The organism is Methylobacterium nigriterrae, from assembly GCF_037106235.1.
GTDB classification, from domain to species: domain Bacteria; phylum Pseudomonadota; class Alphaproteobacteria; order Rhizobiales; family Beijerinckiaceae; genus Methylobacterium; species Methylobacterium nigriterrae.
The window spans coordinates 1-56576 of record NZ_JBAWTG010000010.1 but is presented as its reverse complement, the minus strand read 5'-3'; the positions used below and the strand labels follow the sequence as shown (position 1 = coordinate 56576).

Genomic DNA, 56576 nt, shown 5'->3' with positions numbered 1-56576 from the left:
TCCTGAAGATCATGGGCTTCTGGATCGAGCTCGGCGTCTCGGGCTTCCGGATGGATGCGGTGCCGTTCGTGATCGCCAGGAAGGGCGCCGACGTGGCCGGCGAGCCGGTCGAGCAGTTCGACATGCTGCGCGACTTCCGCGAGTTCCTGCAATGGCGCAAGGGCGACGCCATCATCCTGGCCGAGGCGAACATCCTGCCGAAGCAGGATCTCGACTATTTCGGTGACGACGCCGACCGCATGCACATGATGTTCAACTTCCAGGTCAACCAATCGTCCTTCTACGCCCTGGCGGCGGCGGACAAGCGCCCCCTCGTCAAGGCGATCGACAGGACCTGGGCGCGGCCCGCCTCCGCCCAGTGGGCGACCTTCCTGCGCAACCACGACGAGCTCGACCTCGGCCGCCTCACCGAGAAGCAGCGCCAAGCCGTGTTCGACGCCTTCGGGCCGGACAAGGACATGCAGCTCTACGAGCGCGGCATCCGCCGCCGCCTGGCGCCGATGCTGCAGGGGGACCCGCGCCGCATCCGGCTCGCCTACTCGCTGATGTTCACGCTGCCGGGCACGCCGGTGCTGCGCTACGGCGACGAGATCGGCATGGGCGACAACCTCGCGCTGAAGGAGCGCGACTGCGCCCGCACGCCGATGCAGTGGACCGGCGAGGCGCAAGGCGGCTTCACGAAGTCGACGCGCCCGGCGATGCCGGTGATCGGCACGGGGCCGTTCGGCTACCAGCACGTCAACGTCGCCGAGCAGCGCCACGACAAGGATTCGCTGCTCACCTGGATGCAGAGCATGATCCGGCTGCGCAAGGAGGCGCCCGAGATCGGCTGGGGCAGCGTGACGGAGATCGGCACGGGCGAGGACGCGGTGCTGGCGCTTCGCTACGACTGGCGCAACAATGCGGTGCTCTGCCTTCACAACCTCGCGGCCCGTCCGATCGAGGTGAGCCTCGACACCGGCATCGAGCCGCCGGAGGGCCATCTCCTCATCGACCTCGTCACGGGCAAGCGCAGCGAGGCAGGCGAGGACGGGCGCCACGGCCTGTGCCTCGAGGGCTACGGCTACCACTGGTTCCGGATCGGCGGTCTCGACGCGCTGCTGAGGCGGAGCCCGGCCTGAGGGCGCGGCTCGCGCCCGCCCGCAACCCGCGCTAGAAGGGCCGGCCCCGCGCCCTTCCGGGCGCCCTGCCCCTGAATCCCGCGCCCATCCGGGCGCCCCGAGCCCGAAAAGACTCCCGATGACAGGCACGCCCCGCGCCGGAATCATCCCGGTCACGCCCTTCCAGCAGAATTGCACCCTGATCTGGGACGAGGCCAGCAAGGTCGGCGCCGTGGTCGATCCCGGCGGCGACCTCGACCGGATCGAGGCGGCGATCCGCGAGCAGGGCCTGACCATCGAGAAGATCCTGCTGACCCACGGGCATATCGACCATGCGGGCGGCGCCGCGGAACTGCGCGAGCGCCTCGGCAACGTACCGGTCGAGGGCCCGCACGAGGCCGACCGCTTCCTGCTCGACGCGCTGCCCGAGACCGGCGCCGGCTACGGCCTGCAGGGCGCCCGCGCGGTCACGCCGGACCGCTGGCTCGACGACGGCGACGCGGTGAGCGTCGGCCCGCTCGCCTTCGACATCCTGCACGCCCCCGGGCACTCGCCCGGCAGCGTCGTCTTCGTCAGCCGCGACGCGCGCTTCGCGCTGGTCGGCGACGTCGTGTTCAAGGGCTCCGTCGGCCGCACCGACCTGCCGGGTGGCAACCACGACCAGCTCATCCGGGCGATCAAGGAGAAGGTGCTGCCGCTCGGCGACGACATGGCCTTCATCCCGGGTCACGGGCCGACCGGCACCCTCGGCGAGGAGCGGCACACCAACCCGTTCCTGCAGGACTGAGACGCGCGGCGTGTGACGCGAAGCCCGGATCCGTCATCCCGAAGGGAATCGTCGGATCTGGCATGATCCGGCCTCGCGTCGGCCGGGCCGGACCGCCTCGCGCCGCCCGCCGTCACGCCGCCGCGGCCTGCCGGGCGCATTCGACGGACGGGGCCTCGGCCTGCGCGGGCGGCCAGATGCGGTTGCGGCCGCCGCGCTTGGCCGCGTAGAGCGCGGCGTCGGCCTCCGCGATCAGGGTCTCCGCCGTGGCATCGCGCCCCAGCTGCCCCGACGCGATGCCGACGCTGATCGTGACGAAGGCGGTGCCGGCGGCGTCCCGCGGGATGCGGTCCTCGGCGACGCGGGCGCGGACGCGCTCGGCCACCCGGGATGCGTCGGCGCCCGAGACGCCATCGAGCAGGATCAGGAACTCCTCTCCGCCGAACCGGTAGACCGTGCCCTCGTCCGAGCGCACGCTTCCCGCGAGGATCTCGGCGACCCGCTTCAGGCAGCGGTCGCCGGCCTGATGCCCGTTGCCGTCGTTGAACGCCTTGAAGTGGTCGATGTCGAGCAGGAGGACCGTCGAGGCCGGCACGGGACCGGCTCCCCGCCGGGCGAGCAGCCGCAGCAGCGCCGCGTCGAGCGCGCGCCGGTTGCCGATCCCGGTCAGCGCGTCGCGCAGGCTGGCGATCTCCAGAACCTCGTTCCGGAGCCTGTCGCGCAGCGTCAGCAGGTAGCCCGTCCGCTGCCGGTGCTCGAGCGTGTACGAGCCGACGAGCGAGAAGACCATCACGCCGGCCATGATCGAGTTCGTCATCAGGATGCGGTCGGCCGAGGCCGTCTCGAAGGTCGCCGTCCCGATCGCGAAGATGACGAAGATCGCGAGGCTCGCCGCGACCGCGTAGACGAACTCGATGCCCTGCACGACGATCATGAACAGGACGACCAGGACGATCGTCCAGAGCATGATGTCCCGGTCGGGCATCCGGCTCTGGCAGGTCAGCACGACAATGGTCGCCGTCAGGACGATGACCGCGGCGGCCTCCGCGCCGGCCCGCACCCAGCGCCGCGGACGGCAGGCCAGGACGAGGTTCGTCAGGATCATGACCGGCGTCATGACGGCGAAATGCAGCAGGAGGTCGATCTGGAAGACGTCCCCGACCACGCGCTGATCGCTGAACAGAAAGAAATGGTAGATCACGATCCCGATGTAGTTCTGCCGGATCATGTGCCGGCAGCGGTTCTCGGCCGTGTCCTGCTCGAACTGGCGCTCGATCGGCGGGCTGAAGCGCAGCAGCCGGAAACCCTGCCGGATTTCGCGCTCGACGGTCTCGAGATCGGGACTGGGGGTTGGCGCGTCCATCGGGTCGTCCGGGTATCGCGCGCGAGGCTAGCCCGAAGTTCTTAAGAAGGCCTCGCAGTTCTTCCCGGCCGCGGACGGACAGCCCGTGAGGATAACAAATCCTAAACGCTAACCCGAAAAATCGAGCGGTCGCGCGGCGCCGCCGCCGCCCGAAAACGATGCAATTCCAAGGCAAAGCCCCTATATCAGGCGGATCATACGAATCGCAGGCGCCAGGCTCCGGAGCGGGGCCGGACTCTCGTGCGACGACCCGCCTGCCCGAGGAACTTCATGGCCGACAATCCGCAGACTGAGAACGCCGAGACCTACGGCGCGGAATCGATCCGGGTGCTCAAGGGGCTCGACGCCGTGCGCAAGCGGCCCGGCATGTATATCGGCGACACCGACGACGGCTCGGGCCTCCACCACATGGTCTACGAGGTCGTCGACAACGCCATCGACGAGGCGCTGGCGGGCCACGCCGACCTCGTCACCGTCACGCTCAACGCCGACGGCTCCTGCACCGTGTCCGACAACGGCCGCGGCATCCCGGTGGACATCCACAAGGAGGAGGGCGTCTCGGCGGCCGAGGTCATCATGACCCAGCTGCACGCGGGCGGTAAGTTCGACCAGAATTCCTACAAGGTCTCGGGCGGCCTGCACGGCGTCGGCGTCTCGGTGGTCAACGCCCTCTCGACCTGGCTGAGGCTGCGCGTCTGGCGCAACGGCCAGGAGCACGCGATGGAGTTCCGCCACGGCGACGCTGTGGCGCCGCTCGCGGTGGTGGGCGAGGCGGGCGGCCGGCGCGGCACCGAGGTGACCTTCCTGCCGTCGCCCGAGACCTTCTCGATGGTCGAGTTCGACTTCCCCACGCTGGAGAAGCGCCTGCGCGAGCTCGCCTTCCTCAATTCCGGGGTGCGCATCGTGCTCACCGACGCGCGCCACGCCGAGCGCAAGCGCGAGGAGCTCTGCTACGAGGGCGGCATCGAGGCCTTCGTGCGCTACCTCGACCGCTCGCGCAAACCGATCGAGGGGATGGCCAAGCCCGTCACCGTGCGCTCCGAGCGCGACGGCATCCGGGTCGAAGTGTCGTTCTGGTGGAACGACGCGTTCAACGAGACGGTGCTGCCCTTCACCAACAACATCCCGCAGCGCGACGGCGGCACCCACATGGCGGGCTTCCGCGCGGCGCTCACCCGCCAGATCACCGGCTACGCTGAATCCTCCGGCATCGCCAAGCGCGAGAAGATCTCGCTCACCGGCGAGGATTGCCGCGAGGGGCTCACCGCCGTCATCTCGGTGCAGGTGCCCGACCCGAAATTCTCGTCGCAGACCAAGGACAAGCTCGTCTCCTCCGAGGTGCGCCCGGCCGTCGAGAACGTGCTCAACGAGGGCCTCTCGAACTGGCTCGAGGAGAACCCGGCCCAGGCGAAGTCGGTTGTCGGCAAGGTCGTGCTCGCGGCCTCGGCGCGGGAAGCCGCCCGCAAGGCCCGCGAGACGGTGACCCGGAAAGGTGCTCTCGACATCGCCTCGCTGCCCGGCAAGCTCGCCGATTGCCAGGAGCGCGACCCGACGAAGTGCGAGATCCTGCTGGTGGAGGGCGATTCCGCCGGCGGCTCGGCCAAGCAGGGCCGAGACCGCACCTTCCAGGCGGTCCTTCCGCTCCGGGGCAAGATCCTCAACGTCGAGCGGGTCCGGGCAGACCGGATGCTGTCGTCGGCCGAGATCGGCACGCTGATCACCGCGCTCGGGGCCGGCATCGGGCGCTCGTCGACCGACCGCGAGGGCTTCAACCCGGAGAAGCTGCGCTACCACCGCATCATCATCATGACGGATGCGGACGTGGACGGCTCGCATATCCGCACGCTGCTCCTGACCTTCTTCTTCCGGCAGATGCCGGAGGTGATCGAGCGCGGCCACCTCTACATCGCGCAGCCGCCCCTCTACAAAGCCGAGCGCGGCCGCAAGGCGATCTACCTGAAGGATGAGCGGGCGCTCGAGGACTACCTGATCGACCAGGGCGTCGAGGGCGCCACCCTGCGGCTCGCCTCGGGCACGGAATTCTCGGGGGCCCAGCTCAAGGCGCTCGTCGACGAGGCCCGCGCCTTCCGGGGCATCCTGCAGGGGCTCCACACCCGCTACGACCGCGCGGTGGTGGAGCAGGCCGTGATCGCGGGCGCCTTCCGCCCGGAGGCGGCCGAGCATGCCGGCGAGGCGGAAGTGCTCGCCGACATGACGGCCAAGCGCCTCGACGCCATCGCCGACGAGATCGAGCAGGGCTGGCAGGGCGAGGCGTCCGAGGGCGGCTACGTGCTCAGCCGGACGCTGCGGGGCGTGCGTCAGGTCTCGAACCTCGACGCCTCGCTCATCGCCTCGCAGGAGGCGCGTCGCCTCGCCGATCGCGCCGACGCGCTGCGGGAGATCTACGGCGAGCCCGTGACCCTCGCCCGCAAGGGCGACGAGACGCTGCTGCACGGCCCAGCCGGCCTGTTCGAGGCCGTGATGGCCTTCGGCCGCAAGGGCCTGCAGCTCCAGCGCTACAAGGGGCTCGGCGAGATGACCGCTCAGCAGCTCTGGGAGACGACCCTCGACCGCGACGTGCGCTCGCTCCTGCAGGTCAAGGTCAAGGACACGACCGACGCCGACGACCTCTTCGTCAAGCTGATGGGCGACGTGGTGGAGCCGCGCCGCGAGTTCATCCAGGAGAACGCGCTCAGCGTCGCCAACCTCGACGTCTGAGGTTTTCTGTGGCCGCGCTTGATATCGATCACCTGCGCAGCTGGATCGGCCGCACCCGCGAGGTTCGCGACATCGTCACGCCTCGTCTCGTGGGCGAGTTCCGCGCAACCTTCGCCGGCGTCCTTGCGCCCGTGCGCGAGACCGAGGCTCCGCTGGCGCTCCACTGGTGCCTCGCACCCGAGACGCCAGCCGCCGACACGCTGGGGCCGGACGGCCACGCGGCCAAGGGCGGCTTTCTCCCTCCTGTGCCGCTGCCGCGGCGGATGTGGGCTGGCGGCGAGGTCGAGACCCTCGCCGCGCTGCATCTCGGCGACGACGTCGTGCGCCGCGAGACCGTCGCAGATGTGGTCGTCAAGGAGGGCCGCACCGGCTGCCTCTGCTTCGTCACCGTCCGGCACGAATACGAGACGCCGCGCGGGGTGGCCATTCGCGAGCGGCAGGACATCGTCTACCGCGAGGCGGCCCGACCCGGTCAGCAGACCGCAAGGCCCCAGCCGTCACCGCTGACCTCGGCGCCCGATCTCGTGCGAGAGGTCGAGGCTACGACGACCCTGCTGTTCCGCTACTCGGCCATGACGTTCAACGGCCACCGCTTCCATTACGACTTCCCGTACGCGACCGAGGTCGAGGGCTATCCAGGCCTCGTCGTCCACGGGCCGATCCAGGCAAGCCTGCTGCTGAACCTCGCCGCCGAGGCCCTCGGCCGGACGCCCGGGATGTTCCGCTACCGCGGCATATCTCCGATGATCGCCGGTCAGATCTTCCAGGTGGCGGGACAGCGGGACGGCACGAACTTCGTGGGCGTCACCGTCGACGCCGGAGGGAGCGCCCGTATGACGGCGGCAGCCGCCCTCTGATCGGGACGCTGCCGGTCATGACGGACCTCGACGTTGTCGGATCTCTCTGCGTGCCCCTGCATCGGCCGGAGCGGTCCCGCGCTCGCTCGATCCTGGCCCGACCGGGTGCGGGAGCGAGCGCGTCGTTTCCTCCCTGCAAACCCGGACCGCGTACGCCCGTGTCCTCGGGTGGACTTTTGTCCCGTGCGGTCAAGCAGGCCCCGGCGGCCGGCGAGATGAACGCATGGTCCGAGAGACCGGTCTGGGGCCGGAGGTGCCCCCGTTCGGCTTGCATCCGTCCGGGACGGATCGTCGACTTGAAGGCGACGGCGCGACCCCGGCCGTCATTCACGCGAGCAGGCCCACGAGCGGGACGATCGAGGCGAAGCAGCCGGACGCCAGGTAGGCTTGCAGCCGGCTTGTCCGGCGCACACCTGTCGGCTGCGCCGGACCGCTGGCCGCTTCGGCGGACAATGCTTTCCAGCGGAGCGGCGGCGCCATTTGCCCGCTGCGCGTGACCGCCCGGACAGCATCGGTTGCAGTCCGGGCCTACTACCTTTTCGCCTCACTGAACGGCCAAGAGCCGATAGCTAAGGTTGGAATATCGGGCTAGATTGTCAAATCGAAACCGCTCCGGCCGAGCTTCTGAGTCATCGTCTTTAGCTCATATCCAGGTATGCGCTGTTGATAAGCTCGCAGGACAGGGGCAGCAGATGAAAATGGATCGCTGCTCAGCTCTGGTGCGTGCGCTCGCTTGCTTGGCAATCTGCGCATCGGTCCTTTTTTCTTCCACCTCGGCGCGCGCCGCCTACCTGCTGCAGTCCGGCGATGTCCTTGAGCTCGTCGTCGCGGGCGTTCCGGAGTTGCGCCAGCGTTCCACGGTCGGCATCGACGGAGAGGTTTCGTTCCCCATCGCCGGTCAGCTCACGGCCGCCGGGACGGACATCTCTGACCTGCAGAGTCGGCTCCTCGCCGTCATGGCCTCGAAGGTCTATCAGCAACGCACCACGAACGGGCGCGAGGTCACGCACGTGATCGAGCCCGGGGAGATCTCGGTCTCGGTCGTGGCGTACCGCCAGATCTACCTCAGCGGCGACGTGGCGCGCCCGGGCGAGCAACCTTACCGCAACGGCATGACCGTTCGTCAGGCGATCGCGGTCGCCGGCGGGTACGACGTCCTGCGCCGGGTGGACGATTCGACCCTGCAGTCGAGTGATCTGCGCGCTGAATACGAGTCCCTTTCGGCCGACTACGTTCGCGAACAAGCGCGCGAACGGCGCGTCCGCATGGAGCTCGGCGAGAAACCCGGGACCGAGCCTGCAAACCCGAAGATTCCGGTCGCCTCCGACCTGATGAGGCGTCTGGCCGAGGCCGAGGACAATCAATTCAAGGCCCGCACGACCGATCTGGAGCGCGAGCGTAAATATCTGCAGGACGCGATCCAGACCTCGGTCGCCCAGCTCGGAGTTCTCGCCGAGAAGCGCAACAAGGATGAGGCAAATAATAAGGCTGACATTGCCGACTTCGAGCAGATGCGCGATCTGTTCCAGCGAGGAGTGACGGTAAACGTGAGCATCTCGGCATCGCGGCGTGCGGTCCTACTCTCGTCGACGCAGATCCTCCGGACGATCGTCGAGACCTCGAATATCGAGCGCCAGCGCACCGACTACGAACGTCAGATGACCCGCCTGCTCGCTCAGCGGCGTCAGGAGCTTCTGCGCGAACTGCAGGACACGAACGTCCGGGTGGCCCAGCTGAACGCCCGCCTGCGCAGCGTCGGCGAGAAGCTGCTCTATTCGAGCACGGTGCAGTCCCAGTTGATCCGCGGGACCGGAGCCCATCCTGATATCCTCGTCCACCGGCTATCCACCCGGAATTCGATCCCGGGCGACGAAAACACGGAATTGCAGCCCGGCGACACGGTCTCGGTCGCGCTGCGCGGCGGTATCCTCGCTGTGCAGATGACGCGGTGACCCCGGCTGGCCACGTCCGCATGGGCGACGGACCGTCAGCCCTCCGCCATGTCGCATCGCCCGCGGAGCGGACGAGGCCGCTGGCCCTGAGGTGACGGCCTGCCCCTCGCGGCAGCCGAACCGCGACGGATTCACGGGTATGGACTTGCGCGCCGTTCGGGATGGCTGCCGGCCGTGACGGCACGACTTGGCCGACGGCCGTCGCGGGTTCATGCCTGCGCGATCATCTCGCGGATGCGTACCCCGAGGGTCTCGACGACGAAGGGCTTGGTCAGCACGGCCATGCCCGGTTCGAGGTGACCGTTGCCGACCACCGCGTTCTCGGCGTAGCCGGTGATGAACAGCACCTTCAGGTCCGGGCGCGTCACCCGGCCCGCATCCGCCATCTGGCGGCCGTTCATGCCGCCGGGCAGGCCCACATCCGTGACCAGCAGATCGATGCGCACGTCCGATTGCAGCACCTTCAGCCCCGCCGCGCTGTCGGCCGCCTCGATGGCGGTGTAGCCGAGTTCCTCCAGCACCTCCGTGACCAGCATCCGCACCGTCGGCTCGTCATCGACGACGAGCACGGTCTCGCCCCGCTCGGCGCGCGGCGCTTCAGCCAAGCCGGCCAGCGGGTCGGTCTCGGTCACCTCACCGTGGTGGCGCGGCAGGTAGAGGCACACGGTCGTGCCCTCTCCGACCTCGGAGTAGATCCGCACCTGGCCGCCCGACTGCTTGGCGAAGCCGTAGATCATGGACAGGCCAAGCCCCGTGCCCTGGCCGATGGGCTTGGTGGTGAAGAACGGGTCGAACGCCTTGGCGGCGATGTCCGGGCTCATGCCGGTGCCGGTATCGGTCACGCACAAGGACAGGTACTGTCCCTCGGGGACGTCGTGCTTCCGGGCCGCCCATCTGTCGAGCCACTTGTTGGCGGTCTCGATGGTGATGCGTCCGCCCTCCGGCATAGCATCGCGCGCGTTGATGCAGAGGTTCAGCAGTGCGTTCTCAAGTTGCGGCGGGTCGACAAGCGCCGGCCAGAGCCCCGCGGCCCCGACAACCTCGACCTCGATGAGGGGCCCGACCGTGCGCCGGATCAGCTCCTCCATCCCGTTCACGAGGGCGTTCACGTCGGTCGGCTTCGGGTCGAGCGTCTGCCGGCGCGAGAAGGCCAGCAGGCGGTGGGTCAGCGCCGCCGCGCGCTTCGAGGCACCCTGCGCGGCCGACATGTAGCGGTCGATGTCCTTGAGGCGGCCCTGGTTCATGCGGGTCTGCATCAGCTCCAGCGAGCCGGAGATGCCGGCCAGCAGGTTGTTGAAGTCATGGGCGATGCCGCCGGTGAGCTGGCCGACCGCCTCCATCTTCTGCGATTGCCGCAGCTGCTCTTCAAGCCGCGCCTTTTGCTCGGCGCCTGCCTTCTCGGCCGTGACGTCGCGCCCGACGCCCGTCAGCCGCTCCCCGCCGGGCTCCGGCGCCAGCTTCCAGGCGATCCAGCGCCAGGTGCCGTCCGCGGCCCTGACCCGGTCCTCGAACCGGACCGGCTTGCCGGTGGCCCGCATGTCGAGGAGCGCTTCCATCACCGCGGGCAAGTCGTCCGGGTGGACGATCTCGGCGTAGGGCCGGGTCAGCAGCGTCTCCTCGTCGTGGCCGAGCAGGACCGTCCAGGACGGGCTGACCCGCAGGAGCCGGCCCTCGTAATCGGCATTGACCAGCAGATCCTCGCTCAGCTCCCAGAGGCGGTCGCGCTCGGCCGCCAACCCGGCCTCGGCGTCGCGTTGGACGGTGACGTCCTGCACGAACACGTAGAAGCCGTCGACCTCGCCGCGGGCGTCCCGGCGTGGCTCGTAGCGGATGTCGGCGATGCGCCGCCGGCCGTCCGGCCAAGGCCAGGGCAGATCCATGCGGACCGGCAACCCGGCGAGCGCCCGCTCGATGTGCGGCAGCCGCACTCGGAACCCCGCCTCGTCGACGATGTCGGGGATGGTGCGTCCGACGACCTCGTCCGGCGTGCGGTCGAACCAGTCGCGATAGGCATCGTTCGCGAACCGGTAGGTCAGGGAGCGGTCGACGAAGGAGACCAGCAGCGGCAGCGCGTCGGCGACCAGGCGCAGCTCGGCCTCGCTCGCGCGCCGGGCCTCCTCGGCCTGGAGGCGGGCGGTCTCGTCGCGTGCGACCTTCAGGAAGCCGCGCGAGCGGCCCTGCGCGTCGGGCGGCAGCGGATGGAGCGAGCCGTTCAGGAAGACGCGGCGGCCGTCCTTGGTCACGTGCCAGCGCTCGTCGGGGGCGCAGCCCGCGCGCGCCGCCGTGGCGATCTCGAGGAGGTCGGCGCCCCTCGCGCGGTCCTCGGGCGTGAAGATGATGGCGGCAGGCTGCCCGACTGCCTCCTCGGGCGACCAGCCGAGGATGGCCTGCGCACCGGCCGACCAGCTCGTGATGGTACCGGCAGTGTCAGTGGTGAGGATGGCATGATCCCTGGCGCCCTCGACGACGAGACGCAGGCGCTCCTCGCTCTCGCGCAGGCCCGCCTCGGCGAGCTTGCGGTCGTGCACGTCCTCGACCACGCCGTACCAGTTGATGATCGCGCCGGCCTCGTCCCGTCGCGGGTAGGCGCGGGCCCGCTGCCAGCGGTGCTCGCCCGTGGTCGCGATGCGGATGCGGTAGTCGACGTCCACCGGGTCGCCCGAGGACAGCGCGACCGCGAACGCCGCCATGGTCGGCTCAAGATCATCCGGATGCAGCGCCTTGGTCCAGCCGGTGCCGTCAGGCTCGCCCGGAGACTGGCCCGTGAGCTGGAGCCAGCGATGCGAGTAGGAGGTGACGTTGCCCTGCGGATCGCAGGTCCACGGCACCTGCGGGTTGAGCTCGACCGTGTGCCGGAAGTGGTCCTCGCTTTCGCGGAGCGCCCGGTCGCTCAGCACGCGCGCGGTGGTCTCGTTGGTGAAGATGAACAGGCCGGCGACGCGGCCCTCGCCGTCGAGCACGCGCGAGTAGGAGAAACTCCACCATGTGTCGGCTGCGCCGCGGTCGGTGCCCAGCTTCCAGGGAAGATCGTTGAACCTGCGGCTCCTCCCAGCGAAGGCGTCGTCGATGATGGGCTTCGCTTGGCTCCAGGCATCGGCCCAGACCACGTCGAAGCGCTCGCCCATGGCCCAGGGCAGCCGCGGCCCGAGCAGGGGGAAGTAGGTGTCGTTGAAGAAGAAGTGGAGGTCGGGCCCCCAGGCCAGGATCATCGATTCCGGCGAGTTCAGCACCAGGCTGAGCGCCGTGCGAAGCTCCGAGGGCCAGGTCACGGGTGACCCCAGCGGGTGCTCGGACCAGTCGCGCTCGCGGATCATGCGGGCGGCCTCGCCACCGCCCGCCAGGAAAGCCAATGGGTCGCTCACGAGATCATTCCTCGCCGGGCGCGGGCGTCGCGTCGCGGTGGGCCCGGAAGGCGAGCTCGCGCTCTTCAAGCAGGCGCAGCGCGGTGCGCATGACCTCGCTCATGTTGCCGTAGCGTCCCGAGGCGAGCAGCCGCTCGGCGACGGCCAGGAGCTCGGGGCTGAGCGAGATGGTGACGGACTTGCGGAGGGGCATGCGGGCGGGGGGCCTGTGGGATCAGGCCACACAACGCGGTAGCCTGCCGCAAGGCTGCACCGTAAGCGGTCTTTCGGCGAGCCGCAGCGCGAAGGCGGGCCCGAAGCAAGGGCCGGCACACGACCGCTGCAGCGCCACCACCCCAGCGCCGGTCACGTCTCGTCCATGCAACCGTGGCGATGGCCGAGCCCTCGGGCGCCCGTGCGGCTGCGTCTCACCGGCCGGCACGCGGGCGGGTTTCGGCTCCCCCATCGGCCGTGACCGCGACGATGGATGGAACTCCGCAAGGGGGACCGCAAGGTCACCGCGTCGCGGCAAGGTCACTGCGTGGTGGCGAGGTCACTGCGTGGTGGCAAGGTCACTGCGTGGTGGCAAGGTCACTGCGTGGTGGGTTGAGCCCCGCGCTCCGCCTCCGTCGTCCCCGGCACGATGCCCTTCCTGGTCACGTGCTCGACGAAGGCGTCTACCCACTCGTCGAAGCAAGCCATGGCTTCCGGATCCCGTGCCATGTCGTCCGGCTGGTCGTCGGCATAGGCGCGTCCCAGACCGATCGAGGCATGGCGCCAGAGCGCGTCCGGCACCTCGATGCCGCCGTAGCGGCACTGCCAGACAAGCCCCTGATACGCCTTTCGCTCGTCGCCCTGATACGGCTCCTGGTCCGGATCGAACCAGTCCGTGTGCTCGAGGATGCGCGGCCGACGGTCCTCGTCGAGTTCGTTGCCGCCCTCGTTGCCGTAGCAGAAGAAGGCGGCGGTGCGCCCTTCGAGGTGGTTCTTCGTCAGTTCGCGCCAGAGGGGCGAGCGTTCGAGCGCCTGCGCCTTCCGCGTGCTCTTCTTGTCGATGAGGTCGGGGCGCGGGTTGCCCCCGCTCATGCAGACGAGGCGGTCGAACATCGCCTTGAGGTTCGTGCTCAGGCCATACCACCAGACCGGGCCGATGATAGCCCAGGCGTCAGCCCGAGCGAGCCGCTGGTAGAGCTTCTCGTTCCACATCAGGTCGGGCTGGTGGTCGCTGTCCGGCCCGTAGCAGTTGCAGGGCCAGACGCAGAGCGCCATCGAGGACCCGACACAGCCGTTGCAGCCCTGGATCTTGGGCTTGCCGTGCTCGTTCCCGATATCGACGGCGTCGACCTGCCAGCCGGCGGGCAGGCGCCCGACCATCCGGTGCATCAGCGCGCGCGCCTTGCCGTCCAGGCCCGGGCAGCCGTCGAGCCGCCGGGCGGACCCGGCGACCACGAGCACCTGGAGAGGCCGCTCCTCCAGCGGCAACGTTTCGACTTCGGCTTTCAGATCGTCCACGCAGGACACTCCCGGCTGGAGGCAGGCCGCCCAGGCTCGCCTCAGCGAGCGGGCCCCGGCCGCGTGGAGCCCGTGGCCTCGGCCTGGCCCGGCCTGATGGCCCAGAGTTCCGTCGGAAGGCTGATGGGCGCGCCGGGCTTGTAGTCGGCCGAGTCCTGGATGTGCGAGGTCGTCACGTAGATCGTGCCGTCAGGCCCCTCGCTGAAGGTGTCGGGCCAGCGAAGCTGGGCATCCTGCACGAGCGTCGTCAGGCCCGTGCCCTGACTTGAAAGGTCCCGTACCTTGACCGCATTGTCCTGCGGCGAGGTCACGTACATGCGTCCGTCCTTGCGCGAGATCAGCAGGCCGTCCGCCACCCCGTTCTCGCCGACCGTGACGATCTTTCCGCCCAGCGTCTTGTCGGTCAGCATCTCGGGCACGACCGAAGCGGTGGCCCAACCGGTGAGCGCCTCGGTCGGCAGGCTGTAGAGCGTCTTGCCCTTGATCGCCTGCCAGTACAGCGTCTTGCCGTCGCCCGAGAGCGCGATGCCGTCGGCCGAGAACTCGACGCCGCGCCCGTCCGGTCGACGCAGCGGCTTGCCGTCGTAGGTCACGGTCACGCTCTTGTCCGGCATGGTCGCGGGATGGCCGGCCAGCACGCGCCTGGCCGAGCCGCTGTCGACGTCGACCACGATCAGCGCGCCCTCGGCGCCGGAATCGGTGAGGTAGGCGGTCTTGCCATCGGGCGAGATCCGCACGTCGTTGATGTAGGAGGCCTGCAACACGATGCTCGGGTCGAACGGGATCGTCTTCACGACCTGGTTGGTCTTGAGGTCGATCCCGACGAGCTTCGGCCCGTCCTTGACCACGTGCGCCATGGCCGGCGCGGCGGCATCGACCACCCAGAGCCGGTCCTGCCCGTCGGCCACCACGCTCTGCACGCAGACGAAGTGGTTCTTCGGGTCGACCTCGTCCTTCTTCGCGTTGCGCCAGGAATTCCAGGCCTCGTCCGGATAGGGTACGGGCTTGCCGTCCTTCAGCTCGGCGACCGAGACCGGCGCGTCCTCGCTCCAGCGCGGGAAGTTGACGAACATGCGCCCGTCCCTCGCGACGGTGATGCCGGTCACCTGGTGCTCGAAGCTCGCGACCTTGGTCAGCTTGCCCTGTGCGGCGGCACTGTCCTCAGCACGGGCGGGATGGGTCGCGGCGGCGACGCCCGACAACAGGATCATGGCCAGCCCCGCGCGGGCGATAGCGGCTCTCATCATTCTCGATACTCCGGTCCGCAAGTCGTCCAGGACGGTCTCGCCCGCGATGAGGGAGCGTTCCGGCGCCGCCACGGCCTAGGCCGTTGCCGGGATCTGCTCGAGGCGCGGCATCCTCCGCCTCGACGCTGTTCTCGCGATGCGGGCAGCTTCTTCCCCGGGACGTCGAAGACCTTGACTGGCGACCGCACGCAGTGGGCGGCCCTCCCGCACAAACCGAGCCTGAAGGCAAGTGTTCCAGTCGACAGGCGGGGTTCTGTAGCCGCATTGACTGCGGTTATCGTCGCTGGCGAGGCGGCCATAAGGTCCCTGAGGGTGGAGACGGCAGCCCCACTCTCGGGCTCGGTCCGGAAAGGGTGACGCCGGACATCACCGGCCTGCCATGACCGCCCGCCTCGGACGATTTGCCGGGCACTCAGCACGCGACCGCTGCCCGGAGAGCCGGCACCGCGACGCAACGACCAGGGTCAGTCGCAGGCGCCGGTCGGGGCCCCCGGACCGTCCCGATACCCTCACGGTCGCGGCGGAAACCGGGGATGGCCGCGGGGAGGCGCCGCGATGCAGGCGGCGGCCCCGGCTCGTCCGCGCCGTGTGCAGCTCAGGGGTGCTTGTGGATCGGGTCGACCCAGTAGACGGTCTCAGGAGCCTCGGCCGCCTCGACGTCGGGCAGGTTGACCACCACCGCCTCGTTGTCCGAGCGCACCAGCACGCAGTGCAGCGGCTCGTCGGTCGAGGCGTTGATCTCCTGGTGCGGCACGTAGGGCGGCACGAAGATGAAGTCGCCGGGCCCGGCCTCGGCCACGTATTCGAGCCGCTCGCCCCAGCGCATGCGGGCCCGCCCCGAGACCACGTAGATCACGCTCTCGAGCGCCCCGTGGTGGTGCACGCCGGTCTTGGCGTCGGGCTCGATCGCCACCGTGCCGGCCCAGATCTTCTGCGCGCCGACGCGGGCCGCGTTGATGGCGGCCTGGCGGAACATGCCGGGCGTCTGGGCGGTGTTGGGGTCGAGCCGGTCGCCCGGGATCACCCGGACGCCGTCGTGCTTCCAGCGCTCGCCCGAGACGGTGCCGTGCGCGTGGTCGTCGTGCCCGTGATGGGCGTCGGTGCGGTCGTCGCCGTTGTCGTGCATGCCGGTTCCTCCAGCTGCATCATCGCCCGGCCGCGAGCGCTTCGGAATAGCCGGCATCGCGGATCGCCTCGACCCTCGTCCTCGTGACCGCGATGCGCGCCGGCCCTGATCACACGAGAGATGCGCGTGATCCGCGCGGCCGGACGCGTGCGCGGATGCACCCGATCGATCGCCAGCGCGGTAACCCCGCCCTTCGTTGCCGCGAGTTCCCGGCATCGTAACCGGGAGACTTGCCATGCCTGCCTCGCCCCAGCCGACCCTCGCCGCGCCCGTCCTGAGGCTCGCGGCCTTCTACCTGCTCTGCCTCTGGATGCGGGCGAGGCCGGCGGCCCTGTCGCGCGCGCTGGCCGTGACGGAGGGCCTCGGCGCGGACCTGGTCTCCGCGGACGGCGCCTCCGTCCGCGCCTGTACGATCTAGCGCCCGTCGAGATCTGGACCAAGCGCGGCCATTCATGAAAATGCCGAAATATGAGGCTGGAAAACTGCCTGTGATTGAGCTAGGGGCGAAGCTGCGACAAGACGTCTTGCCCAAGGAATAACAGCCAAGATTGACCCAGTTCTCCGAGGAGGCGGCGCATGTATTCTGACCTCGACAGGGCGCGACAGGGCTGGGATCGCATCAAGGATGATCTGCGCGCGCTGGAGCGCTCCGCCGTTTCCGAACCGGACGACGCGGACCGGCGCGAGGCCATGCTCCACCTGACGCGGCTGCGCGCCTACATCGCGCTCGGGCGCGTCAACGAGCTCGAGCGGACGGGCCATGCCCACAAGGCCTGCGAGGGGCCGCCGCACAACCGCCTCTTCTGAGCGGCGCGGCCGCGTCGCCCGCTGGCCCCGGGCCGCTCAGAAGGTCGGCGGCGTGCAGGCGCTGACGACCTCGCAGGGCTCGGCGCCGACGCAGCGGAAGCGGTGCGGGAGCCGGCTCTCGAAGTAATAGGCATCCCCGGGGCCGAGGATGCGCCGGTCCGCGTCCACCGTCACCTCGAGCCTCCCGCTCAGCACGATGCCGCCCTCCTCGCCCTCGTGCACGAGGGGGACCCGGCCCGTATCGGCCCCAGGCTCGTAGCGCTCCCTCAGGATCTGGAGCGCGCGCCCGAACAGGCTCTCGCCGACCTGCCGGAAGGAGATCCGGCCCTTGCCGATCTCGGTCAGCTCGTCCGCCGCGTAGAAGGCCCGGCGCGGCCGCTCGGGGGCGAGGGCGAAGAAGTCCGACAGGCCGATCGGGACCCCGTCGAGGATGCGCTTCAGGGCGCCCACCGACGGGTTCATCTGGTTCGACTCGATCAGCGAGATCGTCGAATTCGTGACCCCCGCGCGCTTGGCCAGAGCCCGCTGGGACAGGCCGTGCAGGTCGCGCAGGTGGCGCAGGCGCGCGCCGACATCGACGCTCATCGCCGACCTCCCCGTTGCGGGTGTTTCGGATCCGGCAACAGATAGCCGACGGTGCGAGCGCGATCAACGGCTTGGCGGGGCGCAGAAAAGGACTTGTTGCGGGCACCGAAACCGGTCCCTGTGCGGGCATCGGCCCGGCCGCCGCCCGAGGTGCCCGCCGTGAACGCGCCGACAAGGAACGTCCCGACCATGACCGCATCGCCCCTGAAGAACGCCCCGGGCCTCGACGCCTACTGGATGCCGTTCACGGCCAACCGCCAGTTCAAGGCGGCCCCGCGCCTCCTCGCCTCGGCGGAGGGGATGCACTACACGAGCGACGACGGGCGCCGGATCCTCGACGGCACCGCCGGGCTCTGGTGCGTCAATGCCGGCCACGGCCGCCGCCCCATCGCCGAGGCGGTGGAGCGCCAGCTCCTCACCCTCGACTTCGCGCCCTCCTTCCAGATGGGCCATCCCGCCGCCTTCGCCTTCGCGGAGGCGCTGGCCGCCGTGGCGCCGGGCGGCGCGCAGGCCGGGCTCGACCGGGTGTTCTTCACGGGCTCGGGCTCGGAATCCGTCGACACGGCGCTCAAGATCGCGCTCGCCTACCAGCGGGCGATCGGGCAGGGCACCCGCACCCGGCTGATCGGGCGCGAGCGCGGCTATCACGGGGTCGGCTTCGGGGGCATCTCGGTGGGCGGCCTCGTCAACAACCGGCGCGCCTTCACGCAGCTGCCCGGGGTCGACCACCTGCGCCACACCCACGACCCGGCCCGCAACAGCTTCGTGAAGGGCCAGCCCGAGCACGGCGCGGAGCTCGCCGACGATCTCGAGCGGCTCGTGGCGCTGCACGGGGCCGAGACCATCGCGGCCTGCATCGTCGAGCCGGTGGCGGGCTCGACCGGGGTGCTGGTCCCGCCGAAGGGCTATCTCGAGCGCCTGCGCGAGATCTGCACCCGGCACGGCATCCTGCTGATCTTCGACGAGGTGATCACCGGCTTCGGCCGCCTCGGCACCCCCTTCGCCACCGACTATTTCGGCGTCACGCCCGACCTCGTCACCACCGCCAAGGGCCTGACCAACGGCACCGTGCCGATGGGCGCGGTCTTCGCGAGCCGGCAGGTCCACGACGCCCTGATGCGGGGCCCCGAGGGCGCCATCGAGCTGTTCCACGGCTACACCTACTCGGGCCACCCGCTCGCCTGCGCGGCGGGCCTCGCAACGCTCGCGATCTACGCCGAGGAGGGCCTGCTCACCCGCGGCGCCGCCCTGGCCGGGGAATGGGCGAGCGCCATGCACGACCTGCGCGGGCGCCGGAACGTGATCGACATCCGCACCATCGGCCTCGTGGCGGGCATCGAACTCGAGTCCCGCCCGGACGCGCCCGGCGCCCGGGCCTACGAGGTGTTCGTCGACTGCTTCGAGCGCGGTCTCCTGATCCGCGTCACCGGCGACATCATCGCGCTGTCGCCGCCGCTGATCGTCGAGGCGGATCAGATCGCCGAGATGACCCGCACGCTGGCCGAGGCCATCGACCGCGCCGCCTGAGCGGCTGGCGCCCGGCCTCAGAGCACGCTGCGAAAAAGCGGCAACGGCTTTTCGCAGCGTGCTCTCACTTATTGAATCGATCACGAGACCCAAGGTCAGGCCGCCGAGGCGGCGCTCACGCCGAGGCGGGCGCGCAGGCGCGCGGCCTCCTCGGGGCCGAGCGCCAGGACGAGCCGGAGCGCCTCCTCGGTGAAGGCCGAGGCCGTCACCCCGGCGCGCTTGGCCGCCCGCGAGACCTCGAGCCCGAGGGCGGCATCGATCGCCACGGGCGCCGTGCGGGGACCCGGCGCCGGCGCGGCGGGCGCGGCGGAAGGCGCGGGAGCCGCCGGCCTCGCCTCCACCGTCGCGGGCGCCGGCTTCGGCGGCATGCCGCGCGCCTCGCCGCGCACCTCGCCCCGCGCCTCGCGGCGTCCCTGCGCGGCGAGGCGGTCGGCCCGCTCGTTCAGCGGGTCGCCCGCATGGCCCCGCACCCAGGTCCAGCGCACGTCGCGGCGGGCGGCGAGTTCGTCGAGGCGCTTCATCAGGTCGACGTTCTTCACCGCGCCCGTGGTGGTGCGCCAGCCCTTGGCCTTCCAGCCGCGCATCCACTCCGTCACCGACCGGACGACGTACTGGCTGTCGCAGCGCATCTCGATCTGCGCGCCTTCGGGGAACTGCTCCAGTGCCCGGATCGCCGCGGTCAGCTCCATGCGGTTGTTGGTGGTGCCGGCCTCGCCGCCGCACAGCTCGACCGGCCCGTCCGGGCCCGAGATCACGACGCCCCAGCCGCCCGGTCCGGGATTGGGATCGCAGCCGCCATCGGCGTAGAGGATGGTTCGCATCTTTGGGTGACCTGCTTCGCATGGGGTGAGGGCCGGGAGCGCGACCCTAGCAGGTCTTGCCCGCGCAATCCTCTCCACATCCTGCCGTCCCGCCTCTCCGCTGCCTGTCCGGGCCGCCCGGGGCCGACCCGGCGCGGAAACGTCGCCTCGGTGCATTCCCGTACCGATCCGGCGCTCACGGTTCCGGCCGGCCGTCACGATTAACGGTCTGTTGTCGCTGTGCTTTTCCCTCGACCATTGTTGATCGCGAGTGGCGGATCAATTTGATGTTTTTCACCATTTTGAAAGCTTAGGGCTCAGATTATCGTTGCCGCCGCCGGATTTTTGAAATGATTGCGCTCAATACCATTGTGGCCGACGTCGAGGGTGCGATCGCGAGCGGGGACCCCGCCAAGCGCATGGGCATGCTGCGCCAGATGACCGGCCTGTTCACCGAGCAGGCGGCGCGGCTCAACGAGGCGCAGATCGGTGCCTTCGACGAAGTCATCATCCGGCTATCCCGCGACATCGAGACGAAGGCGCGCGCGGAGCTCTCCGCGACGCTCGCCGACATCCCGAACGCGCCGCGCCGCGTCGTCCGCGACCTCGCCTTCGACCCCTCGGTCGCGGTGGCCGGCCCGGTGCTCGAGCGCTCCGAGCGCCTCGAGGACGACGACCTCGTGCAGATCGCGAGCCGGGGCGACCAGTGCCACCTGCGCGCGATCTCGCGGCGCCGGGTGCTGGCGGAGGTCGTCACGGACGTCATCGTCACGCGCGGCGACGACCAGGTGGTGCGGGACGTCGCCGGCAACCGGGGCGCCCGCTTCTCGCAGGGCGGCTTCCAGATCCTGGCGACCAGGGCCCGCGACGACGCCGAGCTGAACCGGGTGCTCACCGCCCGCGTCGACGTGCCGGAGGCGCAGATGGCGCAGCTCGTCGCCATCGCGGCGACGCGGGCGCGGGCCTCGCTGGCGGGCGAGTTCGGCGAGAGCGCCGCCGGACAGGCGACGCTCGCGATCGCCACGGGCCTGACGAGGCCCCCGCCCGACCTGACCCCCGCCGAGGTCGCGGTGGCGCAGCGGGCGAGATCGGGCCTCGACGAGACGGCGGTGCAGACCTGGTTGACCACCGGCGAGGTCACCTGCGCGCTGGTGGCGCTCGCGCGGGTCGCCGGCGTGCCGACCGGCATGGCGGTCAACGCCTACGAGGCCGCGAGCGCCGATCCGCTCCTGTTCCTGGTGCGCTCGGTCCGGTTCGGGTGGAAGACCCTGAAGCTGTTCCTGACGAGCCGGACGGGACGCCCACCCTCCACCGAGGATCTGCAGAGCGCCTTCCAGGCCTTCCAGGACCTGTCGGTCGTCACCGCGCAGCGCGTGGTGCGCTTCACCGCGGCCCGCGAGAAGATCGAGCAGCCGGGCGCAGCCTGAGGCGCGGCGCGCGCCCTCTCCGGTGTGGGAGAGAGGATCCGGGCGGCCGCCGCCGCAGGCGCCGCCAGCCCAGCACCGTGCCGGTGAGCGCCACCACGAGTGCGAGGGCCGTGAGCGAACCGAGCGCGAGGTCCCAGGCGGGGCGGTGCCCGATCAGCAGCGGCAGGTCGAGCCGGTGAAGGGCCGCGAACAGCCACCGGTTGATCCGTCCGCTCCGGTCGAGGCGTTCGAGGACGTCCCCCGTCACGGCATCGACGTGAACCCAGGTCGCCGCCGGGTCGTCGAGGACGAGGCGCAGCACGGGCAGCGCCCTCGCCTCGTGGTGCGCGTACCAGTAGGCGTCGTACTCGGTGAGCCGCTCGGCGCGGACGAGCGCCGCGCCGGCCAGAAGGCCGGGCGCGGCCGCCGGGATCTCGCCCTCCGCGAGCGGCGGCGTCACGCTGCGCCGGCCCAGGGCATCGCTCGCGACGAGGTGCGCGCGGCCGCCGAGACGCACGAGGCGCAGGGCGACCGTGCCGGGCGGGCTCGCCGCCAGCAGCGCCGCGCGATCGGGCAGCGGGCGGTCGGCCGCCCCGGCGAGGCCCGCCCGCAGGCTCTCGGGCGGCGCGCTTCCCGAGAACCACCGGTTCGGGTTCATCGAGAGCCAGCCGCTCGCCACGAAGGTCAGGAGTCCGAGCCCCCCGACGAGGCCGAACAGGTGATGCCAGCGCGCCGGCCCGCGATAGGGCGTGACCGCGCCGGACGGGTAGCGCCACCGCGCCCGCAGGCGCCAGATGCCGAGGACGAGCCCGCTCGCGGCGCCCGCCATGCCGAGACCCGAGACCCACAGGACGGTCTCGCGCCAGAGATCGCCCCGGGCGCGCAGGGGCGTCGGGTAGAGCCAGTGCGGCACCGCGCCGAGCCAGTTCCAGGCGCGCTCCCGGCGCGTCGTCTCCAGCACCAGGGCGCCGGTGACGCTCGAGAGGTAGAGCTCGGTGCCGGCCGGGTCCGCCAGGGCGACGCGGCGCAGGGGCCGGTGCGGGTCGTAGCGCCCGTGCACTGTCCACTGGTCGCGCCCGAGCGTCGAGACGGAGGCCTCCGGGCCGGCCCCGAGGCGCCGAGCCAGCGCGAGCGCTCCCGCCTCGGTCAGCGGCGGCATCGCGGCGCCGGTGCGCGCCGAGAGGGTGCGGGGCGTCCCGTCCGCCGCGACGACGCGGTAGACCGGCTCGTCCCCCCGCATCTCGAGGGCGAGGGCGCGGGGCGTGCCGAGGCCGCCGCGGGCGAGCGCGGCGTCGGGCGCGACCGCCACGCCCTCGAAGGCGATGGGCGCGAGGCGCGCCAGGCGCTCCGCCTCGGTGAGACCGGGAAAGGGCACGTACATCATCACGAGGCCGAACAGGAGCCAGGCGACGAAGAACAGGCCGGTGCCGATGCCGAGCCAGCGATGGCCGAGGATCAGCCATCGCCGGGCCGGCTTGAGGAGGCGGCGCATCGCGGGCTCAGAAGGCGGTCGTGTAGGCGAGTTCGAACGAGCGCGGGCGCCCGAGGAGCCAGTTGGTCCCGACGCCGCCCACCGCGTTGCCGCTGATGGCGTAGACCTTGTCGAACAGATTGTAGACGCGAAGGCTCAGGCGCGAATCCGCCGTGACCGGGTGATCGAGCACGACGTTGACGAGGGTGTAGGCCGGCCGCCGGGCGGTGTTGCTGAAGTCTGTGTAGACCGGGCCGACGTTCTGCAGGCCGATGCGTGCGGTCCAGTCCCGGAGCGCGTCCCAGGTGAGCCAGAGATTCGCGACGCGCTCCGGCACGTCGATCGGCTGGTTGCCGGCGTAGGAGATCGCGGTCCCGTTCACGTTCTGGCTGAAGGAATCGTACTGGGCGTGCAGCAGGGCGAGGTTGCCGTCGAGCCGCCAGCCGGGAGCGACGCGCCAGCCGAGCGCCAGCTCGAAGCCCTGCGAGGATTGCCGGCCGACCTGCGTCGACAGAGTGGGTTGTCCCGGCACCGCCGAGATCAGGTTGTTCTTGACGATGCGGTAGCCGGCGATCGTCCACTCGAGCGCGCCGTCGAAGGCCAGTCCCTTGGCGCCGATCTCGACCTGGTCGCCCGTGGCGAGCCGGAAGCCGGCGAGCGATTGCGACAGCGTGATGAGGCTGTTCACGGGGTCGGTGGCGAAGCTGTACTGGGCATAGAGCGCGCTGTCCGGCGTCGGGTTGTAGACCAGCCCGAAGCGATAGCCGAGCGCCCTGTAGGTGCGCTCGAACTGCGCCCCCGAGCGCAGGTCCTCGCGCTGGAGCGTCGGCGCGTCGAAGCGCACGCCCGTGAGGAACGAAAGCCGGTCGGTGAGGATCAGCCGGTCCTCGGCGAAGACGGAGGCCTGGGTCGTGCGCGTCGCATAGGCCGGCGTGGCTCGGCCCTCCGGCGGGAACAGCCCGAGCGAGCCGCCGACGAGCGGCACGCTGTCGGACTTGTCGAAGAAGAAGTTGTTGGTGTGGCGGAAGTCGATGTGGTTCACGTCGAAGCCGGCCAGGAACTCGTTGCGGAATCCGAACAGGCTGCCCTTGAACGCCGCGTCGAAGCGGTTACCGACCTGTTCCTGGCTGTGGTAGATCTCCAGGTAGTCGCTCCGGTCGACGAGGCCCGTCCCGCGATTGAAGGCGTACTGCTCCACGTCGAGCCAGTGGCGTCGGCTGGTGAGACGATAGGCCGTGTTGCGGATGGTGACGTCGGCCGACGGCGTCCACTCCGTCTTCAACTGCGTCCAGTTGTCGGCCCAGGTGACCTTCGGATCCAGGATGTTGTAGTTCCTGAAGCGGACGAGATCGGTGATGCGTCCCTCGACCAGCGGCGTGCCCCAGTAGCGGGCGGGCTCCTGGTAGCCGAGATCGTGGGAGAGCGTGACGGCGAGGTCGGGGCTCGGCTGGAACAGGAGCGCGGCCGAGACCGCGAGATTGCGGAAATCGCCGACCGGGCGGATCCAGCCATCGGCGCGGTTGCCGCTGACGTTCAGCCGGTAGGCGAAGGTGTTGCCGAACTCGGCCTGGCCGATCGCGCCGCCGGAATCGAGGGCGAGGCGGGCCACCCCGTCGGTGCCGACGACCGCGCGGGCCTCGTTGACCGCCGTGAAGGTCGGCTTCTTCGGGACGACATTGATCACGCCGCCGATGGCGCCGTCGCCGTAGAGCACGGAGGCCGGCCCGCGCAGCACCTCGATGCGCTCCACGTTCCAGGTGTCGAACGGGAAGGTGACGGTGCCCGCACCCACGTAGAGGCGGGTGCCGTCGTAGAGTTGCTGGATCGAGTTCGGGCCGGCGAAGCCGCGCGACGTGAAGGCGCCGTTGCCGTTGCCCGGCGAGGCGATGCTGGTGATGCCGGTGGCGTCCTGCGTCACGGCGTCCGCGATCGTGTCCTGCCCGCGCAGGCGCGCGGTCTCGCCCGCGATGACGTCGACGCTCGCGGGCGTCTCCAGGGGGGTGAGCCCGAGGCGGCTCGCGCCGCGGTCGGGTGTGCGCAGGTTCAGGCCGGCCGGGGCGAGCCCCGAGCCCGCCACCGTCAGCGTGTCGAGGGTGACGCTCTCCTGGGCGCGGGCCTCCTCGAGGCAACCATAAGCAAGCAGGATCGAGAGGGTGCGGGCCGCGCGAGGCGGCGCGGCGGATCTGCGCGCCGGGGCGCGCGGGAGCTCGAAGGATTGTGTCATGGCGGAAGGCGGACGCGCTCGGCAAGTGGCACGTCACCGCGAACGAGGACGGCCTGCACGCGTGTTCGGCGCGCAACCCGGCACCCGCCAGGACACCCCGCCCGACGCGCTTCGCGTGTGACCACGGCTGACGGCAGGTCTCCTGGCTCGCGGGTCGCCGCCCTCCATCGTCTTCCCAGGTGCCGGGCACCCAGTGACGTGCTGATGGAGGGCTCGCCGCTCACAGTTGCGGGGGCAGCCGCGGATTCGGGATCGAACCCTCACCGCGTTCCCTTTTGATCCCCGAGGGGAACCGTCGAAACCGAGCTTGGCCGTCGCGGCGCCTCACGTCAACGGGCAGGCCTGCAACAGCGCACCGAAACGTGAGGCGGAGCCGGGCGGCACCCAGAACCGTCGGTTGACCCCTTCATTGGAGTTGTTCTAATTAAGAACTGCGACACGACCCCGGGCCAGCCCGCCCACCCCCCCCTCTACGGAGACCGATCGACATGGCCGCCACCGACAACGCCGCCTGCGCCAGCTGCCGCTTCTTCGACGAGCACACGCTCAACGGCGGCGCCCCTGCCGCCGACGAGGGCCTGTGCCGCTTCAACCCGCCGGTCACCCAGCCGGCCCCCGAATCGAAGGGCCTCTGGCCGGTCGTCGCCGCGCAGGATTGGTGCGGCCACTTCACCGCCGAGATGAGCGCCGCCGAGTAACCCGCGCGACGCCGGCGCGTACCGGGAAGGGCCGGCGCCCCCGCGCGTCGGCCCTTTCGCTCGTCCGGGATGACGCGAACCGCGCTGGCCGCTCAGCGCAGCACGGCATCCTGCGGCTCCAGCGGCGGCGGCACCGGCTCGCCCAGCGCGTCGAGGACGATGCCGTCGACCGCGCGCAGGAGCGCGTCGAGCGGCAGGTCGTTCGCATCGGTGCCGAACGGCTCCTCCAGTTCGTCCCCGAGCGCGTCGAGGCCGAAGAACGTGTAGGCGACGAGCGCCGCCGCGATCGGCGTCGCCCAGCCGAGCGTCGCCGCGAGGCCGAAAGGCAGGAGCAGGCAGTAGAGCCAGGCCGTCCGGTAGAGGAGGAGCGTGTAGGCGAAGGGCAGCGGCGTGCCCTGGATGCGCTCGCAGGCGGTGTGGACGCCCGACAGCGCCGCGATCCTGTGCTCCAGGACGCCGAACACCACCTCGCCGAGCAGGCCCCGCCGCATCGCCTCGGCGAGGTCGCGGGTGAGGGCGCCCAGCACCGCATCGGTGGGGCTCGGGCGCCGCGCGAGGGATGCGGCCTCGTCCGCCGGCAGCCAGGGCGCGGCGGCGGCGGCCTCGTCGAGCCCTCGCAGCCGCGCGTGCAGCCCGTGGGCGAAGCCCGCGACGCGCCGGAGGCAGCGCCGCCGCAGCTCCGCCTCGCCGGGGCCCGGCAGCACGGCCGGCAGGGCGCGGGCAAGACCACGCACCTCCGTGACGAGCCCACCCCAGGCCTTCCGGCCCTCCCACCAGCGGTCGTAGCAGCTGTTGTTGCGGAAGCTGAGGAAGATCGACAGGGCGAGCCCGATCAGCGTGAAGGGGCCGATGCCGGCCGAGGTCGGGAAGGGCTCCGGCCAGCGCCGCTCCGCCGCCACGACCGCGAAGGCCACCGCCGCGATCCCGAGCACCTTCGGCGCCACTTGGGGCAGGATCGAGCCCTGCAGGGTGAACAGGATGGCCAGGAAGTTCGGGCGGGAGCGGACGACCATGGTGTCTCGGGCGGAGCGGGCGGCGGGCCGCGGGCGCCGGTTATCGGCGCGGGCCCGGCCTGCGGCAAGCCGCCGGAGGCTTAGGCAAGCCGCCGGGGGCTTCTGCAAGCCGCCCGGGCCCCGCGTCCCGCGATCGTACCCCGGCGGCCGGGCCGGTGAATTCGGGCCCGGCCGCCGCGGCTCGGTCATGATCCGGTCACCTTCGCGGACGATGGCGGAATTTCGAGAGGAGGAGCGCGCCGGTCGGCCGCGTCCTCCGGCGCCGCGGGGCGGCGGGGTGCGATAGGAGTTTTCGTATGACGTTTCGACTGGTCGGCGCTGTCGGCGCACGCATGGCCGCGCCGCTCATCGCGCTCTCGGCGCTCTCGTCGCTCTCGGGCCTCGCTCAGGCCGCGGCTCCCGCCGATCCGAGCGGCACCTGGCTCACCGAGGACGGGCGCGCCCGCATCCGCATCGAGAAGTGCGGCCCGCAGGAGAAGAACGTCTGCGGCTACGCGGTCTGGCTGAAGGTCCCGCTCAACGACAAGGGTCAGCCGCGCGTCGACTTCAAGAACCCGGATCCGAAGAAGCAGACCCGCCCCTCCCTCGGCCACCAGCTCATCATGGGCCTGAAGCCGAACGCGGACGGCCGCTTCGAGGGCAAGATCTACAACGCCGAGGAGGGCAAGTTCTACGACGTCTCGATCTGGACCGAGCAGCCGACCGAACTCTCGGTGCGCGGCTGCATGCTGGCGATCCTGTGCGGCTCGCAGACCTGGAACCGCGTGACCGACGTGGCGCCCGGCCAGCTCACCGGTCCGACCAACGGCCCCGGCGGCCCCCGCGCCGATGCCGAGTGGGCACCGAAGCCCGCCACGACCGCGGGCGCGGCGCCCGGCACCACCGGCACCACCGGAACGGCCGCCAAGCCGGCGGCGAAGCCCGCCGCGAAGGCCCCGGCCGCCGCGCCGGCGGCGCCCCCGGCCGAGGAATAGGGCGCCCCCGTCGCCAAGCCCGGAGCCCTTGCCCGGAACCCTTGCCGCTCTTGGTCGGGCGCCGGGAACGGCTTAAGAGAAATCACCCGGCTCGTCCTCGGACAGGCCGGCGAGACCTTCGACCACGGGCCCCGCGCGGACGGATTCGGCGATACGATGCCCTACACCCGCAATGCGCCGCCGCCCTATCGCGGCGGCTGCCTCTGCGGGGCGGTGCGCTACTGCGCCACCGCCCCCACGCTCGGCGCCCGCATCTGCCATTGCACGACCTGTCGCGCCGCCACCGCGGCCCCGTTCCTGGCCCAGGCCCAGTTCGCCCGGCGCGACCTCTCCTGGCAGGGCACGACCGCGCGCTGGCGCAGCTCGGAGCGCCTCTACCGGCACTTCTGCCCGCGCTGCGGCACGCGCCTGTTCCTCGAGCCGCGCGACGCCCCGCGCATCGGCATCCCGCTCGCGACCCTCGACGATCCGGCCGCGATCCGGCCGGAGATGCATGTCTGGACCTGCGAGGCGCTGCCCTGGGCGCTCGGTCCCGACGACCTGCCGCGCTTCGCGCAAGCCTCTCCGCTGCCCTACCGCAGCCCCGCCGAGGGGTAGGCTCGGCGGGATCGGGCGCGGGCCGCTTCCCACGCCGGGCGGAGAGAAGGGATGCGCGGCTGCCCGATGCGCGAACCGCCAAGCCCGTTCTGGAAAGGTGATACCGTCGCCGGTTGATCCCTTGTTCGGCCTTGAGCGTCCTACCCACACCCAAGGGATCGAGCGGACGCCGTATGACGCGCCGGAACACGGCCCGAGCCCGCGCCGGAGGCGCCACGGGCTCACGCGGCCGAGCGGGTGGAGGGGGTGGCTCGCGAGGCGAACAGGGTCCAGAGGCTTCGCAGGGTCCCGGTGATATGGCCCGGCAACAGCACGAACTCGAGCAGCGCCGCGTAGAGGCCGAGGCCGAATCCGGTTCCGATCAGGGAGCGGGCCCAGCTCGGCCAGCCGAGGCCGTCCATCAGATGGAACGCCGCGAAGTAGCCCGCGACACACCCGATCCCCGCCAGCCCGATCCGCAGCGCGGACGCGATCTGCGCCCCCCAGGCGATCGGGCAGGCCCGCCGCAGCGTGAGGATCGCCAGCGGCACCATGCAGGCCGAGGCGGCCGACCAGCCGAGCCCGACGCCGACGAGGCCGAACTGCGCGCCGACGGTGATGCCGGCGGCCAGGATCCCGACCTGCATCGCCGCGAGCTGGAGATACAGGTCCGGCCGCCCCACCGCCGACAGCGCGTCCCCGGCGAGCGCCCAGAGCGGCATCGTGAAGGCCACGAGGCTCATCGCCTGCAGCACCAGGGAGGAGCCCTCCCACTTCGCCCCGAAGAAGATCGGGAGGATCTCGGCGCCCGTGCCGAGGGCGAGCAGGAGCGGCATCCAGATGGCGAGGACCGAGCGGGCCATCTCGTTGTAGGAGGCCGCGAGGGCCTCCGGGTCGGAGAGGCGGCTGAGGACCGGCATGATCAGCATGCGCATCGGCAGCAGCACCACCATGCGCGCCATCTCGATCAGCCGGGCCGCGAGCGCGTAGTACCCGACCGTCACGGGATCGAGGAACAGGCCGACCAGGAGGCTGTCGGCGGAGGTGCCGAGCGACGTGATGACGGTCGCGCCCATGAAATGGCTGCCGAACCGCGCGAAGTCGCGGGCCTGCCCGATGTCGAAGATCAGGCGCGGGCGCCAGCGATCGGCGCGCCACAGCACCCAGACCGAGACCGCCGCCTGCACGAGCTGCAGCGCGGCCAGCGACCAGATCCCGGCGCCGAGGAAGGCCAGAGCGACCCCGACGACGCCGCCGATGCTGCGTCCGAGGAAGGTGCGGCGCGCGAGCGCGGCGGTGTCGAGATTGCGGCGGAACAGGACGATCTGCACGCTGACCAGCGCCTGGAGCGGCGCCAGCAGGGCGATCCAGCGCAGGACCGGTTCCATCTCGGATGCGCCGTAGAGGCTGGCCACGGGCCCGGCGAGCACCTGGACGAGCACGAAGATGAGGCTGGCCAGCGCGAGATTCATCCAGAAGGCCGTTGAGACGTGCCGCTCGTCCAGCTCCTCGACGCGGATCAGCGCATCCGCCAGACCCTGATAGATGATCACGCTCATCAGGCCGACGAACGCCATGGCGAGCGCGAAGGTCCCGTAGGCCTGCGGTCCGATGATCCGCGCGATGACGAGGAAGATCGCGAAGGGGATCGCCTGGCCGCCGAGCACGTCGAGGACCATCCAGAAATGCGCCTTCCGTGCCTGGTTCTGCACGGCTCAGGCTCTCGCGCCAGCGCGTCCGCCCGGCCCGGACCCGCGCGAGGCTTGCGATGATGCCGAGGCGAGCACGAGAGCGGGCATGGGCGGGCATCTCCAGGGGCTCGAAGGATATGGCACCACCCGGACCCCGATGCTGATTCTTTTTTCGAGGTAGTCCTCAAGTTTGACTGATACAGACAATTACAATATTTCTAATCAGTCGCGCGCAATCACTGAACAGCAAATTCGCGAAGCTTCACAACTTCGGATTGCGCATCCCGGCCTCGGGCGATGGCCGAGCATCGCGCGCTGCGCCGGATTTCGGCGTCGGACGTCCGGTTCCGCCCGCCGAGTGTGCCGTCGGCGGGCGCCTTCCTCCGAGGCCCGCGCACGACCACCTCCGGCCCCTGGCGAGGACGAGGGCTGGACGGATCGATCCGATCAGCCGGACACGCCCTGGTCGACGACCGACGCGTAGGTGAGAACCCGCAACTCGCGCCGGATCGGCAGGGCCGAGGAGGGGACGAGCTGAGTCAGCAGCACCACCGCCATGTCCTCGGCGGGGTCGATCCAGAAGGCGGTGCTGGCCACGCCGCCCCAGGCCACCTCGCCCGGGCTCCCGAGGATCTGCGCGCGGGCCGGGTCAAGCATCACCGAGAAGCCGAGGCCGAAGCCGATGCCGGTGTAGGAGGATTCGGCGAAGCGCGGCGTCCCCATGCTGGCGAGGTCCCCCGGCAGGTGGTTCGTCAGCATGAGGTCGACCGTCTTGCGGCCGAGGAGCCGCACTCCGTCGAGCTCGCCCCGGTTCAGGACGAAGCGGCAGAAGCGCATGTAGTCGGCAGCCGTCGAGGTCAGGCCGCCGCCGCCCGAGGCGATGGCGGGCGGCTTGGCGAAGGGCGTGTCGACCGCGTCGTCGTAGAGCCTGAGGCTGCGGTCGCGGGACAGGGTGTAGTTGGCCGCGAGCCGCGGCAGCTTGTCGGGGTGGACCTGGAAGTCGGTGTCCGACATGCCGAGCGGCCCGATCACGCGCTCGCGCAGGACATCGGCGAAGTCGCGCCCCGAGACCACCGCCACGAGGTGGCCGAGCACGTCCGTGGCGACGCTGTAGTTCCACTGCGCGCCGGGCTGGGACAGGAGCGGGAGCTTGGCGACGCGGCCCACCACCTCGGCGAGGCTCGCGTCCGCGAGGTGGAAATCGACGCCGTTGCGCCGGTAGAGCTCGTCCACCAGCGTCGCCTCCATGAAGCCGTAGGTGAGGCCGGAGGTGTGGGTGAGAAGGTCCCGGATGGTGATGGGGCGGCGCGCCGGCTCGCTCTCGAACGTGATGCGGTTGCCGCCGGTCAGCACCCGCATCTCGGAGAATTCCGGCAGGAAGCGCGCGACCGGATCGTCGAGCTGGAAGCGCCCCTCCTCGTAGAGCATCATCGCGGCCACCGAGGTCAGCGGCTTCGTCATCGAGTAGATGCGCGTGATGGTGTCGGCGGCAAACGGCGTGCCGCGGGCGAGGTCGGCGAGGCCGTGGGCGCGGAAGAAGCCGGTCCTGCCCCGGCGCGAGACCATCACGGAGAGGCCCGCGAGCTTCTTGTCGGCGACGAGCGCCCGCATCCAGGCGTCGATGCGCTCCAGCCGCTCCGGGCACAGGCCCAGGCTGCGCGGGTCCACCACATCGATTCCGCCGTCGGTCCCGTTCCGCATCCGCCGCTCCTCTCGCTCTGCCGCCGTGCCCGTCAACCTGCCCGCGATGTAGCGGCGGCGGGCGCAGGAGCCAAACCGGGGCGCCTCACCAGCCCATCGTGCCCGGGCCGCCCTTGAAGGGACCGACGATGCCCGGGGTGATCCAGCCGCCGTAGAAGCCGCCTGGCTGCGGCTCGGCGCGGACCTCGCCCACGAGACAGGCGTCCATCGGGCCGGCATAGAAGGCGCGGTAGCCGGCGATGTCCCGGAAGGCCGGGTTCGGGTCCGGATAGGCCCAGGCGGCGCCGGGGGCGTCGCGGCCGCCGGCCCGGACGTCGAACAGCACGGCCTGCCCCTTCCACTCGCAGATCCCGGCCCGCCGCGGGAGCCCGAGGCATCCGGCCGCGACGTCGACCTCCGGAAAGTAGTAGGTCGGCGGATGGCTCGTCTCGAGCACGCGGTAGCCGCGCAGCGTGTCGGCGATCGTCTCCCCGCCGAGCACGACCCGCAGGCGCCCGGGCACTGGCTCCAGGCGCGGCGGGCGCGGATAGTCCCAGACGCTCTCCTCGCCGGGGCCGGGGGGCAAGGGGCAGGCGGGCAGGGGGACGGGGCGCATCGGGGATCACCTCCGGCAGGAAAGCTCCCGCCGAGATAGGGCGGGGCGGCCCGTTTGCCCCCGCCCCGGGGCATGCTAGCGCAGGACCGTCCCAGGAACGGAGCCCGCCGTGACAGGCCAGACCGACTTTGCCCTCTTCCTCGACTTCGACGGCACCCTGGTGGAGATCGCCCCGCGGCCCGACGCGGTTCGGGTCGAGCCGGCCCTGGTGCCGGCCCTGGAGCGCCTGCGCGACCGGCTCGGCGGGGCTCTCGCGATCGTGACCGGCCGGCCGGTCGCGGTGATCGACGACTTCCTGGCGCCCGCCCGCTTCGACGTGGCGGGCCTGCACGGGGTCGAGCGGCGCGTGGGAGAGGCGGTGACGGGCGGCCGCCCGGAGGACCATCCGGCGCTGCGCGCCCGGGTGCCGCGGCTGCAGGCGCTGGCGGCCGATCTCGACGGCGTGCTGATCGAGGACAAGGGCGCCTCGGTCGCGGTGCACTGGCGGCTCGCGAACCCGGACGACGCCGGCCGCGCGGAAACCGTGGCGAAGGATATCGCGGCCGAGCTCGCGGGCGCCTACCGGCTGCAGCTCGGCAAGGCGGTGGGCGAGATCGTGCCGGCCTCGGCCACCAAGGGCCACGCCATCCGGGCCTTCCTCGAGAACCCGCCCTATGCCGGGCGGCGCGCCGTCTTCCTCGGCGACGACCGCACCGACGAACTCGCCTTCGCCTCCGTCAACGAGGACGGGGGCGTGAGCGTCCGGGTCGGCCCCGGCGAGACCGTGGCGCCCAAGCGCCTCGCCGACCCGGCGGCGGTCCGCGCCCTTCTCTACGCCTGGGCCGAGGGCGCGCCGATGGAGGTCTCGGGCCTGCCCGAGGCCTGAGGGCTCTCAACAGAACCGGGGGACGGGGCTAAGCTCCGCGTTCCGAGGCCCAGGGCGGGGTGAAGCAGGGGGCGACGCGCGCATGTTCGAATTCCCGGTCCTCGTCGGCGATGTCGGCGGCACAAACGCCCGCTTCGCGCTGGTGGAGCAGAAGGGCGGCGCACCGCGGGTCCTGTCCCACGAGGCGACCGCCGGCCACCCGGACCCGTCGAGCGCGATCCGCGCGGCGCTGGCCAAGGGCGCGGCCGAGGGCGGCGGGTCGCCCCCGCGCTCGGCGATCCTGGCCATCGCGGGCCGCGTCGACGGGCCGGCGGTGCAGCTCACCAACGCCCACTGGGTGATCGCGGGCGAGCGGATCGGCCGGGATTTCGGCCTCTCCAGCGCCGTCGTCGTCAACGACTACGTGCCCGTGGCCGCGGGCGCGGCGGGCATCGCGCCGGACGACCTCACCCCGATCGGCCCGACGCGGGAGGAGGCCAAGGGCGCCCGCCTCGTGCTCGGACCCGGCACCGGCTTCGGCGCGGCGGCGCTCGTTCCCTACGCCGACCGCCTCGCCATCGTCTCGACGGAGGCCGGGCACACGGAGTTCGGGCCGACCGACGATTTCGAGGAGCGGATCTGGCACGCGGTCGAGCGCGTCGAGGGGCGCGTGACCGTCGAGGCCCTGCTCTCCGGCCCCGGCCTCGCCCGGCTGCACGCGGCGGTCCACCACGTCCGCTCGGGGACGCCGCGGAGCAAGCTCGACCCGGCCGCGATCACCCAGGCCGGGCTCTCGGCGCAGGACCCGCACGCGGCCGAGGCGCTCGCCCTGTTCGCGCGCCTCCTCGGCCGCGCCTGCGGCGACCTCGCGCTGACCTTCCTGGCCACCGGCGGCGTCTATATCGGCGGCGGCATCGCGCCGCGCATCGTGCGGGTGCTGCAGGCGGGCGGCTTCCGCGAGGCGTTCGAGCGCAAGGCGCCTTTCGCGCGGATGATGGCCGAGATCCCGACGAGCGTGATCACGGTCCACGACCCGGCGCTGACCGGCCTCGCCGCACTCGCGAGCGAGGGGGCGGCCTTCGTGTATCACGGTCAGGTCTGGCGGGAGGCGGACTGACCCCGCCCGATCACGCCGCGGCGAGCGGCTTCGACACGGCCTCCAGAGACTTGCCCTCCGCGGCGGTGCCGTAGATCCCGCCGACCACCGCCGCCACCGCCATGAGGGCCGCTCCGATCAGGTAGCCGACGAGGACGTTGCCGCGCACGCCCGTCTCGACGAGCGTCCCGAACAGGAGCGGCCCCGAGACGCCGCCGATGCCGGTGCCGATCGCGTAGAAGGCCGCGATCGCGAGCGCCCGGATCTCGAGCGGGAAGGTCTCGGCCACCGTCAGGTAGGCCGAGGAGGCGGCCGCGGAGGCGAAGAAGAACACCACCATCCATACCATCGTCTGGCCGACCGGCCCGAACGTTCCGATCTGGAAGAGATAGCCGGCGCCGGCGAGCAGCACCGCCGAGATCCCGTAGGTGAAGGCGATCATGGGCCGGCGCCCCACCGTGTCGAACAGGCGGCCGAGCACGAGGGGGCCGAGGAAGGAGCCGAGGGCGAAGGGCAGCAGGTACCAGCCGACATGGTCGCCCGGCACCCCGTAGAAGCGCTCCAGCACCAGCGCGTAGGTGAAGAACAGGGCGTTGTAGAAGAAGGCCTGGGCGATCATCAGCGCGAGCCCGACGAGCGTCTGGCGCCGGTTGGTGCCGAACATGGCGCCGAACACCTCGGAGAGCGGCGTGTGGCTGCGGGTCCTCAGCTTGAGGCGCTTCGATTCATCGGGCGGCGGCAGGGTCAGCCCCTCGTCGGTGAAGCGCTTCTCGATCCCCGTCACCACGCGGTCGGCCTCGGCCGCGTAGCCGTGGGTGACGAGCCAGCGCGGGCTCTCGGGAATCCAGGTCCGGAGCAGCAGGATGACGAGGCCGATGCCGCCGCCGACGAAGAAGGCGACGCGCCAGCCCCAGGCCGGGTCGATCAGGCCCGGGCGGAGCGCCACGATCGACAGGAACGAGCCGAGCGCCGCCCCGATCCAGAAGGAGCCGTTGATCACGAGGTCCGTCCAGCCGCGCACGCGGGCCGGCACGAGTTCCTGGATCGTCGAGTTGATCGCCGTGTACTCGCCGCCGATCCCCGCGCCGGTGAGGAAGCGGAACAGGCAGAAGCTCCAGATATTCCACGACAACCCGGTCGCGGCGGTGGCCGCGAGGTAGAGGGCGAGCGTGATGAAGAACAGCTTCTTGCGGCCGATCCGGTCGGTGAGCCAGCCGAAGCCGACCGCCCCCGTGACGGCGCCGACGAGGTAGGAGCTCGCGGCGAGGCCGACATCGAACTCCGAGAAGGACATCGGCGGCTGGCGGAGCGCCCCGACGAGGGAGCCCGCGAGCGTTACCTCGAGCCCGTCGAGCACCCAGGTGATGCCGAGCGCCACGATGACGAGGACGTGGAAGCGCCCCCACGGGAGCCGGTCGAGGCGGGCGGAGATGTCGGTGTCGATGACCGTGCCCACCGGCACGCGCTCGGGCGCCCTCGCGCCGGTGGCTCCTTCCGCTCTGCTCGACATCGACCGTTTACCCTCCCGCGCGACTTCTGTTGGCGGCCCTGTGCGAATCGTTTCCGTTCGCAGAGGCCTTCACGGCTGCCGGGTTCATCTAGGGCGCTCACACGGCCGCGCCCCCATGAAACCGTCCCCCCGCCTCTCCATCCTGACGATCGCCGCGCTCGCGGGGCTCGCCGCCCCGCCCAGCCGGGCAGCGGACGGGACTCTGCCGCGCGAACGCCCCCCGGTGGCGCTCACCGGCGCCGAGCGCTGGGCTCTACGCCCCGCGCAGGTCGGCCCCGCGGCGCCGGCCGCCCGGCCGGCCCCGGCCGGACACGAGGCCCGCGCGATCCCCGAGGAGCGCCGCAACGTCCGCATGGTCTACCCGGCATTCGTCGAGAGCCGGTGAGGGGGCTGCGCGAATCTCTCCTCCCCCTCGACGGCTCTGGGCCCCTCAGCCCTCTCCCCGCGGGTCGAGCGCGTCCGCGAGGCCATCTCCCAGAACGTTCAGCGCGACGAGCGTCGCGACCAGAAAGCTCGCCGGGCCGGCGAGCATCCAGGGCGCCGACTCGATCGCCCGGGCGCCCTCGGCGATGAGCACGCCCCAGCTCGTCTGCGGCTCCTGCACGCCGAGGCCGAGGAAGGACAGGAAGCTCTCCAGCAGGATCACCCGCGGCACGAGCAGCGTCGCCGCGACCGTGACCGGCCCCAGCGTGTTCGGGACGATGTGGCGGGCAAGCGTCGCCGGCGTCGAGAGGCCGAGCGCCTCGGCCGCCCGCACGAAGTCGCGCCGCCGCAGCGTCAGCGTCTGGGCGCGCACGATGCGGGCCATGTCGAGCCACTCGACCGCAGCGATGGCGAGCAGGATGAGGGCGAGGCTGGCGCGGAAGAATACCACCAGCACCATCACGAAGAACACGAAGGGCAGGGCGTAGAGGATGTCGACGAGCCGCATCATGACGGCGTCGACCCGGCCGCCGAGGAAGCCCGCCACGGCCCCGTAGGCGACGCCGACGAGGAGCGCCGCGAGGGTCGCGGTGAGCCCGATCAGCAGCGAGACCCGGCCCGCCACGAGGCTGCGGGTGAGGAGGTCGCGCCCGTGCACGTCGGTGCCGAGGGGGAAGCGGAGGCGGCGGATCGGCGCCTCGACCACGAGGCGGGTCCCGTCCTCCGCCCGCTCGACCACCCGGGCCTCCCCGAACAGGTCGGAGCGGGGCAGGTAGACGAGCGAGCGCGGATCGATCGGCCGGTCCGATTCGAGGGTGAGGCGCAGCCGCCCGTCGCCCTGCGCGAGCCCGGCGACGCGGGCCCGCATCCGGAAGGCGAGGCGGTCGAGGGCCGGGCGCAGCCGCTCGGGCCCGGGCTCGGCCGCGAGGCCCGGGGGCAGCTGGCGCAGGTCCGGATAGGCCCGCTCCGGCGCGTGCCCGGTGAGGAACGGCCCGAGCAGGCAGGCGAGGGCGATCAGCAGCAGCAGCCCGAGCGCGGCCATGGCGGCCCGATCGCGCGCGAGCCGGCGCAGGGCGAGGCGCCCCGGCGAGAGGCGCCGGGGGAGGGCGGCCGTCACCCGCACGGGGAGCGCCGACGGGAAGCGCGCGCGCCGGTACGGCACCCGCCGACCCGCCCCCTCTCCCGTGCGGGAGAGGGTTGGGGTGAGGGACCTGCCCGATCCGGACAAACCTGATCCCTCACCCGGTCCGCGTGAAGCGGACTCGACCTCTCCCGCGCGGGAGAGGTGGACGGCGCCCGATCCTGCGCCAGCGAGATCTTCGGCGGCGAGCTCTTCGCCAGCATCGACCTGTGAACCGCCAGGCCCGCACGGGAGAGGTGGACCCACTTCTTGCAGCGCCTCTCTCTCACGCCCCGAGCCTCAGGCGCGGGTCGAGCAGGGCCGAGAGGAGGTCCGCCAGGAGGTTGAACAGCAGCACCAGCACGGCCACCAGCACCACCGTGCCCATCACCAGCGTGTAGTCGCGGTTGAGCGCCCCGTCGACGAAGTAGCGGCCGATGCCCGGCAGGCCGAAGATGGTCTCGACCACGACGGAGCCGGTCAGCAGGGCGGCGGCGAGCGGGCCCAGGACCGCGACGACGGGCAGGAGCGCGGCCCGCAGGGCGTGGCGGGCGATCCGCCACGGCGGCACGCCCATGGCCCGCAGCGTCCGGATGTGCTGGGCCCGGAGCGTCTCGGCGAGCGCGGTGCGGGTGAGCCGCGCGATGGCGCCGACCTGCGGCAGCGCGAGGGTGATCACCGGCAGCACGAGATGGGACGGCGCGCCGCCCTCCCAGCCGCTCAGGGGCAGCCAGCGCAGGGTCAGCCCGAAGGCGATCTGCAGAAGCGGCGCCACCACGAAGCCCGGCAGCGACAGGCTCAAGGAGGCGGCGAGCCCGACGAGCCGGTCGGCGAGGCCGCCGCGCCAGTAGGCCGCGAGCGTGCCGAGGCCGAGGCCTAGGGTCAGCGCCAGCGCCAGCGCCAGGGCGCCGAGCGTCAGCGAGACCGGCAGGCCGCGGGCGAACAGGTCGGCGACGCTGAGGTCGCGGAACGAGAAGGAGGGGCCGAGATCGCCGGTCGCGAGCGCCGCGAGGTAGCGCCCGAATTGCACCGGCAGCGGCCGGTCGAGGCCGTAGACCCGGCGCAGGTTCTCCATCGCGGCAGGCGGCAGCGGCCGCTCCAGGTCGAACGGACCGCCGGGCGCGAGGCGCATCAGGAAGAAGCTCAGGGTGATGACGACGAAGAGGGTCGGCACGCCCTGGGCGAGGCGGCGGAGCGTGTAGGCGATCATGGGGAGGGACCGACGGGACGCGCCCACGCTCCCGAGAGGGCTTGGCGGCTCGCACGTGGACGTCGGCGCAGGGCTCGGGGCGCTTCCCGATCGGGCGCGGGTCCCCTCTCCCGTGCGGGAGAGGAACAGGGTGAGGGGTCAGGTCTTTCCGGAGAAGTCGCACCCCTCACCCGGTCCGCCGAAGCGGACTCGACCTCTCCCGGACGGGGGAGGTGGCCGGCGCGTGAACCCGACGCGGCACGGTCGTGACGAGCGCCGCCGTGCGCACGCCCTGAGCCGGCACACGTGAGGGAATCGATGCTCACGCCTCGAGCCTCAGGAAGCGCGTCGGGGCGGCGTTGCGCAGGTTCGGGTGGTAGCCCTTCAGGCGCGGCGCGATCAGCGCCTTCGAGCGGTAGTGCATCAGCGGGATCCAGGGCAGGTCCCGCATCAGGATGGCCTCGGCCGAAGCCAGGGTCGCGGCCCGGTGCGCGAGGTCGCGATCGGCGCCGGCCTCCGCGAGAAGCGAGTCGAAGGCCGGGTTGGCGTAGTGGCCCGCATTCATGCCGTCGTTGCCGGAGGCCAGCAGGAACAGGAAGTTTTGCGGGTCGGAATAATCGGCGATCCAGGACATACGGGCCAGGTCGAAGGCGCCGCCGTCGCGCAGGTAGGCGAAGTGGGTCTTGGCGTCGGTGTAGACGAAGCGGGTCTCGATGCCGAGGCTGCGCCACATGTCGGCCAGCGCGACCGCGGTGTTGCGGTTGTTGTCCGTGGTGTTGAAGCGGTACTCGAGGCTGAGCGTGCGCCCTCCCGGCCCGAAGCCGGCCTCGGCGAGGAGGCGCTGCGCCTCCGCCTCGTTGTCGATCGGCAGCGCCTCGCGCCCCGCCGTCTCGGGCGGCGCGCCGTAATGGTCGAGGCCCGGCGGGCAGAGCGAGTAGGCGGGCGCCATGGTCTCGCCCCAGACGCCCTGCGCCAGGAACTCGCGGTCGATCGCCAGCGAGAGGGCGCGCCGCACCCGCGCGTCGTCGAAGGGGGGTTTGCGGATGTTGACCGCGAGCGCGTAGAGGCCGAGCGCCGGGCCGAGCACGACCTGATCACCGAAGCGCCGCTTCAGGGCGTCCATCTGGTCGCCGGGAAGGTCCGCCAGCGAATCGACCTCGCCGGCCGCGTAGCGCCGGACGGCGCTCGCGAGATCGGGCGTCGGGATGAAGGCGACGCGAGGGATCGCGATCCGGCCGGCATCGTGGAAATGCGGGTTGCGCTCGAGCGTGATGCGGTCGTTCGGCACCATGCCGGCGAGCCGATAGGCGCCGTTCGAGACGAGGCGCCCCGGGCGGGTGAAGGCGTCGCCGTGCGCCGCCAGCGAGGGTGGGTGGACGGGAATCGAGGTCTGGTGGGTGAGGAGTTCGAGGAGGTAGGGCGTCGGCGCCTCGAGGCCGATCACCACCGTGCGGGGATCGGGCGCGGCGACGCCGAGATCCTCGGGCGGGCGCTCGCCCCGGTTGACCGCGGCGGCGTTGCGGATGGGGTAGAGCACCTCGGCGTATTTCGCGGCCGTGGCGGGCGCCAGGATCCGGCGCAGCGAGAACACGAAGTCGTCCGCCACGACCGCGTCGCCGTTCGACCAGCGCCCGTCCGCCCGCAGGCGGAACGTGTAGGTCAGCGCGTCCTCGGAGACGGTCCAGCTCTCGGCCGCCCCCGGGATGATCGCGCCGTGATTGTCGTAGGTGAGGAGCCCCTCGTAGAGGTCGCGCAGGATATGGGCCTCGGCCACCGTCGAGGATTTGTGCGGGTCGAGTGTCTCCGGGTCGGCGTCGTTGCCGCGCCGGTAGAGGCCGGGCGCCTCGGCCCGCGCCGTGCGACAGGCCGCGATCAGCGCGGCGGCGCCCGCGAGGCAGTCCCGGCGGCGCGGGCGCACGGGCTCAGGCGCCGGTATCGGCGTCGAGGCCCGCCGCCTCGATCCCCGCCACCGCGCAGATCTCGTCGTTGTCGGAGGTATCGCCCGAGATCCCGACCGCGCCGATCACCGCCCCGGACTGGCGGATCAGCACGCCGCCCGGCACCGGCACCAGGGCGGCCGGCCCGACCAGGTGGCTGACGGCGGCGACGAAATGGGGCTGCTCCTCGGCCCGCTTGGCGATGGCCCGCGAGCCGAGGCCGAGCGCGAGCGCCCCGTTCGCCTTGCCGAGCGCGATCTCGGCGCGGCGCAGCGAGGCGCCGTCCTCCACCTGGACGCATCTGAGACACCCGCGGGCGTCGTACACCACCACCGCCAGGGGCTTGAGGCCGCGGGCACGCGCGGTGTCGAGGGCGGTCGCCACGATGGTGCGGGCGGCTTCGAGCGTCAGGTCGGGCATCTCGGATCTCGGATTGCGGGTCGTCTCGACCCTGGCGAGTATTTTCGTCTAAAGAGCGCGTCTCGGTTGCATCGGGACGGCCGGGCCAGTTCGGGACCAAACAGCCGGGGACCATGCGTCGGGGGATCATCCATATCGGAATGCCGCGGACGGGGTCCACCTCGTTCCAGGCGGTGCTGACGAGCCTGCGCCCGCGCCTCGGCGCGACCGGGATCCTCTACCCCGCGCTCGCGCCGCCCGGGGGCCCGGAGGGCCAGGACGTCAACCACCAGCCCCTCGGCGAGGCGCTCGACGGCCGCCGCCCGGCCGCCGAGCGAACGGAGAGCCTCGCGCGCCTCGGGCGAATCCTGGCCGAGACCGAGGCCGACACGGTGATCCTGTCCTACGAGGATTTCGCCGTGCAGAAGCCGGGCTTCGCAATCCCGCAGGTTTTTCATGATTTGTTCCGATCCCGCGGCTTCGCGCTCGAGGTCGCGATGGTGGTCAAGCCGCCCTTCGAGCAGCTGAATTCTGCCTATGCCCACCGCGCCCAGCTCGTCCTCGAGACCCGCAGCTTCCGCGACTTCGCCCGCCGCCACTGGCGCTCCGGCCGCCTCGACTATGCCGGCCTGATCGAGCCCTGGCGCCGTGCCGCCGACGGCCGCGTCACCGCCATTCCCCTGCGGGATGCCCGTTCGGAGGCACCGCTCCTGCAGCGGATCGTGCGCGATCTCGGGCTCGAGGACCGTCTCGGCCCGCTGATGAGCGAGGAGACCCGGCGCCTCGTCACGAACCGCAGCTCCGGCCCTCTCGCCGTCGAGGCCGCGCGGCGGCTGCGCCGCCTGCGGGTGCACCGCCAGTTCCGGGGCCACTCGCGCCATATCGGGCACGTCCTCGACGATGCCGCCTGGCGCCGCGGCCTCGACCCGGAGCCGTTCCGGGGCGATGCGCCGGAGATGAGCGCCCGCATCGAGGCCCGTTGCGCCGCCTCGAACGATCGCTTCGCGCGCGCTCTCTGGGGCGCGCCGTGGGCCTCGGTGGTGCGGGACGCGCCCCGGCGTCCGCCGAACGAGCTCGCGACGCGGACGATCCCGCCCGAGACGGAGGCGCAGATCGCGGTTCTCGTCGCCGAGACGACCCGTCATTTCGGATTCCGCGAGCCCCCGGCCTGGCAGAGGATCCCGGCCGATCTCGCGGACGCCGCGGCGGAGCGCCTCGCGCACGCCGTCGGTTACACGCGCTGGCGGGTGCCCTAAGAGGCCCGGGACTATCGGGTCAGCCGATCTCGGCCAAGAACGTGTCGTAGCTGCGCGCGACCGCGCCGAGGCGCTCGAAATGCGGGAAGGCGCCCGTCGGCATGGTCTCGATCGTCCAGTTCGGGCGTTCCTGGAACGAGGCGGCATGACGGAAATCGACGAAGTCGCCGCGCACGCCGTGGATCATCCAGACGGGCAGCCACAGGGCGTCATAGAGCCGGGTCGCGTCGGTCGGGAACAGATGCCCGGCGAGGAACGAGAACGGTGCGTGCTCGGCTCCCGGCTGGTGGGCCGAGGCGTAGTCGTAGGCGAACAAACCCTCGTCGATGCGGCGCGAGCCCCAGGTCTTCTCGAGGAAGAAGCGCATGCTCGGCCGGCTCACGAGGGCATCGAACAGGGGCCGCCCCCAGAGCGGGACATCCACCGCCGCGCGGGCGAAATCGCTGCCGCGGTTGCCGCCGAGCGGCCCTCGCCCCGAGAGACGCGCGTCGAACCCGGTCGGGCTGATCAACCCGAGGCTGCGGTAATCCTGGGCCTGCTCCAGGGCCGCCCGCGCCAGATACTCGGCCGAGAGAGAGAGCGCGACGGCATCGAGACGCGTGCCCGCGTGCCGGCGCCGGATCTCGCCCGCCACGGCGTGGATCGCGTCGACCATCAGGCGCGGCGTGTAGATCCGCCGGCTGCGCGCCGAGAAGCCGAAGCCCGGCAGGTCGAGGGCGTAGACCGGCCGGGAGGCAGCGTAGTGGCGGTAGAGCGGGCGCACCTCGTAGGCGTTCGCCGCGGCATTGATCGAGTGGATGAGGAGAAGCGGCCTACCGTCCGCCGGGCCTGAGCCGTAGAGGCTGATGTCGCCGACCCGGGTCCGGAGCACGTCCCGCCGGCCGGGCAGGGCCGGCGGAAGCGGCATCCTGTGACCGATGACGAGGTGGCTGTAGGCGAGCCAGCCGGCGGCTGCACCGAGCGAGGTGAGCCCGAGGGCCCTGACTGCCCAGGCCGCCTTGGCTACCGCCTTGGCCGGAAGGGTGCGGTCGGGTCGGCTCGCCATCGTGCGCCTCGCATCGGGATCCCGGCGACAACGTCGCGGTGGGCGGAGCGTTGCCTCGCTGCCTTCATCCCGCCCGCGTGCCCGGACGAGGTCGGCAAGCCGCGCTCGCGGGCTCAGGCACTCGCCGCCTCGATCTCGCCGCTCAGCGTGAGCCACTCCTCCTCAGCGCTGCCGAGGGCGCTCGCCGCCTCCGCCCGCATCCGGGCAAGCTCGCCTGCCTTGGCGGCGTTCTGCTGGAAGGCCGAGCCGTCGGCGAGCGCGGCATCGATCTTGGCGATGGCCTCCGAGAGCTTGCCCATGCGCGCCTCGATGCCATCGAGCTTCCGGCGCAAGGGCGCGAGCGCGGCCCGGCGCTCGACGGCCGAACGCCTCGCCTCGGCCCTCTGGCCGCCGGTCCCGTCCTGGGACCGCGCCTCCTCGCGCTCCGGTCCGGCGAGGATCAGGCGGCGGTAATCGTCCATGTCGCCGTCGAAGGTCTTCACCGAGCCGTTCGCGACGAGCCAGAGCCGGTCCGCGCAAGCCTCCACGAGGAAGCGGTCGTGCGAGACCAGGATGACGGCTCCCTCGTAGTCGTTGATCGCCTCGACCAGCGCCTGGCGGCTCTCGATGTCGAGATGGTTCGTCGGCTCGTCGAGAATGAGGAGATGGGGACCGTTGAACGCCGCGAGCCCCATCAGGAGGCGCGCCTTCTCGCCGCCGGAGAGCTGCGCGACCGGCGTATCCGCCTTCGACGCCGGGAAGCCGAGGCGCGCGGCGGCGGCCCGGACCCTGGCCTCGGGCATGTCCGGCATCAGGTCGCGGACATGCGCGTAGGCGCTCTCGCGGGGCCGCAATTCGTCGAGCTGGTGCTGGGCGAAATAGGCGACCTCCATCTTCGACGAGCGCTTCAGGTCGCCCGCGAGCGGCGCCAGCCGTCCGCCGATCAGCTTGCAGAAGGTCGACTTGCCATTGCCGTTGGCGCCGAGGAGCGCCACCCGATCGTCGGGGGCGAGACTGAGGTTGAGTCCCGCGAGAACGACGCGCTCAGCATAGCCCGCCTGGACGCGCTCCATCGCGACGATCGGGGGCGAGAGGGGTCGCTCGGGGCTCGGCAGATGGATCACCGGCACGTCGTCCTCGATCAGCGCGGCGATCGGCTCCATCCTGGCGAGGCGCTTCACGCGGGACTGGGCCTGACGGGCCTTCGTGGCCTTGGCCTTGAACCGGTCGATGAAGCTCTGCAGATGGGCGCGCTCGGCCTCCTGCTTCACCCGGGCCTTGGCCTGGAGCACGCGCTTCTCGGAGAGCTGCCGCGCGAACGCGGTATAGCCGCCCCGCCAGAGGGTGAGCTGCCCGCGCTCGAGGTGGAGGATATGATCCACGCACTCGTCGAGCAGGTCGCGGTCGTGGCTGATGATGATCGCCGTGCGGGGATAGCGCTCGAGATAGTCGTAGAGCCAGAGCGTGCCCTCGATGTCGAGATAGTTCGTCGGCTCGTCGAGGAGGAGCAGATCCGGCTCCGAGAACAGGACGGCGGCGAGGGCCACACGCATGCGCCAGCCGCCCGAGAAGTCGGAGCAGGGCCGCGCCTGCGCCGCCGCGTCGAAGCCGAGGCCGTGCAGGATCGCCGCCGCGCGGGCCGGAGCGGAATGAGCCCCGATATCGACGAGGCGCGTCTCGATCTCGGCCCGCCTGAGACCGCCCGAGTGCTCGGCCTCTGCCATGAGGCGGGCGCGCTCGGTGTCGGCTGCGAGCACGACCTCGTGCAGCGTCTCGGGGCCGGCGGGCGCCTCTTGCGCCACCGCGCCGATGCGCATGCCCTTCGGCAGGCCGATGGTGCCGCCCTCGGTCGGGATGTCGCCGAGGATCGCCCTGAAGAGGGTCGTCTTGCCGGCCCCGTTCCGGCCGACGAGGCCGACCCGGGCGCGGTCGGGAATCGTGAAGGAGGCGCCATCGAGGATGAGGCGCTCGCCGATGCGGTAGGTGAGATCGCTGACGCGGAGCATGGGACGCGTTCTGGCGAGACGCGCGCAGGGAGGCAAGCGGCGAGACGATCGCGGCGCATCTCGGGTTGCGGCGGCCGCGGCGCCGAGGTCATAACGGGCACGGTCGCGCCTCCGCTTGCGAGGCGGCCACGCCGGGGGGCTCCTTCGCGGCGCGCCCGTGACACGGGTGCGCGGACGGTCCCGGATGATCGCTTCGCTTCAGATCCTGTCCGATTCCCGGCGTCTCGGCCGCTGGCTCGCTGCCCTGCGCGAGGCCTTCGAGCGTTGGCTGAGCGAGCGCATCGGGTCCTGAGAGCCCTTCAGATGAGGTCCCAGGCTGACGGGTCCCGCATGAGCTGCGCGACGAGGGCGTGGTTCAGCTCGTGGCCCGTATGCGCTGCGCTGACATGACCGAGAATGCCATGACCGGCGAGCGAGAGATCGCCGATCAGGTCGAGGATCCGGTGCCGCACGGGTTCGTCCGGCACGCGCATACCGCCGATGACGCGCGATCCGACGATCGCTGCGGTGGTCGAGAGGTTGGCTCCCCGCAGCAGCGGCCGGCCGCTCAGCGCGGCATAGATCTTCGCGGGAAGTGCCCATTTCAGGCGTCCGAAGCTGCGCGACGGGGCGATGTCGCGCACGAAGCTCTCCGGCGTGATCACGCCCTCCCATTGCAACTCGCCCCAATGCGCGAGCGAGAGCCGTGCCGCGATGGACAGGGTTTCGGCCGGCTCGATGCGGAGCGAGCGCCGGCCGTCCCGGACCTCTATGGGCCTGCGCACGCGAATCATGCGGCGCGACGCCGTGGAGCGGATGCGCCCCGCCTCCTCGATCTTGTCGCACCAGGGCATGGCGCTGCCGTCGAAGATCGGCAGTTCCTCCGCGTCGATCTCGACCAGCGCGTTGTCGATCTCGAGGGCGTTCAGGGCGGCCAGCAGGTGCTCGACGGTGCGTACGAGCGTGCCGTCAGGACCCTGCAGAGCGGTGCAGAGCGGCTGCGGCACCCGCGCCTGCCAGAGGGCAGGGATTGTCACGGCCGCGCCTGGTCGCAGGAGGCGCCGGAACACGATCCCGAGATCGGCCGCGGCCGGGGACACGCGCACATTCGCGTGGCGGCCGGTGTGAAGGCCGCGGCCCGAGCAGTTGAACGCGGCAGCGAGCGTCGATTGCGCGGCCTCGCCGCGACGGGTCAGGGGCTGATCGGTGCCGCGCTCGAAGGCACATCGGATGGGGTCTGGACGGGCCGACATGGAATCTCGGTTCACGGCAACCGGAAGCCGTCGCGGCGATTGCCCGCGGTAGGTTTCGACAGGCTCGACATCGTGACGCTCCGACCGACGGCCGGCGCTGAACCGACGACGTCGCCTATCGGGAGCACGGCTCGCGGGGAAGTAAAAGGTTTGTCAGTTCGCCATTACAATCCACAGCAACCGTCGCCGCGCGTCATCCACGCCGATCGCCGGGCTTCGACTTGACCGGTGCAAACCCTGTCGCCACGATCCCGCGCAGCTTGACGATGCCGACATTCAGGTCCAATCGCCGCCGGAATCTCGCCGCACCCGGTATTCGCAGTTCGCGGACCGGGTTGGCCTGCGTGGCGTTGTTGCGTCGAACACCTGGGGGCTAGGGAATGGGTCGGCTGGCGAGCATTCCGTTCTTCAAGGAGCCGGGCATCGAACTCGCGCCGTTCGAGACGCGCTGCCACTGGCGGCGATTCGACGAGAACGAGGTGCTGGTCGATTATGACGATGTCTCGACCGACGTGTACTTCCTGGCCGCCGGCGAGGTGCGGATCCTCAACCGCTCGCAATCGGGCAAGGAGGTCATCCTCGGCGAGATGCGGGCGGGGGCCTTCTTCGGCGAGCTCGCCGCCCTCGACGGGATCGGCCGCTCGGCCAACGTGACCGCACTGACACGGGGGGAGGTCTGCGTCGTGCCGGCCGCGGTCTTCCGCCAGATGGTCTTCGCCTCGGAGGCGATCGCCGACCGCCTGTTCCGGCTGCTGACGAAGCGCGTGCGCGAGTTGAATACCCGCCTGATGGAGCACGCCCTCCTCGACCTGCGCCACCGCCTTTACGCCGAGTTGCTGCGCCTTTCGGTGCCGCGCGCCGGGGGCGGGGACGAACGCGTGGTGACGCCACCGCCCTATCATCACGTGCTCGCCGCCCGCATCGGATGCCGCCGCGAGCAGGTGACCCGCGAGTTCACCGTGATGGCGAGCGAGGGCCTCGTCGACCGCACGCGCGGCGCGCTCGTGATCCGCCGGCCCGATCTTCTCGAGGCCCGCGTGGCCGAAGCCCTGCGCGAGGATGGCTGAACTCCCGCGCGCCGGCGCATCCGCGAGCGGCACGCTCCTGCGGCTTGCCCAGCTCACCAAGCGCTTCGGAGCTCATACGGCCGTCGAGGGCGTCTCGCTCGACCTGACGGCCGGCGAGTTCATGTGCCTGCTCGGACCGTCGGGTTGCGGCAAGAGCACGCTCCTGCGCCTCGTTGCCGGGTTCGAGGCGCCGAGTTCGGGCAGCATCAGCCTCGATGGCCGGGACCTGGCCGGTCTGCCGCCGCATCGGCGTCCCGTGAACATGATGTTCCAGTCCTACGCGCTCTTCCCGCACATGAGCGTGGCGGGAAACGTCGCCTACGGCCTCAAGGGGCTCGGCCTGTCGAGGTCCGCGGTCGGCGAGCGAGTCGGGCGCCTGCTCAGACTCGTGCGCCTCGATGCCTTCGCGGAGCGGCGGCCCGACCGCCTCTCAGGCGGCCAGCGCCAGCGGGTGGCGCTCGCTCGCGCGCTCGCCCGGGAACCGCGGGTGCTTCTCCTCGACGAGCCCCTCGGTGCGCTGGACCGCTCGCTGCGGGAGGAGACGCAAGGTGAGCTGCGGGCGCTCCAGCGCAGGCTCGCAACCACCTTCGTGGTGGTGACCCATGATCCCGCGGAAGCGATGACGCTCGCCGACCGGATCGGCGTGATGGATCGCGGCCGCCTCGTGCAGGTAGGCCCCGCCGCCGATCTCTACGAGCGGCCGGTCAGCCGCTTCGTCGCCGGGCTGCTCGGCGACGTCAACCTGATCGAGGGACGCGTCGGGCCCGACACGGGCGGGGCGTCACGAACGGTCGAGACGGCGCTCGGGCCGATCCGTGCCCTGCCGCCTTCCGTCGCGCTCTCGCCCGATGCGGGCGTGGTCGTGGCGATCCGGCCGGAGCGCATCGCCCTGGCGCAGGGTCCGGAGGCGGGCCGGGAGGAGGAACTTGCGGGCACGATCACCGAGACGACCTTCCTCGGCGAGCGCATCCGCCGGCAGGTGCGGATGCGTGACGGGTCCCTGCTGCGGGTGAGCACGCCGGCCGGCGGGACGAGCTGGGAAGCGGGCACCCCGGTCCGGCTCGGCTTCCCGCCCGAGGCGGCCGTGATCCTGCCGGCATGATGGCGCGCTCCGTCAGGCTGCTGCGGGCGCTCGTCCGCCTGCCGCCGCTCCTCTGGCTCGGCGCCTTCTTCCTCGTGCCCTTCGCCATCACGCTGAAGATCAGCCTGTCGGAGCCAGCCACCGCGATGCCGCCCTACCTGCCGGTCCTCGACTGGCAGGGTGGGATCGAGGGCTGGTCGAGCTTCCTCGAAGCGCTGCAATTCACGAACTTCGAGACGCTCGCGGGCGACGCGCTCTACCGGGACGCGGCGCTCGCCTCGGTCGGGCTGGCGCTCGTCGCCACCCTGATCCTCGTCGCGATCGGCACGCCGGTCGCCTACGCGCTGGCGCGCGCCCCCGCCCGCTGGCAGCCGCTCCTCGTCGCCCTCGTGGTGGTGCCGTTCTGGACGAGCTTCCTGATCCGGGTCTACGCCTGGATCGCGATCCTGAAGCCCGAGGGACTGCTGAATGCCGGGCTGATGCGGCTCGGGCTCATCGGCGAGCCGCTGCAGATCCTCAACACGCAGGCCGCGGTGCTGATCGGGCTGACCTACGCCTACCTGCCCTTCATGGTGCTGCCGCTCTACGCGGTGATGAGCCGTCTCGACCCGAGCCTGCCCGAGGCCGCGGCCGACCTCGGGGCCTCGCCGACGCGGGTGTTCTGGAGCGTGACGCTGCCGCTCGCCGCGCCCGGGCTGGTGGCGGGGGCGCTGCTCTGCTTCATCCCGATGGTGGGCGAGTTCATCATCCCGGACCTGCTCGGCGGCTCGGAGACCCTGATGCTGGGGCGGGTGCTGTGGAGCGAGTTCTTCTCAAACCGCGACTGGCCGCTCGCTTCCGCGGTGGCGATCCTGCTCCTCGTGATCGTGGTCGGGCCCGTCATCCTGTTCCGCGAGGCCGAGGCCCGGCGGGGGGAGGCGGCCCGGTGATCATTCGGAACAAACCATGAGCGTCCTGACACGGACGGCGCTCGGCCTCGGGCTCGCGTTCCTGTACGCGCCGATCCTCGTCCTCGTGGCCTACTCGTTCAACGCCTCCTCCCTCGTCACGGTCTGGGGCGGGTTCTCGACGCGCTGGTACGGGGTGCTGCTCGCCGACCGGCCGCTCCTCGAGGCGGCCTGGGTCAGCGTGCGGGTCGCGCTCCTGGCGGGCCTGACCGCCACGGCCCTCGGCACGCTGGCGGCGCTGGCGCTCGAGCGGCACGGGCGCTTCGCCGGGCGGGGCCTGTTCACCGGCCTCGTCTACGCCCCGATGGTGATGCCGGAGGTGATCACCGGCCTGTCGCTGCTGCTGCTGTTCGTCGGGATCGGCCTCGACCGGGGCCTCGGCACGATCGTGATCGCGCACGCGACCTTCGGCACCGGCTTCGTCGCCGTGGTGGTGGGGGCGCGGCTCAGAGGTCTCGACCGCTCGCTCGAGGAGGCGGCGGCCGATCTCGGCGCGGGACCGGCCCGGGTCTTCCTGACCATCACGCTGCCGCTGCTCGCGCCCGCGCTCGCGGCGGGCTTCCTGCTGGCCTTCACCCTGTCGCTCGACGACCTCGTCATCGCGAGCTTCGTCTCGGGGCCCGGCGCCACGACGCTGCCGATGCGGCTCTACAGCCAGGTGCGGCTCGGGGTGAACCCGGAGATCAACGCCGCCTCGACGCTCCTGATCGCGGCGGTGAGCGGCGTGGTGCTGGCGGCGACCTGGCTCGGCGGGCGGCGCGCGCGGGCCTGACGCCCCGCGCTCAGGGCGCGTAGGCCCGCGCGGCGGCCGGCAGGCCGACGGCGCCGGGCGGCCGCGACGGGTTGCGCGCCACCGGTCCGTTCTGCCCGCCGAGGTTCGGCGGCGGCGCGTCGTGCTCGGCCCGGCGCACCGAGACCGCGTTCCAGGGGCCGGCGATCTCGAACAGGGTGCCGGGGCGGGCCGCCGGCGGATCGCCCTGGCCGCCGGCCAGGCGCGGCGCGAGCTCGGCGCGGGCGCGGAAGCTGCGCTCGGTGAGCGAGAGCCGGCCCCTGAGCGTCGCGGTGAGCGCCGAGGCCGTCAGGAAGCCCTCGCCGATCTCGCCGACCCCGTCGCTGAAATGCAGCGACAGCCCGGCCCGATCGAAGCTCGTGCGGCCGTTGCGCCGGGCGAGCGCGCCCGGCGCCAGCGCGCCGTTGCGGTGGATCACGTCGGCAAGGTCGAGCCCCGAGATGGTGCCGCCCTCGCTCCCGAGAGCCGCCCGCCCGCTCACGTGCTCGGTGAGGGAGGCGACGTCGCGGCCGCTCCCTTCCAGGGCGAACTGGCCCTGCGTGCCGCCGAGCACCCAGCGGGACTGGCCGAGATCGATCAGGAGCGCCCCGAGGTCGAGCCGGTCGAAGGCGCCCTGCGCCTTCACCTCGGTCTCGGCCCCGTCCTCGCCGACCGGCGCGAGCGCCACGCGGCCCTTCAGGGTGGCGCCCTGGAGGCTCGCCCGCCCGAGCGACGCCTCGATCGTGCCGCCCCGCACGAGCACGCTCGCAGCGAGATCCTCGAGCAGCACGGGGCCGATCCGGCTCGAGGCCGCCGAGAGCCGCAGGTCGAGGTCGCCCCCGGTCAGGGGCTTGAGGGCGATCGAACGGTCGGCGGGCGGGGCCGCCGCTTCGCCCTCGGGCGAGGCGGGGCCGAACAGCCGCACGAGCCCGCCGAGCAGCGGGCCGAGGTTGAGGCTGTCGGCCGCGAGCGTCGCCTGCACGGCCGTGCGCGCCTCCGAGAACCGCGCCGAGCCCGCGCCCTCGAGCACGTTGCTGCCGACCTCGACGCGCAGGCTCGGCAGCATCAGGCCGTCCTGGTCCGTCTCGAAGGTTCCGTCGGCCGAGAAGCGCTCGACGAAGGGCGAGAGCGCGACGTCGCCGTCCCAGTAGGCGAGCGTCTCGGGCAGGGAGCGCGTCTCGACGCTGCCGCGCCCGCTGAGCCTGAGCCCGTCCGCCGCGATCGCGGTCCCTTCCGCCGAGAGGCTGCCGGCCGGCCAGCGGGCGGTGGCGGCGAACGGCGTCGCGACGCCGGCCAGAAGGTCGGCCGGGCGCAGGCCCGCCAGCGCGAAGCGGGCGGGCTGCCCCTTCCAGGTCAGGCTCGCCGCGCAGTCGAGGCTCGCGCTCCAGAGCGGCCAGGACAGGACGAGGTCGAGGTCGCGGGCGCCGTGCTCGCGGGCGCCGGCCACGCTGGCGCGGGTGAGGCTGACCCGGCGCGGATGGCTCGCCGCCCCCTGCTCGAGGCGCGCGGCGATGCGGCGCATCGGCTCGGCCCAGCGGGCGTCGTCGGGGCCGAGCGGCAGGGTCAGCGCCGCCCCGTCGAGGGCGAGCCCGCCGATCTCGGCCTGGCCCGACAGCAGCGCCAGCAGGCTCAGCTCGATCGTGAGGCGGCCGCCCTCGGCGAGCGCCGGCCCGGCCTCGCCGGTCCGGCCGGCGGCGATGCGCGTGCGCGTGAAGCGGAGATGGGGCAGGGGCAGGAGCGAGAGGCGGGTCGGCCCGTCCGCGGTGAGCGAGAGGCCGTAGGGTTCGAGGCCGCGGCTGACGAAGCGGGCCGCCCCCGGCGTCGCCACGGGCCAGGGCAGGCAGGCGGCGGAGAGGCCCGCGACCGTCAGGGCCCCGAGGCCGAGGACAGGGATGACGCGGCGCGGCGGCATTGCGCTCCTGGCGGGTGGCCCGTCCGGCGCGACGGGGCCGTTCTCGGGCGTACAAATGCCCCCGACGGGGCCGTTCTCGGGCGGACCGGGACAGTCGGGCATCGCTCCCGGAGTTTCAGGCCGCCCCCAGCCGTAACCATCCGGTCCACTCGGGTCATTCCCTTAAACCCTTCGAGAGAGTTTGTCTCCACGGCGCGCTTCCTGCTAGCGCAGGGCCTGTGATTCGTGGGCACGGCGGCCGCGAGACGGCCGCCGGATCCCGGGACGGAACGCCGCGCGCCGTACCATCTGTGGAGAAGGCGGCCGGGCGCGTCCCCGCGGGGTGCCGGTTCGAGAAGGACGGTTTGGATGAAGAAGGTGTATTCGGACGCGACGGCCGCGCTCGCGGGCTTGCTGCGCGACGACATGACGGTCATGTGCGGGGGCTTCGGCCTCTGCGGCATCCCCGACGAGCTGATCGAGGCGGTGCGCGCCTCGGGCGTCAAGGGCCTGACCGTGATCTCGAACAATGCCGGGATCGACGGGGTCGGCCTCGGCAAGCTGCTCGACACCCGTCAGGTCAGGAAGATGATCTCGTCCTACGTCGGCGAGAACAAGGAGTTCGCCCGGCAGTTCCTGGCGGGCGAGCTCGAGATCGAGTTCAACCCGCAGGGGACGCTCGCCGAGCGCATCCGCGCCGGCGGCGCGGGCATCCCGGCCTTCTTCACCAAGACGGGCGTCGGCACCAAGGTCGCCGAGGGCAAGGAGGTGCGCGACTTCGACGGCGAGGCCTACGTGATGGAGCGCGGGCTGTTCGCCGACGTGGCGCTCGTCCACGCCTACCGGGGCGACACCGAGGGCAACCTCGCCTACCGGATGACGGCCCGCAACTTCAACCCGATGATGGCCACGGCCGCGACCGTGACGGTGGCGCAGGTCGAGCATCTCGTCGAGCCCGGCGCGATCGAGCCCGAGAACATCCACACGCCCGGTATCTTCGTGAAGCGCATCATCCACGTGCCGATCCGCGAGAAGCGCATCGAGCAGCGCACCACCCGCAAGCGCGCCGAGGCGGCCGAGGCCGCGGCCGGCGGCGGGGCGATCTGAGAGATCCGTCCCGGCTTCTCTCCTCCCCCGTACGGGGAGGGGACCACCTCATCCGGCAGCGCGAGGGCGCGCCACCCTGTCAGGAGACGATCATCATGGCCTGGACCCGCGACCAGATGGCGGCGCGCGCCGCGCGCGAGCTCGAGGACGGCTTCTACGTGAACCTCGGCATCGGCATCCCGACGCTCGTGTCGAACTTCATCCCCGAGGGCATGTCGGTGCAGCTGCAATCCGAGAACGGGATGCTCGGCATGGGCCCCTTCCCCTACGAGGGCGAGGAGGATCCCGACCTCATCAACGCCGGCAAGCAGACCATCACGGCCCTGCCGACCACGAGCTACTTCTCCTCGGCCGATTCCTTCGGGATGATCCGGGGCGGGCACATCAACCTGTCGATCCTCGGCGCCATGCAGGTGGCCGAGAACGGCGACCTCGCCAACTGGATGATCCCCGGCAAAATGGTGAAGGGCATGGGCGGCGCCATGGACCTCGTGGCCGGGGTCAAGCGCGTCGTCGTGGTGATGGAGCACGTCGCCCGGAACAAGGACGGCTCGGAGAGCCCGAAGCTCCTGAAAGCCTGCGACCTGCCGCTGACCGGCACCCATGTGGTCGACCTCGTGATCACCGATCTCGGCGTGTTCGCGATCGACAAGAAGGGCGAGGGCGGCATGCGTCTGATCGAGCTCGCCGACGGGGTCACGGAGGAGGAGATCCGCGCCAAGACGGAGGCCGCCTACACGGTGTCGCTCTCCTGAAGGCCCGCACCCGGCACCGCGCCTCCGGCGCGGCCGGTCCCCGGCCGCGCCAGGTCGGGGCCCCGCAAGCTCCCGGTCGGGCGGCCCGTTTCGGGACGGTTCCGCGGCCGCGCCCGCCCGCATGGCTAAGCGGGCATTAAGCCGTTTCGTCGAATCCTCGCGACCGCCGGACCGGCGGGCCCTTCGCGCCACCGCCCCGGCTGTGTGCGGCGGGTGCGCGGGGGTGGGTTGCGTATGGGTGGCGTCTTCACGGCAACGGACAATGTCGTGCCCTTCCGGCGGACGGCCGTCCCCGGCGCGGCGGCCCGGCAGGCGGGTTTCCGCGAGGGCCAGGCCAAGCGCCGCAGCGACCAGCGCGCCCTGATGGACGCGCTCTACGCGACCGGCAGCCTCGCGGTGGCGGCGGGCGACCGGGACACCAAGCTCACCGCCTCGCGCCTGCAGGTCTACGGCTTCCTCGCCATCGAGGAGGTGGGGCAGGACGGCAGCTTGCGCCGCCTGCGCCCCTCCGAGGCGATCCGCGCCCGCCCCGAGCGCCCCTGGCGCCTCACCAAGGCCAGCTACGGCGCCTCCCTCGCGGTGACGATCCCGGCGGTGGACGACTTCCTGTTCGACAAAGCCGGCGTCCCGGCCTGACGGGGCGGCCCACCTCTCCCGTGCGGGAGAGGTCGAGTCGGCGAAAGCCGACCGGGTGAGGGGTTTGCCGTCTCCGGAGAGGTCGCACCCCTCACCCTGTCCCTCTCCCGCACGGGAGAGGGGACCCGCGCCCGCGTGAGACGCGCCACGGGCCCTGTTGCCGGGACCGCGACCGGGATCCTCGCAGGAAGCGAGTCTCCACGGGCCGCTACCGCCCGGCCGATCGCGGCGCTATGACGGTGCGCGCATGAGCACGCCCCGCGAAACCCTCGACCGCGCCATCGGAGCGCGCGATGCCACGATCGGGGTGATCGGGCTCGGCTATGTCGGGCTGCCGCTGGCGCTGTCGGCGGTGCGGGCGGGGTTCCGGGTCATCGGCTTCGACGTGAACCCGGAGCGCGTCGCGCGCATCAACGCGGGCGAGCCCGTGATCGCGCATCTCGACACCGATTCGGTGCGCGCGGCGCTCGCCACCGGCCGGTTCCGGGCAAGCCGCGACATGGACGGGCTCGGCGAGCCCGACGCCCTCCTGATCTGCGTGCCGACGCCCCTGACCCGCCAGCGCGAGCCCGACCTCTCCTTCGTGCGCCGGACGGCCGCCGACATCGCCCGGTGCCTGCGGCCTGGCCAGCTCGTCGTGCTCGAATCGACCACCTGGCCCGGCACCACCCGGGAAGTGCTGGCGCCGATCCTCGCGGCGGCGGGGCGAACCCTCGGGCAGGACCTCTTCCTCGCCTTCTCGCCCGAGCGCGAGGATCCCGGCAACGCCGCCCACACGCTCGCCGGCACCCCGAAGGTGGTGGGCGCCGACGATCCGGCCTCGCGCGACCTCGCCGCGCTCCTCTACGGGGCGATCGTCGCGCGCACGGTGCCGGTCTCCTCGGCGGCCGCGGCCGAGGCCGTGAAGCTCACCGAGAACATCTTCCGGGCCGTCAACATCGCGCTCGTGAACGAGCTGAAGGTCGTCTACGACGCGATGGGGATCGACGTCTGGGAGGTGATCGAGGCCGCCGCCACGAAGCCCTTCGGCTACATGCCGTTCCAGCCGGGGCCGGGGCTCGGCGGCCACTGCATCCCGATCGACCCGTTCTACCTGACCTGGAAGGCGCGCGAGTACGACGTCGCCACCCGCTTCATCGAGCTTGCCGGCGAGGTGAACCGGCAGATGCCGCATTACGTGATCGCGCGCCTGGCCGAGGCCCTCGACCGCCGCGGCGGACGCGGCCTCTCGGGCGCCGGCATCCTGATGATCGGCATGGCCTACAAGCGCAACGTCGACGACATGCGCGAGAGCCCGGCCCTGAAGCTGACTGAGCTCCTGGAGGCGCGGGGCGCGCGCGTCTCCTTCCACGACCCGCTCGTGCCCGAGATCCCGCCGACCCGCGAGTTCCCGGGGCTCGCCGGCCGCCGCTCGGTGCCGCTCTCGGCCGAGACCCTGGCGGCCTGCGCGGCGGTCCTGATCGTGACCGACCACGACGGGATCGCCTGGGCGGACATCGTCGCCCACGCCCCCCTCGTCGTCGACACCCGCAACGCCTGCGCGCGGGCGGGCCTCGCGGGGCCGACGATCGTGAAGGCGTGAGCCGCGCCGGCGCCGGAATCCGGGGTGACGGGCGCGGGCCGAACCGCTAGGAAGCGCGGGCACGCCGGAGCACGGGCCTGTAGCTCAATGGTTAGAGCCGACCGCTCATAACGGTCTGGTTGCAGGTTCGAGTCCTGCCGGGCCCACCACTCACTCCTGACGAACGGCACTGTTTCCGGGCGCGTCAGAGATCGTCGTCGTCTCGGGTACTTAGCCGAAAACAGGCATTCTGGCTCCCGCTCTCCGCCCCTTCAGCGCCGTCCGTTTGGAGCGCCATTGCGGGCCCTTTCTCGTGCCCACCGCGTGCATCTTCCGTGCTTGCTGACCCTTAGTGCCAGGAGACTCGTTCGCGAATTCTCCGAGACGCCGTTCGCGGGATGAGGCGAATCAGCTCGTTGTCCACAGCCCGCACTCTCGACTGGACTTCGGCTGCGAACGGAGCGGACATGCTGGCGTCCCGAGCAGCCCGATACGGCGGCTCAGATCCCCTGCTGACCCACGCCGGTCCGCAGGGTTGCGGTGGTGGCAGCCCAAGCTGTCCCAACCATCGCAGGACTGAACCGCGCCGGGTTTCTCAGAGGCTCCAACTCTTGAGAGACTGGAGCCATGACGAAGCGAACCCCACCGTATTCCCCCGAAGTCCGCGAGCGCGCGG

At 71.7% G+C, this 56576-nt stretch carries 48 protein-coding genes, 1 tRNA gene and 1 riboswitch (1 of these 50 running past the window's edge); of the genes, 25 read left to right on the top strand and 24 right to left on the bottom strand.

Annotated elements, in window-relative coordinates:
- Both WDW90_RS08290 and WDW90_RS08285 read left to right on the top strand, forming a co-directional pair.
- Positions 1 to 1121: the 3' portion of an alpha-amylase family protein gene (locus WDW90_RS08290; protein WP_336486916.1), read on the top strand. It extends 547 nt beyond the left edge of the window; only the last 1121 of its 1668 coding nucleotides appear in the window; its start codon lies beyond the left edge, outside the window; the stop codon is at positions 1119 to 1121.
- A gap of 118 nt (positions 1122 to 1239) precedes the next feature.
- A complete protein-coding gene (locus WDW90_RS08285) occupies positions 1240 to 1887 on the top strand; it encodes an MBL fold metallo-hydrolase (RefSeq protein WP_336486915.1) in 648 nt (215 codons plus the stop codon).
- 112 nt (positions 1888 to 1999) lie between these two features.
- Here the strand turns inward: WDW90_RS08285 and WDW90_RS08280 are convergent, their stop codons facing one another.
- Positions 2000 to 3229 carry a GGDEF domain-containing protein gene (locus WDW90_RS08280; RefSeq protein WP_336486914.1) on the bottom strand — a complete coding sequence of 410 codons (1230 nt, stop codon included), beginning with the start codon at positions 3227 to 3229 and terminating at the stop codon, positions 2000 to 2002.
- Between the two features lie 270 nt (positions 3230 to 3499).
- On the opposite strand from WDW90_RS08280, the gene gyrB reads away from it, so the two are divergent.
- Positions 3500 to 5947: a DNA topoisomerase (ATP-hydrolyzing) subunit B gene (gyrB, locus tag WDW90_RS08275; RefSeq protein ID WP_336486913.1), complete on the top strand. Its 2448-nt coding sequence runs from the start codon at positions 3500 to 3502 to the stop codon at positions 5945 to 5947.
- Positions 5948 to 5955: 8 nt separating this feature from the next.
- Positions 5956 to 6804 carry an HTD2 family dehydratase gene (locus tag WDW90_RS08270; protein WP_336486911.1) on the top strand — a complete coding sequence of 283 codons (849 nt, stop codon included), beginning with the start codon at positions 5956 to 5958 and terminating at the stop codon, positions 6802 to 6804.
- A 327-nt stretch (positions 6805 to 7131) separates the two neighbouring features.
- Here WDW90_RS08270 and WDW90_RS08265 read toward each other — a convergent pair whose 3' ends face one another.
- Positions 7132 to 7284 (bottom strand): hypothetical protein, encoded by a 153-nt coding sequence (locus WDW90_RS08265; protein WP_336486910.1) that lies wholly within the window; start codon positions 7282 to 7284, stop codon positions 7132 to 7134.
- 212 nt (positions 7285 to 7496) lie between these two features.
- On the opposite strand from WDW90_RS08265, the gene WDW90_RS08260 reads away from it, so the two are divergent.
- Positions 7497 to 8756: a polysaccharide biosynthesis/export family protein gene (locus WDW90_RS08260; protein ID WP_336486908.1), complete on the top strand. Its 1260-nt coding sequence runs from the start codon at positions 7497 to 7499 to the stop codon at positions 8754 to 8756.
- Positions 8757 to 8965: 209 nt separating this feature from the next.
- On the opposite strand, the gene WDW90_RS08255 is transcribed toward WDW90_RS08260, so the two are convergent.
- From WDW90_RS08255 to WDW90_RS08235, 5 genes are all read right to left on the bottom strand, one after another.
- A complete protein-coding gene (locus WDW90_RS08255; protein WP_336486907.1) occupies positions 8966 to 12118 on the bottom strand; it encodes a PAS domain-containing hybrid sensor histidine kinase/response regulator in 3153 nt (1050 codons plus the stop codon).
- A 4-nt stretch (positions 12119 to 12122) separates the two neighbouring features.
- Entirely contained in the window at positions 12123 to 12311 is a 189-nt protein-coding gene (locus WDW90_RS08250; protein WP_336486906.1) for a type II toxin-antitoxin system ParD family antitoxin, read from the bottom strand.
- A 377-nt stretch (positions 12312 to 12688) separates the two neighbouring features.
- Positions 12689 to 13609, bottom strand: coding sequence for an NAD(P)H-dependent oxidoreductase (locus WDW90_RS08245; protein ID WP_336486905.1), 921 nt, complete (start codon positions 13607 to 13609; stop codon positions 12689 to 12691).
- Between the two features lie 41 nt (positions 13610 to 13650).
- Positions 13651 to 14856, bottom strand: a complete 1206-nt coding sequence (locus WDW90_RS08240; protein WP_336486904.1) for an L-dopachrome tautomerase-related protein — start codon at positions 14854 to 14856, stop codon at positions 13651 to 13653.
- Positions 14857 to 15451: 595 nt separating this feature from the next.
- Entirely contained in the window at positions 15452 to 15982 is a 531-nt protein-coding gene (locus tag WDW90_RS08235) for a cupin domain-containing protein (protein WP_336486903.1), read from the bottom strand.
- A gap of 235 nt (positions 15983 to 16217) precedes the next feature.
- On the opposite strand from WDW90_RS08235, the gene WDW90_RS08230 reads away from it, so the two are divergent.
- On the top strand, positions 16218 to 16400 hold the full coding sequence (locus tag WDW90_RS08230) for a hypothetical protein (RefSeq protein WP_336486901.1): 183 nt from the start codon (positions 16218 to 16220) through the stop codon (positions 16398 to 16400).
- A 158-nt stretch (positions 16401 to 16558) separates the two neighbouring features.
- Positions 16559 to 16789: a hypothetical protein gene (locus tag WDW90_RS08225; protein ID WP_336486900.1), complete on the top strand. Its 231-nt coding sequence runs from the start codon at positions 16559 to 16561 to the stop codon at positions 16787 to 16789.
- Positions 16790 to 16825: 36 nt separating this feature from the next.
- Here WDW90_RS08225 and WDW90_RS08220 read toward each other — a convergent pair whose 3' ends face one another.
- Positions 16826 to 17374, bottom strand: a complete 549-nt coding sequence (locus tag WDW90_RS08220) for a cupin domain-containing protein (RefSeq protein WP_336486899.1) — start codon at positions 17372 to 17374, stop codon at positions 16826 to 16828.
- Positions 17375 to 17563: 189 nt separating this feature from the next.
- Here WDW90_RS08220 and aptA point away from each other — a divergent pair, with 189 nt between their 5' ends.
- Positions 17564 to 18901 (top strand): omega-aminotransferase AptA, encoded by a 1338-nt coding sequence (gene aptA / locus WDW90_RS08215; RefSeq protein ID WP_336486898.1) that lies wholly within the window; start codon positions 17564 to 17566, stop codon positions 18899 to 18901.
- A gap of 95 nt (positions 18902 to 18996) precedes the next feature.
- On the opposite strand, the gene rnhA is transcribed toward aptA, so the two are convergent.
- The gene (gene rnhA / locus WDW90_RS08210) at positions 18997 to 19722 is read right to left on the bottom strand and encodes a ribonuclease HI (protein WP_336486896.1); all 726 of its coding nucleotides are present in this window, start codon (positions 19720 to 19722) and stop codon (positions 18997 to 18999) included.
- Between the two features lie 329 nt (positions 19723 to 20051).
- On the opposite strand from rnhA, the gene WDW90_RS08205 reads away from it, so the two are divergent.
- A complete protein-coding gene (locus WDW90_RS08205) occupies positions 20052 to 21128 on the top strand; it encodes a DUF2336 domain-containing protein (protein ID WP_336486895.1) in 1077 nt (358 codons plus the stop codon).
- Here the strand turns inward: WDW90_RS08205 and WDW90_RS08200 are convergent.
- Positions 21085 to 22599: a PepSY domain-containing protein gene (locus tag WDW90_RS08200; RefSeq protein ID WP_336486894.1), complete on the bottom strand. Its 1515-nt coding sequence runs from the start codon at positions 22597 to 22599 to the stop codon at positions 21085 to 21087. The two genes, WDW90_RS08205 and WDW90_RS08200, sit on opposite strands and share 44 nt — an antisense overlap.
- Before the next feature lie 7 nt (positions 22600 to 22606).
- Positions 22607 to 24802, bottom strand: a complete 2196-nt coding sequence (locus WDW90_RS08195) for a TonB-dependent receptor (RefSeq protein WP_336486893.1) — start codon at positions 24800 to 24802, stop codon at positions 22607 to 22609.
- Positions 24803 to 24917: 115 nt separating this feature from the next.
- A riboswitch (cobalamin riboswitch) is annotated at positions 24918 to 25114 on the bottom strand.
- Between the two features lie 176 nt (positions 25115 to 25290).
- Here WDW90_RS08195 and WDW90_RS08190 point away from each other — a divergent pair.
- Entirely contained in the window at positions 25291 to 25500 is a 210-nt protein-coding gene (locus tag WDW90_RS08190; protein ID WP_336486892.1) for a hypothetical protein, read from the top strand.
- 92 nt (positions 25501 to 25592) lie between these two features.
- On the opposite strand, the gene WDW90_RS08185 is transcribed toward WDW90_RS08190, so the two are convergent.
- Positions 25593 to 26513, bottom strand: coding sequence for a bestrophin family protein (locus WDW90_RS08185; protein WP_336486891.1), 921 nt, complete (start codon positions 26511 to 26513; stop codon positions 25593 to 25595).
- 296 nt (positions 26514 to 26809) lie between these two features.
- Between WDW90_RS08185 and WDW90_RS08180 the strand changes: the two genes are divergently transcribed.
- Together WDW90_RS08180 and WDW90_RS08175 are read left to right on the top strand one after the other, a co-directional pair.
- The gene (locus tag WDW90_RS08180; RefSeq protein ID WP_336486890.1) at positions 26810 to 27487 is read left to right on the top strand and encodes a DUF2147 domain-containing protein; all 678 of its coding nucleotides are present in this window, start codon (positions 26810 to 26812) and stop codon (positions 27485 to 27487) included.
- A 156-nt stretch (positions 27488 to 27643) separates the two neighbouring features.
- Complete coding sequence (locus WDW90_RS08175) at positions 27644 to 28084, top strand: GFA family protein (RefSeq protein ID WP_336486889.1); 441 nt, start codon at positions 27644 to 27646, stop codon at positions 28082 to 28084.
- 221 nt (positions 28085 to 28305) lie between these two features.
- Here the strand turns inward: WDW90_RS08175 and WDW90_RS08170 are convergent, their stop codons facing one another.
- The 3 genes from WDW90_RS08170 to WDW90_RS08160 form a co-directional block, all read right to left on the bottom strand.
- Complete coding sequence (locus tag WDW90_RS08170) at positions 28306 to 29775, bottom strand: lipopolysaccharide biosynthesis protein (protein WP_336486888.1); 1470 nt, start codon at positions 29773 to 29775, stop codon at positions 28306 to 28308.
- A 426-nt stretch (positions 29776 to 30201) separates the two neighbouring features.
- Positions 30202 to 31455, bottom strand: a complete 1254-nt coding sequence (locus tag WDW90_RS08165; protein WP_336486886.1) for a serine hydrolase domain-containing protein — start codon at positions 31453 to 31455, stop codon at positions 30202 to 30204.
- An 85-nt stretch (positions 31456 to 31540) separates the two neighbouring features.
- A complete protein-coding gene (locus tag WDW90_RS08160) occupies positions 31541 to 32050 on the bottom strand; it encodes a DUF427 domain-containing protein (protein ID WP_336486884.1) in 510 nt (169 codons plus the stop codon).
- Between the two features lie 109 nt (positions 32051 to 32159).
- Between WDW90_RS08160 and otsB the strand changes: the two genes are divergently transcribed.
- Both otsB and glk read left to right on the top strand, forming a co-directional pair.
- Complete coding sequence (otsB, locus tag WDW90_RS08155; RefSeq protein ID WP_336486882.1) at positions 32160 to 32915, top strand: trehalose-phosphatase; 756 nt, start codon at positions 32160 to 32162, stop codon at positions 32913 to 32915.
- Between the two features lie 82 nt (positions 32916 to 32997).
- On the top strand, positions 32998 to 34011 hold the full coding sequence (glk, locus tag WDW90_RS08150; RefSeq protein ID WP_336486880.1) for a glucokinase: 1014 nt from the start codon (positions 32998 to 33000) through the stop codon (positions 34009 to 34011).
- A 10-nt stretch (positions 34012 to 34021) separates the two neighbouring features.
- Here glk and WDW90_RS08145 read toward each other — a convergent pair whose 3' ends face one another.
- On the bottom strand, positions 34022 to 35500 hold the full coding sequence (locus tag WDW90_RS08145) for an MFS transporter (protein ID WP_336486878.1): 1479 nt from the start codon (positions 35498 to 35500) through the stop codon (positions 34022 to 34024).
- A gap of 115 nt (positions 35501 to 35615) precedes the next feature.
- On the opposite strand from WDW90_RS08145, the gene WDW90_RS08140 reads away from it, so the two are divergent.
- The gene (locus tag WDW90_RS08140; protein WP_336486877.1) at positions 35616 to 35885 is read left to right on the top strand and encodes a hypothetical protein; all 270 of its coding nucleotides are present in this window, start codon (positions 35616 to 35618) and stop codon (positions 35883 to 35885) included.
- Between the two features lie 45 nt (positions 35886 to 35930).
- Here the strand turns inward: WDW90_RS08140 and WDW90_RS08135 are convergent, their stop codons facing one another.
- The 4 genes from WDW90_RS08135 to WDW90_RS08120 all read right to left on the bottom strand — a co-directional run bounded on the left by WDW90_RS08135 (position 35931) and on the right by WDW90_RS08120 (position 40589).
- Positions 35931 to 37040 (bottom strand): ABC transporter permease, encoded by a 1110-nt coding sequence (locus WDW90_RS08135; protein WP_336486963.1) that lies wholly within the window; start codon positions 37038 to 37040, stop codon positions 35931 to 35933.
- 289 nt (positions 37041 to 37329) lie between these two features.
- On the bottom strand, positions 37330 to 38253 hold the full coding sequence (locus tag WDW90_RS08130; RefSeq protein ID WP_336486876.1) for an ABC transporter permease: 924 nt from the start codon (positions 38251 to 38253) through the stop codon (positions 37330 to 37332).
- Positions 38254 to 38554: 301 nt separating this feature from the next.
- Positions 38555 to 40150, bottom strand: a complete 1596-nt coding sequence (locus WDW90_RS08125; RefSeq protein ID WP_336486875.1) for a peptide ABC transporter substrate-binding protein — start codon at positions 40148 to 40150, stop codon at positions 38555 to 38557.
- A gap of 4 nt (positions 40151 to 40154) precedes the next feature.
- Positions 40155 to 40589: a GlcG/HbpS family heme-binding protein gene (locus WDW90_RS08120; protein ID WP_336486874.1), complete on the bottom strand. Its 435-nt coding sequence runs from the start codon at positions 40587 to 40589 to the stop codon at positions 40155 to 40157.
- A gap of 140 nt (positions 40590 to 40729) precedes the next feature.
- On the opposite strand from WDW90_RS08120, the gene WDW90_RS08115 reads away from it, so the two are divergent.
- Positions 40730 to 41824, top strand: coding sequence for a hypothetical protein (locus WDW90_RS08115; RefSeq protein WP_336486873.1), 1095 nt, complete (start codon positions 40730 to 40732; stop codon positions 41822 to 41824).
- Between the two features lie 19 nt (positions 41825 to 41843).
- Here WDW90_RS08115 and WDW90_RS08110 read toward each other — a convergent pair whose 3' ends face one another.
- The 3 genes from WDW90_RS08110 to WDW90_RS08100 all read right to left on the bottom strand — a co-directional run bounded on the left by WDW90_RS08110 (position 41844) and on the right by WDW90_RS08100 (position 46086).
- Positions 41844 to 42869: an alpha/beta fold hydrolase gene (locus tag WDW90_RS08110; RefSeq protein ID WP_336486872.1), complete on the bottom strand. Its 1026-nt coding sequence runs from the start codon at positions 42867 to 42869 to the stop codon at positions 41844 to 41846.
- A 113-nt stretch (positions 42870 to 42982) separates the two neighbouring features.
- Entirely contained in the window at positions 42983 to 44854 is a 1872-nt protein-coding gene (locus WDW90_RS08105; protein WP_336486871.1) for an ABC-F family ATP-binding cassette domain-containing protein, read from the bottom strand.
- 299 nt (positions 44855 to 45153) lie between these two features.
- On the bottom strand, positions 45154 to 46086 hold the full coding sequence (locus tag WDW90_RS08100; RefSeq protein WP_336486869.1) for a UDP-3-O-acyl-N-acetylglucosamine deacetylase: 933 nt from the start codon (positions 46084 to 46086) through the stop codon (positions 45154 to 45156).
- A 380-nt stretch (positions 46087 to 46466) separates the two neighbouring features.
- On the opposite strand from WDW90_RS08100, the gene WDW90_RS08095 reads away from it, so the two are divergent.
- Genes WDW90_RS08095 through WDW90_RS08080 form a run of 4 tightly spaced genes read left to right on the top strand, consistent with a single transcriptional unit; the run spans position 46467 to position 49953 of the window.
- Positions 46467 to 47153: a Crp/Fnr family transcriptional regulator gene (locus WDW90_RS08095; protein ID WP_336486867.1), complete on the top strand. Its 687-nt coding sequence runs from the start codon at positions 46467 to 46469 to the stop codon at positions 47151 to 47153.
- Complete coding sequence (locus tag WDW90_RS08090; RefSeq protein WP_336486866.1) at positions 47146 to 48255, top strand: ABC transporter ATP-binding protein; 1110 nt, start codon at positions 47146 to 47148, stop codon at positions 48253 to 48255. The genes WDW90_RS08095 and WDW90_RS08090 overlap by 8 nt, the downstream gene beginning before the upstream one ends.
- Complete coding sequence (locus WDW90_RS08085) at positions 48252 to 49163, top strand: ABC transporter permease (protein WP_336486865.1); 912 nt, start codon at positions 48252 to 48254, stop codon at positions 49161 to 49163. The genes WDW90_RS08090 and WDW90_RS08085 overlap by 4 nt, the downstream gene beginning before the upstream one ends.
- A gap of 16 nt (positions 49164 to 49179) precedes the next feature.
- Positions 49180 to 49953, top strand: coding sequence for an ABC transporter permease subunit (locus tag WDW90_RS08080; RefSeq protein WP_336486863.1), 774 nt, complete (start codon positions 49180 to 49182; stop codon positions 49951 to 49953).
- A 10-nt stretch (positions 49954 to 49963) separates the two neighbouring features.
- On the opposite strand, the gene WDW90_RS08075 is transcribed toward WDW90_RS08080, so the two are convergent.
- Complete coding sequence (locus WDW90_RS08075) at positions 49964 to 51964, bottom strand: AsmA family protein (RefSeq protein WP_336486861.1); 2001 nt, start codon at positions 51962 to 51964, stop codon at positions 49964 to 49966.
- 246 nt (positions 51965 to 52210) lie between these two features.
- On the opposite strand from WDW90_RS08075, the gene WDW90_RS08070 reads away from it, so the two are divergent.
- The 5 genes from WDW90_RS08070 (at position 52211) to WDW90_RS08050 (ending at position 56070) form a co-directional block, all read left to right on the top strand.
- Positions 52211 to 52948, top strand: a complete 738-nt coding sequence (locus tag WDW90_RS08070; protein WP_336486859.1) for a CoA transferase subunit A — start codon at positions 52211 to 52213, stop codon at positions 52946 to 52948.
- Positions 52949 to 53043: 95 nt separating this feature from the next.
- Positions 53044 to 53703, top strand: coding sequence for a 3-oxoacid CoA-transferase subunit B (locus WDW90_RS08065; protein WP_336486857.1), 660 nt, complete (start codon positions 53044 to 53046; stop codon positions 53701 to 53703).
- 234 nt (positions 53704 to 53937) lie between these two features.
- Positions 53938 to 54339 carry a hypothetical protein gene (locus WDW90_RS08060; protein ID WP_336486855.1) on the top strand — a complete coding sequence of 134 codons (402 nt, stop codon included), beginning with the start codon at positions 53938 to 53940 and terminating at the stop codon, positions 54337 to 54339.
- A gap of 247 nt (positions 54340 to 54586) precedes the next feature.
- On the top strand, positions 54587 to 55921 hold the full coding sequence (locus tag WDW90_RS08055; protein ID WP_336486853.1) for a nucleotide sugar dehydrogenase: 1335 nt from the start codon (positions 54587 to 54589) through the stop codon (positions 55919 to 55921).
- Positions 55922 to 55994: 73 nt separating this feature from the next.
- Positions 55995 to 56070 (top strand) — tRNA-Ile (locus WDW90_RS08050).
- Positions 56071 to 56576: the final 506 nt, after the last annotated feature.

Coding starts and splice junctions, on each gene's coding strand:
- WDW90_RS08285 (WP_336486915.1), top strand. CDS start 1,240: ATGACAGGCACGCCCCGCGCCGGAATCATCCCGGTCACGCCCTTCCAG.
- WDW90_RS08280 (WP_336486914.1), bottom strand. CDS start 3,229: ATGGACGCGCCAACCCCCAGTCCCGATCTCGAGACCGTCGAGCGCGAA.
- gyrB (WP_336486913.1), top strand. CDS start 3,500: ATGGCCGACAATCCGCAGACTGAGAACGCCGAGACCTACGGCGCGGAA.
- WDW90_RS08265 (WP_336486910.1), bottom strand. CDS start 7,284: ATGGCGCCGCCGCTCCGCTGGAAAGCATTGTCCGCCGAAGCGGCCAGC.
- WDW90_RS08260 (WP_336486908.1), top strand. CDS start 7,497: ATGAAAATGGATCGCTGCTCAGCTCTGGTGCGTGCGCTCGCTTGCTTG.
- WDW90_RS08250 (WP_336486906.1), bottom strand. CDS start 12,311: ATGCCCCTCCGCAAGTCCGTCACCATCTCGCTCAGCCCCGAGCTCCTG.
- WDW90_RS08240 (WP_336486904.1), bottom strand. CDS start 14,856: ATGATGAGAGCCGCTATCGCCCGCGCGGGGCTGGCCATGATCCTGTTG.
- WDW90_RS08235 (WP_336486903.1), bottom strand. CDS start 15,982: ATGCACGACAACGGCGACGACCGCACCGACGCCCATCACGGGCACGAC.
- WDW90_RS08230 (WP_336486901.1), top strand. CDS start 16,218: ATGCCTGCCTCGCCCCAGCCGACCCTCGCCGCGCCCGTCCTGAGGCTC.
- WDW90_RS08225 (WP_336486900.1), top strand. CDS start 16,559: ATGTATTCTGACCTCGACAGGGCGCGACAGGGCTGGGATCGCATCAAG.
- WDW90_RS08220 (WP_336486899.1), bottom strand. CDS start 17,374: ATGAGCGTCGATGTCGGCGCGCGCCTGCGCCACCTGCGCGACCTGCAC.
- aptA (WP_336486898.1), top strand. CDS start 17,564: ATGACCGCATCGCCCCTGAAGAACGCCCCGGGCCTCGACGCCTACTGG.
- rnhA (WP_336486896.1), bottom strand. CDS start 19,722: ATGCGAACCATCCTCTACGCCGATGGCGGCTGCGATCCCAATCCCGGA.
- WDW90_RS08205 (WP_336486895.1), top strand. CDS start 20,052: ATGATTGCGCTCAATACCATTGTGGCCGACGTCGAGGGTGCGATCGCG.
- WDW90_RS08200 (WP_336486894.1), bottom strand. CDS start 22,599: ATGCGCCGCCTCCTCAAGCCGGCCCGGCGATGGCTGATCCTCGGCCAT.
- WDW90_RS08195 (WP_336486893.1), bottom strand. CDS start 24,802: ATGACACAATCCTTCGAGCTCCCGCGCGCCCCGGCGCGCAGATCCGCC.
- WDW90_RS08190 (WP_336486892.1), top strand. CDS start 25,291: ATGGCCGCCACCGACAACGCCGCCTGCGCCAGCTGCCGCTTCTTCGAC.
- WDW90_RS08185 (WP_336486891.1), bottom strand. CDS start 26,513: ATGGTCGTCCGCTCCCGCCCGAACTTCCTGGCCATCCTGTTCACCCTG.
- WDW90_RS08180 (WP_336486890.1), top strand. CDS start 26,810: ATGACGTTTCGACTGGTCGGCGCTGTCGGCGCACGCATGGCCGCGCCG.
- WDW90_RS08175 (WP_336486889.1), top strand. CDS start 27,644: ATGCCCTACACCCGCAATGCGCCGCCGCCCTATCGCGGCGGCTGCCTC.
- WDW90_RS08165 (WP_336486886.1), bottom strand. CDS start 31,455: ATGCGGAACGGGACCGACGGCGGAATCGATGTGGTGGACCCGCGCAGC.
- WDW90_RS08160 (WP_336486884.1), bottom strand. CDS start 32,050: ATGCGCCCCGTCCCCCTGCCCGCCTGCCCCTTGCCCCCCGGCCCCGGC.
- glk (WP_336486880.1), top strand. CDS start 32,998: ATGTTCGAATTCCCGGTCCTCGTCGGCGATGTCGGCGGCACAAACGCC.
- WDW90_RS08145 (WP_336486878.1), bottom strand. CDS start 35,500: ATGTCGAGCAGAGCGGAAGGAGCCACCGGCGCGAGGGCGCCCGAGCGC.
- WDW90_RS08140 (WP_336486877.1), top strand. CDS start 35,616: ATGAAACCGTCCCCCCGCCTCTCCATCCTGACGATCGCCGCGCTCGCG.
- WDW90_RS08130 (WP_336486876.1), bottom strand. CDS start 38,253: ATGATCGCCTACACGCTCCGCCGCCTCGCCCAGGGCGTGCCGACCCTC.
- WDW90_RS08120 (WP_336486874.1), bottom strand. CDS start 40,589: ATGCCCGACCTGACGCTCGAAGCCGCCCGCACCATCGTGGCGACCGCC.
- WDW90_RS08115 (WP_336486873.1), top strand. CDS start 40,730: ATGCCGCGGACGGGGTCCACCTCGTTCCAGGCGGTGCTGACGAGCCTG.
- WDW90_RS08110 (WP_336486872.1), bottom strand. CDS start 42,869: ATGGCGAGCCGACCCGACCGCACCCTTCCGGCCAAGGCGGTAGCCAAG.
- WDW90_RS08105 (WP_336486871.1), bottom strand. CDS start 44,854: ATGCTCCGCGTCAGCGATCTCACCTACCGCATCGGCGAGCGCCTCATC.
- WDW90_RS08100 (WP_336486869.1), bottom strand. CDS start 46,086: ATGTCGGCCCGTCCAGACCCCATCCGATGTGCCTTCGAGCGCGGCACC.
- WDW90_RS08095 (WP_336486867.1), top strand. CDS start 46,467: ATGGGTCGGCTGGCGAGCATTCCGTTCTTCAAGGAGCCGGGCATCGAA.
- WDW90_RS08090 (WP_336486866.1), top strand. CDS start 47,146: ATGGCTGAACTCCCGCGCGCCGGCGCATCCGCGAGCGGCACGCTCCTG.
- WDW90_RS08085 (WP_336486865.1), top strand. CDS start 48,252: ATGATGGCGCGCTCCGTCAGGCTGCTGCGGGCGCTCGTCCGCCTGCCG.
- WDW90_RS08080 (WP_336486863.1), top strand. CDS start 49,180: ATGAGCGTCCTGACACGGACGGCGCTCGGCCTCGGGCTCGCGTTCCTG.
- WDW90_RS08075 (WP_336486861.1), bottom strand. CDS start 51,964: ATGCCCGACTGTCCCGGTCCGCCCGAGAACGGCCCCGTCGGGGGCATT.
- WDW90_RS08070 (WP_336486859.1), top strand. CDS start 52,211: ATGAAGAAGGTGTATTCGGACGCGACGGCCGCGCTCGCGGGCTTGCTG.
- WDW90_RS08065 (WP_336486857.1), top strand. CDS start 53,044: ATGGCCTGGACCCGCGACCAGATGGCGGCGCGCGCCGCGCGCGAGCTC.
- WDW90_RS08060 (WP_336486855.1), top strand. CDS start 53,938: ATGGGTGGCGTCTTCACGGCAACGGACAATGTCGTGCCCTTCCGGCGG.
- WDW90_RS08055 (WP_336486853.1), top strand. CDS start 54,587: ATGAGCACGCCCCGCGAAACCCTCGACCGCGCCATCGGAGCGCGCGAT.